Here is a 57,373-nt window from a genome sequence, read left to right as displayed (position 1 = left end):
CCGAGGGCGGCCATCGCCATGGCCAGCAGCCAGTCGTCGAGCCGCACCAGCGCCTGCACCACGCCGGCGGGCAACAGATGCAGCGAATTGAAGCCGACCACCGCGACGAAGCCGAGCGCGAACCAGGGGAAGTGCCGGTGCGCCGCGCCCGCCTCGTCATGCGCCTCGCGACGTCCCAGATACTGGGCCAGCAACAGCAGGAACGGCGCCAGCAGCATCACCCGGATCATCTTGGCGATCACCGCCGCCTCGCCGGTCTCGGCACTCACCGCACTGCCCGCGGCGACCACCTGGGCCACCTCGTGCAGGGTGGAGCCGATGTAGATGCCGTAGGCATGGGCGTCGAGCCGCAGCGTGTCGGCAAGCAGATGGAACAGCCAGGGATAAAGGAACATGCCCAGGGTGCCGAACAGCACCACGGTGGAAATGGCCACCGCCACCTTGCCGGCTTCGGCCCTGAGCAAGGGTTCGGTGGCGGCCACCGCGGCGGCACCGCAGATGCTGCTGCCGGCGCCGATCAGCACCGTGGTGTGGCGATCCAGCCCGAACACCCGGCGCCCCAGCCAGCAGGCCAGCAGGAAGGTCGAGGTGAGCATCAGCACATCAATGAGCACCGCCGCCATGCCCACCGCGGCCAGTTGCTCCAGGCCGAGCCGAAAGCCATAGAGAACGATGCCGAGCCGCAGCAGCCGCTGCCTGGCCAGCGCCACCCCCGAATCGCACAGCCCGCGCAATGCCGGATACAGGCTGTTGCCAAGCAGCATGCCGAGCAGGATCGCCAGGGTCAGCGCGCCCAGCCCCCAGCTCTTCAGCGGCCCCTCGGCCGCCCACAGCGCCACCGCCGCCACCGCCCCGCTCAGCACCAACCCCGGAACCACACCCAGCGCACCAGCCAGGCCGCGCGCCTTATACATAAGGAGAGCCATCGTTACCTCCGTAGAACACGGAGCGCACGGTAAGGCGTTCGAGCGACTAATAAAAACGGGTTATATCGTTATTCCATATCTGCGAAATCGATTAAAACCGTGAATTTAAAATACAAAGCAGATAAAAACCATCCCTCATGCCCGCACGGAAATTCCAGCGAACCCCGCTGAAAGCGACGCGGGCGCGTTCAGCTCCCCCACCGCCTGCTCGACCTGCTCCAGCTGCTCCTCGATGTCCTTGATGCGCTTCTGGTCGTCGCGGTCGGCCTTGCGTTGTGCGGCCTTGGCCAGTGCGAGCAAGGCCTTGAGTTCGCGCAGGGCCTTTTCCAGCAGGTCGGCGTCGGCGCGGCGCTGGGCCTGCTGGCTGTCGGCCGAGGCGGGAGCCAGGGTCGGAGCGTCGTCGGTGGCAGGCGGGTCCTGCGGGTCGGCCTTGGCGTCCAGGGCGGCGAGTTCGCGTTCGGCCTGGGCTACCTGTGCTTCGGCCTCGCGCTGCTCGTCCGACGACTCGGCCGTTTCGCTGGCCTGAGCGTGGTCGCCGGCCGGAGCGGCAGGCGGCGCACCCGAAGCGGGTACGCCGGCTTCGGTGTAGAGCGCGCCCTGCGCCAGTCCGGCCGAGGCCGAGCCACCGCTGCCACTGTCCTTGAGCACCTCGCTCGCCGAGGCCAGAGCGCCGGCCAGTTGCTTGAGCTCGCGCAGCAGCGCCTTGGAGCCGCCGAACAGCAGGATCAAGCGCTTGAGCATCTGGATGCGTTCGCGGATCTGCGCGACCTGCTCGCGGGCGCTGCTCTTGCGCGCCTCGTCGAAGCGCGTGGTGAGCGAATCACCGAAGGCGCGGGCCGTCTCGCTGGCCCTTTTCAAGGCTGCGCCGAGCGTCAGCTGCGCGGCGGTTTTCGGGTCGGCATCCACAGCGGCTGGCTGAGTACTCCGCGAAGCGGTCTCGTCGCTGCGACGCACGGTGGGTAGCTTTGATACAGAGGAAGGGAAGTCGAAACGGATGGCCATGGTTGCACTCCTTGCGGTGTCCAACCGTTTATCGGCCGAGCGGTGGTGAAGTTGACGGGCGGACCCGGACAGGCCCGCCCGATGCGCTACGCCAGATGCGGCGCGCTGCGCGCCAGCAGCGCTTCGATCTCCAGTCCGCGCGGCAGGGTGCCGTACACGCGCCCGCGCCCTTCCAGACGGCTGGCGAGGAAGGCGTCGGACACCGCCGCGTTGCCGGCCTCCAGCAGCAGCTTGGCCTGCAGGGCCACAGCCACGTCCTCGGTGAGCTGGCGGGCGCGGTAATGGATGTCGCTGGTGTCGGCGAAAGCGTCCTTCAGGCGCTGGATATGCGCCGCCAGGCGGGCATCGCCGTGGCCGTCGCCCAGCTCGCTGAACAGCGCGTCCAGCACGCCGGGCTCCTTGGACAGCGCGCGCAGCACGTCCAGGCACTGCACGTTGCCGGAGCCTTCCCAGATGGAGTTGACCGGCGCCTCGCGGTACAGGCGCGGCAGGATGGTTTCCTCGACGTAGCCGGCGCCGCCCAGGCATTCGCTGGCCTCGGCGATCATTTCCGGGGCGCGCTTGCAGATCCAGTACTTGCCGATGGCGGTGACCAGGCGGGCGAAGCGCGCTTCCTGCGGATCGTCCGGGTTATCCAGCGCGCGGCCCATGCGCATGGTCAGCGCCAGCGCGGCCTCGCTTTCCAGGGCCAGGTCGGCCAGCACGTTCTGCATCAGCGGCTGCTCAATCAGCCGCTTGCCGCCCACCTGGCGATGCGCGCAGTGGTGCAGCGCCTGGGTCAGCGCCTGGCGCATCAGCGCGCTGGAGCCGACCATGCAGTCGAAGCGGGTCATGGCGACCATCTCGATGATGGTCGGCACGCCGCGCCCTTCCTCGCCGATCATCCAGGCCAGCGCGCCGCGGTATTCGATCTCGCTGGAGGCGTTGGCCCAGTTGCCCAGCTTGTTCTTCAGGCGCTGGATGTAGAACTGATTGCGCGTGCCGTCCGGACGGTGGCGCGGCAGCAGGAAGCAGGTCAGGCCCTTGTCGGTCTGCGCCAGGGTCAGGAAGGCGTCGCACATGGGCGCCGAGCAGAACCACTTGTGGCCGACCAGTTCGTAAGGCTGGCCGGGACCGCCGGCGCCGACCGGGAAGGCGCGGGTGGTGTTGGCGCGTACATCGGTGCCGCCCTGCTTCTCGGTCATCGCCATGCCGATGGTCACCCCGTCCTTCTGTTCCATGGGCACGTTGCGCGGGTCGTACTCGGTGGCGAGGATCTTCGGCAGCCAGGCGTCGGCGATGTCCGGCTGCAGCTTGAGCGCCGGCACGGCGGCGAAGGTCATGGTCAGCGGGCAGCCGCTGGCGGCCTCGGCCTGGCTGTGCAGGTAGGTGAGGCCGGCGCGCACCACGTGGGCGCCGGCCTGCGGGTTCACCCAGGGCAGCGACGGCAGGCCGTGTTCGATGGCCGTGCGCATCAGCGCGTGGTAGGCGGGATGGAAGTCGACCTGGTCGATGCGGTGGCCGTAGCGGTCGTGGGTGCGCAGCTCCGGCTTGTGCTCGTTGGCGAGGAAACCGGCGGCCATCAGCGGCCCGCCGGCCAGCGCGCCGTAGGCATCCAGCCGCGCATCGCCCCAACCGCCCTGGAAACGGTGCACCCATTCCTGCAGCGGCAGGTCCAGGCGATAGAGGTTGGCGCCATCCAGCGGCGGCACCTGGTTGAACACCTCGTGGGTTTCGGCGAACTGGTGCAGGTTCATCGCGGGCTCCGGTGACTGGCAGATGCGACAGAGTGAAGCATGGCCCCTTGCCGCATCGGGAGTGGGAAACTGGACAAACGCGAGGGCAGATAGGCCCGCCGGAGCGCATCCGAGGGCGGGCCATAGGCGGTTGGAAAGTGCTAAGCTCGCGCGCCATGAACAGACACACTTCCCGTCCCGTTGTCCTCTGCTTATCCGGCCACGATCCGAGTGGTGGTGCCGGCCTGCAGGCGGACATCGAAGCCCTGCTTGCCCAGGGTTGCCACGCTGCACCGACCGTCACCGCGCTGACCGTGCAGGATACCGTCGACGTTGCCGACTTCCGCGTGCTCGACCGCGAATGGGTGCTGGCCCAGGCCCGCGCGGTGATCGCCGACCTGCCCATCGCCGCCGTCAAGCTCGGCATGCTCGGCTCGGTGGAGATGGTCGACACCGTGCTGGAGCTGATGCGGCAGCTGCCCGGCGTGCCGCTGGTCTGCGATCCGGTGCTGCGCGCCGGCGGCGGCGGCTCGCTGGGCCCGGACGATGTCGGTTACGCCATCCGCGAACGCTTGTTCCCGGTGGCCGCCATCGCCACGCCGAACCTGCCTGAAGCGCGCATCCTCGCCGAGCTGCCCAACGGCACGCCGGACGAGTGCGCGGAAAAACTGCTGCCATACATTCGCCATCTGCTGATCACCGGCGGCCACGGCGACGAGGCCGAGGTGGTCAACCGCCTGTACAGCCGCGACGGCCAGACCTGGACCTCCAGCTGCCAGCGCCTGCCCGGCAGCTACCACGGCTCCGGTTGCACCCTGGCCAGCGCCCTGGCCGGGCGCCTGGCGCTGGGCGAAGCGCTGCCGAGCGCGGTGCAGTCGGCGCTGGATTACACCTGGCGCTGCCTGCGCGACGCCGAGGCGCCGGGCCACGGCCAGTACATCCCGCGCCGCCTGCCGCTGGACGCTTCGTGATGAATAGTCGCGGCCTGTACGCCATCACCGACAGTGCCCTGCTCGCCGAGGGACGCCTGCTGCCCTACGTGGAAGCCGCGCTGGAGGGCGGCGCGCGCCTGCTGCAGTACCGCGAGAAATCCCGCGACCAGGCGCGCCGCTTCGATGAAGCCAGCGCCCTGCGCGAGCTGTGCCAACGCTACGATGCCGAGCTGGTCATCAACGACGACCTGGAGCTGGCCGTGCAACTGGGCGTCGGCCTGCATCTGGGCCAGGAGGACGGCTCGCTGAGCGAGGCCCGTGCGCGCCTTGGCGCGGGCGTGCACCTGGGCGCCAGCTGCTATGCCAGCCTGGCGTTTGCCGAAGCCGCGCTGGCGGCCGGCGCCAGCCATCCGGCCTTCGGGCGTTTCTATCCGTCGCTGACCAAGCCCGGCGAAGCCAAGGCCACGCCAGAGCTGCTGAGCGAGGCGCGCGCACGCTTCGATGCGCCGCTGGTGGTGATCGGCGGCATCACGCTGGACAACGCCCGGCCGCTGGTGGAGCACGGCGCCGACTGGCTGGCCGTGATCAATGCCCTTTTTGCCGCGGATTCGGCCGCCGAGGTCGAGCGCCGCGCCCGCGCCTTCGTTTCGCTGTTTCCTTCTTCCTGACTACGCACCGCGGGCGACGCCCGCTTTGATTCGCGAGGCCCTTCATGTCCCGTTCCGAAATCCTCTTCAACCAGGCCCAACAGCACATCCCCGGCGGCGTGAACTCGCCGGTGCGCGCCTTCAAGGGCGTTGGCGGCACGCCGCTGTTCATCAAGCACGCGTCGGGCGCCTACATCGTCGACGAGGACGACAAGCGCTATGTGGACTACGTAGGTTCCTGGGGCCCGATGATCCTCGGCCACGGCCATCCGGACGTGCTCGACGCCGTGCGCCGCCAGCTGGAGCACGGCCTGTCCTACGGCGCACCGACCGCGCTGGAGACCGAGATGGCCGAACTGGTCTGCTCGCTGGTGCCGTCGATGGAAATGGTGCGCATGGTCAGCTCCGGCACCGAGGCGACCATGAGCGCCATCCGCCTGGCCCGTGGCTACACCGGCCGCGACACCATCATCAAGTTCGAGGGCTGCTATCACGGTCACTCCGACAGCCTGCTGGTCAAGGCCGGCTCCGGCGCCCTGACCTTCGGCGTGCCCAGCTCGCCGGGCGTGCCGGCGGCCTTCGCCCAGCACACCCTGACCCTGCCCTACAACGACCTGGACACCGTGCGCGACACCCTGAAGCAGCGCGGCCAGGAGATCGCCTGCATCATCGTCGAGCCGGTGGCCGGCAACATGAACTGCGTGCCTCCGGTGCCGGGCTTCCTGGAAGGCCTGCGCGCGCTGTGCGACGAGCACGGCGTGGTGCTGATCTTCGACGAGGTGATGACCGGCTTCCGCGTCGCCCTCGGCGGCGCCCAGGCGCATTTCGGCGTGACGCCGGACCTGTCCACCTTCGGCAAGATCGTTGGCGGCGGCATGCCGGTGGGCGCCTTCGGTGGCAAGCGCGAGATCATGTCCTGCGTCTCCCCGCTCGGCCCGGTCTACCAGGCCGGCACCCTGTCCGGCAACCCGCTGGCCATGGCCGCCGGCCTGATCACCCTGAAGCTGATCAGCCGCCCGGGCTTCCACACCGAGCTGGCCGACTACACCAGCCGCATGCTGCAGGGCCTGCAGGACCGCGCCGATGCCGCCGGCATCCCGTTCGTGACCACCCAGGTGGGCGCCATGTTCGGCCTGTACTTCAGCGGCGCAGACAGCATCCAGACTTTCGCCGACGTGATGGCCAGCGACGCGCAGCGCTTCAACCGCTTCTTCCACCTGATGCTGGACGGCGGTGTCTACCTGGCTCCCAGCGCATATGAAGCCGGCTTCACCTCCATCGCCCATGGCGAGACCGAGCTGAAGATCACCCTGGACGCCGCCGAGCGTGCCTTCGCGCAGCTGAAGTAAGACCACGGACGGTGGGAGCGAACCTGTTCGCGAGCTTTTGGGCATACCCGCACCAAAGCCTTCGCGGACGAGTCCGCTCCCCCAAGACGGCACCCCCGCCACCGTCGCAGCAGAATGGCAAACCCCTCCGGGCCGAAAGGCTTTGTAACCCGCGCACGGGTTATCCCATAATGTGCCGGTCGCCTGAACCCGCCTGCCTGCATAGGCGCCCTGGATTCCCATGATTCGCACCAGCCACATTCTGAGCCTGTGCTGTCTGCTGTTTGTTCCCGTGTCGCTGGCCAGTGACAACGACCTGCTGGTGCCCGCCACCGGACGTTGCTCGCTCGACCTGGCACCCGAGCTGCTGAGCGAGGCACTCAACAGCTGCCAGGCCATCGCCCTGGAAGGCGACACCCAGGCGCAATTCGAGCTGGGCGAGTTCTTCTACACCGGCCGCCACACCCAGCAGGATCTGCAACAGGCGTTGCGCTGGTACGAGATGGCGTCGCTGCAGGGACACGCCGAAGCCCAGCGCCGCCTCGGCACCATGTTCTTCAAGGGCGAAGGCGTGCCGGCCAGCAACATCCAGGCCTTCATCGTGCTGAAAATGTCCGCCGTGAACGGCTCGGAAGAAGCCCTGGATGCCGCCGACCTGGTCGCCGAGCAGATGTCCCAGGAAGAGCTGGCGGTCGCCACCCGGATCCTCGGCCACATCTTCCGCAGCTACCTGCAGGAACTGCAGACCATCGACGCCAGCTCGCCGCTGGCGCCGCTTCCTTAAGCGGACGCGGGGCGATAGCCGTCCGGATTGTTCGACTGCCAGCGCCAGGTATCCGCCATCATCTCGGCCAGTCCCCGACGGGCCTTCCAGCCCAGCTCCTGCTCGGCAAGTGCCGGATCGGCCCAGCATTCGGCGATATCGCCAGCCCGCCGCGGGGCGATGCGGTAGGGGACACTGCGCCCGCTGGCCTGCTCGAAGGCGTGGATCATCTGCAGCACGCTGTAGCCCGTGCCGGTGCCGAGGTTCCAGACATTCACCCCGTTGCGTTCGGCCAGGGCGGCAAGCGCCTTGAGATGGCCGTCGGCCAGGTCCATGACGTGGATGTAGTCGCGCACGCCGGTACCGTCGACGGTCGGATAATCGTCGCCGAACACCGCCAGCTCCTTGAGCTTGCCGACCGCCACCTGGCTGATATAGGGCAGCAGGTTGTTGGGTATGCCCTGCGGGTCCTCGCCGATCAGCCCGCTGGGATGGGCGCCGACCGGATTGAAGTAGCGCAGCAAGGCAATGTTCCAGCGCGGCTCGGACAGCGACAGGTCGCGCAGGATCTCCTCGACCATCAACTTGGAACGGCCGTAGGGGTTGGTCGGTGTGCCGGTGGGAAAATCCTCGCGGATCGGCATCTGCGGCGGTTCGCCGTATACGGTGGCCGACGAGCTGAACACCAGCCGGAACACCCCGGCGGCGGCCATCGCCTGGCACAGGGTGACGCTGCCGGCAACGTTGTTCTCGTAGTAGCGCAGCGGCTGCTGCACGCTCTCGCCGACCGCCTTGAGACCGGCGAAGTGCATCACGGCACCGATGCGCTGTTCGGCGAACAGCCGGTCCAGCAGCGCGCGGTCGCGGATGTCGCCCTCGACGAAGCGGGGCGCGCGGCCGCACAGGCGTTCGACGCGCGCCAGGGATTCGAGCGAGCTGTTGCTGAGGTTGTCCAGCACCAGCACGTCCTGGCCGGCCTCCAGCAGGGCCAGCACCACGTGGGAGCCGATGTAGCCGGCGCCGCCGGTAACGAGGATGGTGGATTTCACACTGTCGCTCCTGAGTGAACCTGTGTCCTGGGGGATGCCGACCTACTTCTCGGGCATTGGCATCGGAAACGGCATGATGTTGCTGCCGCTCTTGGCCTCGCTGATTTTAGGCGTCCCCAGGCGCTCGACCTCATCAATGCGGATGATGGCGTGCATCGGCACAAAGCTGCGCAGGACGCCCTCGAACTGGGCCTTGAGCTTCTCCTCACTGGGGTCGACCACCACCTGCGTGCGCTCGCCGAACACGAATTCCTCGATTTCCAGAAAGCCCCACAAATCGCTCTGGAAGATCTGCTTGGCGTACATCTCGTACACCTGGCCCTGGTTGAGGAAGATGACCTTGAAGATGGGGGCTTCGCGTTTGCTCATGGTGGTGACGGTCAGGACAGCGACGAGGGGCGCGGAGCATACCACAGCACCGCTTCCGCCCGCCCGGCGCCTATGGTCCCTCGCCGCCCACCCCCCTATAATCCGCCCCTTCCTTTCCTGCCGATCCCCGCACGCTCATGGCCAAGAAGCTCTACATCGAAACCCACGGCTGCCAGATGAACGAGTACGACAGCTCGCGCATGGCCGACCTGCTGGGCGAACACCAGGCCCTGGAACTCACCGACAAGGCCGAAGAGGCCGACGTGATCCTGCTCAACACCTGCTCGATCCGCGAGAAGGCCCAGGAAAAGGTGTTTTCGCAACTCGGCCGCTGGCGCGAGCTGAAGCAGGACAATCCGCAACTGGTGATCGGCGTCGGCGGCTGCGTGGCCAGCCAGGAAGGCGCGGCGATCCGCGACCGCGCGCCCTATGTGGACGTGGTGTTCGGTCCGCAGACCCTGCATCGCCTGCCGGAGATGATCGACGCCGCGCGCACCACCCAGACGCCGCAGGTCGATATCTCCTTCCCGGAAATCGAGAAGTTCGACCGCCTGCCCGAGCCCCGCGTGGACGGCCCCAGCGCCTACGTGTCGATCATGGAAGGTTGCAGCAAGTACTGCACCTTCTGCGTGGTGCCCTATACCCGCGGCGAGGAAGTCAGCCGCCCGCTGGATGATGTGCTGACCGAAATCATCCACCTGGCCGAGAACGGCGTGAAGGAAGTCACCCTGCTGGGCCAGAACGTCAACGGCTACCGGGGCGAGAACCGCGACGGCGGCATCACCGACTTCGCCGAGCTGCTGTATCTGGTGGCCGCCGTCGACGGCATCGAGCGCATCCGCTACACCACCAGCCACCCGCTGGAGTTCTCCGACGCGCTAATCCAGGCCCACGCCGAGATTCCGGAGCTGGTGAAGTTCGTGCACCTGCCGGTGCAGTCCGGCTCCGACCGCGTGCTGGCAGCCATGAAGCGCAACCACACCGCGCTGGAGTACAAGTCACGCATCCGCAAGCTCAAGGCGGCGGTACCGGAGATGTGCATCAGCTCGGACTTCATCGTCGGCTTCCCCGGGGAGACCGACAAGGATTTCGAGCAGACCATGAAGCTGATCGAGGATGTCGGTTTCGACTTCTCCTTCTCCTTTGTCTACAGCGCCCGCCCCGGCACGCCGGCCGCCGACCTGGCCGACGAGACCCCGGAGGAGGTGAAGAAGCAGCGCCTGCAGATCCTGCAGCAGCGCATCAACCAGCAGGGCTTCGAGATCAGCCGGCGCATGGTGGGCAGCACCCAGCGCATCCTGGTGACCGACTACTCGAAGAAGGACCCGGGCATGCTGCAGGGCCGTACCGAGAACAACCGCATCGTCAACTTCCGCTGCGACAACCCGCTGCTGATCGGCCAGTTCGCCACGGTGCACATCGACGACGCACTGCCCCACTCGCTGCGCGGCACACTGCTGGATTGAATTCGGACAACCTGTGGGAGCGAATTCATTCGCGAGCTTTTTTGCAGCCCAGCCGCGAAGCTCGCGGACAAGTCCGCTCCCACAGGCGCCGCTCCGGCTGCTCGCCGACACGACGAATAACCGCCCGCTGACGCGCCCCAGCTTCCCGCCCGACCTCCCCGGCGCTATTCTTGCCGCCATCGTTATCTGCCCAAGGCACCTATTAGCCCCTTGAACACATCCACCGAGCACCACCATTTCACCCTCGAACCCTTCGAAGCCCGTCGCTTCGCCAATCTCTGCGGACAATTCGACGAACACCTGCGCCTGATCGAACAGCGCCTGGCGGTGGAAATCCGCAACCGGGGCAACCAGTTCGAGCTGGTCGGCGACAAACGCCACACGCAGAACGTCGAGAACCTCCTGCGCCGCCTCTACCGCGAAACCAAGAGCGTCGAACTCTCGCCCGAGCTGGTCCACCTGTTCCTGCAGGAGTCGGCCATGGTCGAGCTGGAAGCCGGCAAGGCCGACGCCGGGGTCGCGCTGCGCACCAAGAAGGGCATGATCCGCCCGCGCGGCGCCAACCAGCAGCGCTACGTCAAGGCGATCCTCGACAACGATATCAACTTCGGCATCGGCCCGGCCGGCACCGGCAAGACCTACCTGGCCGTTGCGGCTGCCGTGGACGCGCTGGAGCGCGAACAGGTGCGACGCATCCTGCTGGTGCGTCCGGCGGTGGAAGCCGGCGAGAAGCTCGGCTTCCTGCCTGGCGACCTGGCCCAGAAGATCGACCCCTACCTGCGACCGCTCTACGACGCGCTGTACGAAATGCTCGGCTTCGAGCACGTGGCGCGCCTGATCGAGAAGCAGGTAATCGAGATCGCGCCGCTTGCCTACATGCGCGGCCGCACGCTGAACAACAGCTTCATCATCCTCGACGAGAGCCAGAACACCACGCTGGAACAGATGAAGATGTTCCTGACCCGCATCGGCTTCGGCTCCACGGCGGTGATCACCGGCGACATCACCCAGGTCGACCTGCCGCGTGGCACCAAGAGCGGCCTGGCCCACGTGATCAAGGTCCTCAAGGACGTGCCGGGCATCAGCTTCACCCACTTCCAGCCCAAGGACGTGGTGCGCCACCCGCTGGTGCAGCGCATCGTCGAGGCCTACGAGCGCTTCGAGGACGAGCAGGCCACCAGCCGCTCGAACCGCCACGTCCCCGCCGACAACGACCCGGGCGCGCGGACCGACGACCATGCTTGAGCTGGATCTGCAGCTGGCCAGTAACGGCCAGCACCCGGCCGAGGCCGATTTCCGTCGCTGGTGCGAACTGGCCCTGCGCCAGCGCAGTGGCGATTCGGAGCTGACCATCCGCCTGGTCGATGAAGACGAGGGCCGCGAGCTGAACCGCACCTGGCGGCACAAGGACTACGCCACCAACGTGCTGTCGTTCCCGGCGGACGTACCCGACGAATTCCTGGATATCCCGCTGCTCGGCGACTTGGTGATCTGTGTGCCAGTGGTCGAGCGCGAAGCGGCGGAACAGGGCAAGACCCCGGAGGCCCACTGGGCCCACCTGGTCATCCATGGCTGCCTCCATCTGCTTGGCTACGACCACATCGAGGATGCCGAAGCCGAGGAAATGGAAAGCCTGGAACGCGATCTGCTGGCCGAACTGGGGTATCCCGACCCCTACGCCGGCGATGACTACTGAGCAAAGGAACCATGAGCGTAGATCGATCTAGTGAACACAGGTCCTGGCTGGAACGGATCACCCAGGCCTTTGTCCATGAGCCTCGCAACCGCGAGGAACTCCTGGAGGTCCTCCAGGATGCCCACGAGAACCACCTGCTCGACCGGCAGGCCCTTTCCATCGTCGAGGGCGCCATCCAGGTCGCCGATTTGCAGGCCCGCGACATCATGGTGCCGCGCTCGCAGATGGTCACCATCCGCGCCGACCAGACACCTCGCGAGTTCCTGCCGATGATCATCGAGGCCGCGCACTCCCGGTACCCGGTCATCGGCGAGGGCCCCGACGACGTGCTTGGCATCCTGCTGGCCAAGGACCTGGTGCCGATGATGCTGCAGCATCCCGACCAGCCGTTCGATCTGCGCTCGATCCTGCGCCCGGTCACCTTCGTGCCGGAGTCCAAGCGCCTCAACGTGCTGCTCAAGGAATTCCGCAGCACCCGCAACCACATGGCCCTGGTGATCGACGAATACGGCGGCGTGGCCGGCCTGGTCACCATCGAGGACGTGCTGGAGCAGATCGTCGGCGACATCGAGGACGAGCACGACGTCGAGGAAGACAGCTACATCAAGCCTCTGCCCAGCGGCGACTTCATCGTCAAGGCGCAGACCCCGCTGGACAGCTTCAACGAGTTCTTCGAGAGCGAATTCCCCGAGAACACCTTCGATAACGTTGGCGCACTGGTTGTCGATGCCTTCGGCCACCTGCCCAAGCGCAACGAAGTAACCGAGATCGGCGGCTACCGCTTCCGCATCCTCACCGCCGATAGCCAGAACATCCATCTGCTGCGCCTGACGCCGATGGAGTCTTAGCAGCACGGCTGTGTGGGAGCGGACTTGTCCGCGAGCTCCGCTCCCACAGAAAGTGCAACAACCTTCCACCTTGCCGAGCACGGCGCATTGCCGCTAGCCTCCCGGCTCCTCCGTATTCGCACAAGGATTGCCCATGCGCTGGATCACCCAGCCCGGCTGGATCGGCCATGTCATCGCCCTGGCCGCCGGCGGCCTGACGCCGCTGGCTTTCTCACCCTTCGATCTGTGGCCCCTGCTGCTGCTGTCCATCGCCCTGTTCTACCTGGGCCTGCGCACCGTCAGCGGTCGCGCTGCCGTGGCGCGCGGCTGGTTCTACGGCTTCGGGGTGTTTGCGGCGGGCACCAGTTGGGTCTACGTCAGCATCCATGACTACGGCGCCGCCTCGGTGCCGCTGGCGTTGCTGCTCACCGTGGCCTTCGTGGCCGGCCTTGGCCTGCTGTTCGCATTGCTGGCCTGGCTGTGGGCGCGCTGGCTGCGCAGCGGCACGCCGCTGGTCGATGCAGTGGCTTTCGCCGCGCTCTGGGTGGCGCTGGAAGCCTTCCGGGGCTGGTTTCTGACAGGCTTCCCGTGGCTGTTCGCCGGCTACAGCCAGCTGTACGGCCCGCTGGGCAGCCTGGCACCGCTGGGCGGCGTGTGGCTGCTGTCGTTCCTGCTGGCGCTGTCCGCCACGCTGATCGTCGAGCTGGCGCGCGTACGCGACAGCAAGCTCCTGCTGGGCACCGCGCGGCTGTTGTTGTTCACCCCCTGGCTGGTCGGCCTGCTGCTCGGCGGCTACAGCTGGACCACGCCCAAGGGCGAGCCGCTCAGCGTCGTCGCCCTGCAGGGCAATGTGCCGCAGCTGCTCAAGTGGGAACCGCAACAGCTCAATGCCCAACTGGCGCTGTACCGGGACATGACCCTGAACGCGCCCCGCGCGGACTTGATCGTCTGGCCGGAAACCGCAGTGCCGGTACTACGCCATCATGTGGAGTCTTATCTGGCGGCCATGGGCGCGCATGCCCGCGAGCGCGGCGCCGCGCTGATCACCGGCCTGCCCGTTCGCCAACCAAACGCCGAGGGCGAGCTGCGCTACTACAACGGGCTGACCAGCCTGGGCGAAGGTTCCGGCACGTATCTGAAGCAGAAGCTGGTGCCGTTCGGCGAGTACGTACCGCTGCAGGATGTGCTGCGCGGGCTGATCGAGTTCTTCGACCTGCCGATGTCCGACTTCGCCCGCGGCGACGCCGACCAACCGCTGCTGCAGGCGCGCGGTTACCAGTTGGCGCCGTTCATCTGCTACGAAGTGGTTTACCCGGAGTTTGCCGCCGGCCTGGCGGCGCAGAGCGACATCCTGCTCACGGTCAGCAACGATACCTGGTTCGGCTCCTCCATCGGCCCGCTGCAGCACCTGCAGATGGCGCAGATGCGCGCCCTGGAAGCCGGGCGCTGGATGATCCGCGCTACCAACAACGGCGTCACCGCGCTGATCGACCCCTTCGGCCGCATCAGCAAACAGCTCCCGCAGTTCCAACAGGCCACCCTGCAGGGCGACGTGGTGCCGATGCAGGGCCTGACGCCCTACCTGCGCTGGCGCGGCTGGCCGATGGCACTGCTGGTGACGGGGCTGCTGGGCTGGGCGCTGTACCGCCGCCAGCGGCTGCGCTCCAGCCTCACGCCTCCGCGGCCCTGAACAGCCGCGAACCGCAACCCGGGCAGGCCCCCGCCCCTGTTCCCGGGTGCGGCGCGCCACACAGCGCACAACGCAGCGATGTCCGCCCCAGGCGCGACCGGCTCGGCCGCTCACCCTGGCGTTCCGCCAGCGCCTCGGCACGTGGAGGACGCTGAAGCAGTTCCAGCTCCTCCGCGGCGGCATGCCAGCCCCGCAGCCATTGCACGTCGTGGCTCAGGTAGGCGCGCACCAGGGAGACCTCGGCGGGACTGAGCCCCGTCACCTCCAGTTCGCCCGCCGCGGACAGGCGTCTGCGCGGCAGGCGCTCGGCCCTGTCGAGGGCCAGTTCCATGCGCTGGAGCAGTCGCCCGTAAAGGCCTTCCGTACGCGGCAGGCTGCGCTGTTCGATCATTCGTGACATGGCCGTAGCTCCGTCCCCGGCAAGGGTCGCACCGATGTGGAAACCACTGCGCCGCCCTGTCCCCCACATGGCTGCAGCTCCTGAGTCGAAGCTTAGCGCCGCCCCCTGACGGACAATCCCCCCGCGACCAACGGCGCCCGCCGGTACACCGGGTTTCCCTAGTCGGACAGGGGTCATGTATGCTAGCGAGCTTTCGAATTCCCCTCCCTTTCCCCAGCGCCAGTAGCCATGCACGAACAGTATCAGCCCAGCGAAATCGAACCCGCCGCGCAGTCCCACTGGGACGCCAAGGACTCCTTCAAGGTCAACGAACAGCCCGGCAAGGACACCTACTACTGCCTGTCGATGTTCCCCTACCCGAGCGGCAAGCTACACATGGGGCACGTGCGCAACTACACCATCGGTGATGTGATCGCCCGTTACCAGCGCATGCTGGGCAAGAACGTGCTGCAGCCGATGGGCTGGGACGCCTTCGGCATGCCGGCCGAGAACGCCGCCATGAAGAACCAGGTGGCGCCGGCCAAGTGGACCTACGAGAACATCGCCTACATGAAGGCCCAGCTGAAGAGCCTGGGCCTGGCGATCGACTGGTCCCGCGAAGTCACCACCTGCAAGCCGGACTACTACCGCTGGGAACAGTGGCTGTTCACCCGCCTGTTCGAGAAGGGCGTGATCTACCGCAAGAACGGCACCGTGAACTGGGACCCGGTGGACCAGACCGTGCTGGCCAATGAGCAGGTGATCGACGGCCGCGGCTGGCGCTCCGGCGCGCTGGTCGAGAAGCGCGAGATCCCCATGTACTACTTCCGCATCACGGCCTACGCGGAAGAGCTGCTCGCCGACCTGGACAAGCTCGATGGCTGGCCCGAGCAGGTCAAGACCATGCAGCGCAACTGGATCGGCAAGAGCTTCGGTGCCGACATCGTCTTCGACTACGATGTCGACAGCATCGGTATCGACGGTCAGCTGAAGGTCTATTCGACCCGTCCGGACACCCTCATGGGCGCCACCTACGTGGCCGTGGCCGCCGAGCACCCGCTGGCCACCCGCGCCGCCGAGAACAATCCGGCACTGGCCGCGTTCATCACCGAATGCAAGGCCGGCTCCGTGGCCGAGGCCGACATGGCCACCATGGAGAAGAAGGGCATGCCCACCGGGCAGTTCGTCATCCATCCGCTCAACGGCCAGAAGCTGCCGGTTTTCGTGGCCAACTACGTGCTGTGGGGCTACGGCGAAGGCGCCGTGATGGCCGTGCCGGCCCACGACGAGCGCGACTTCGAGTTCGCCAACAAGTACCGTCTGCCGATCGTTCAGGTGTATGCCGCCGAGGGCAAGGAATTCAGCACCAGCGAGTGGCAGGACTGGTACGCCGACAAGGCCGGCCTGACCACCGTCAATTCCGCCAAGTACGACGGCCTGGATTTCCAGGGTGCCTTCGACGCCATCGTCGCCGACCTGGAAGCCGCCGAGCACGGCGCGCGCAAGACCCAGTTCCGCCTGCGCGACTGGGGCATCAGCCGCCAGCGCTACTGGGGCTGCCCGATCCCGATCATCCACTGCCCGAGCTGCGGCGACGTGCCGGTGCCGGAAGACCAGCTGCCGGTCGTGCTGCCCGAAGACGTAGTGCCGGACGGTAGCGGCTCGCCGCTGGCCCGGATGCCCGAGTTCTACACCTGCACCTGCCCGAAGTGCGGCGCCGCCGCCAAGCGCGAAACCGACACCATGGACACCTTCGTGGAGTCCTCCTGGTACTTCGCCCGCTACGCCTCGCCACAGTACGACCAGGGCATGGTCGACCCGACCGCCGCCAACCACTGGCTGCCGGTGGACCAGTACATCGGCGGCATTGAGCACGCCATCCTGCACCTGCTGTACGCGCGCTTCTTCCACAAGCTGATGCGCGACGAGGGCCTGGTGAACTCCGACGAGCCGTTCACCAACCTGCTGACCCAGGGCATGGTGGTCGCCGAGACCTACTACCGCACCCTGCCCAACGGCGGAAAGGATTGGTTCAACCCGGCGGACGTGGAGATCGAACGCGACAGCAAGGCCAAGATCGTCGCCGCCCGGCTGAAGAGCGACGGCCTGCCGGTGGAAATCGGCGGCACCGAGAAGATGTCCAAGTCCAAGAACAACGGCGTGGATCCGCAGGCGATGATCGAAGCCTACGGCGCCGACACCTGCCGCCTGTTCATGATGTTCGCCTCGCCGCCGGACATGAGTTGCGAATGGTCGGATGCCGGTATCGAAGGCGCCAACCGCTTCCTGCGCCGCGTCTGGCGCCTGGCCCACAGCCACGTCAGCGCCGGCCTGCCGGGCGCGTTGGACATCGCCAGCCTGACCGACGAGCAGAAGGCCATCCGTCGAGCCATCCACCTGGCCATCAAGCAGGCCAGCACGGATGTCGGCCAACACCACAAGTTCAACACCGCCATCGCCCAGGTGATGACCCTGATGAACGTGCTGGAGAAGGCCCCGACCGCCAGCGAACAGGATCGCGCCCTGCTCCAGGAAGGCCTGGAAACCGTGGCCCTGCTGCTGGCGCCGATCACCCCGCACATCTGCCACACGCTGTGGCAGCAACTGGGCAAGAGCGGCGACATCATCGACGCCGCCTGGCCGAGCGTCGACGAAAGCGCCCTGGTGCAGGACACCCTGACCCTGGTGGTACAGGTGAACGGCAAGCTGCGCGGCCAGATCGACGTGCCGGCCAGCGCCAGCCGCGAGGACGTCGAAGCCGCCGCCCGCGCCAACGAGAACGTCCTGCGCTTTACTGAAGGCCTGACGATTCGCAAGGTGATCGTGGTTCCCGGCAAGCTGGTCAACATCGTCGCCAACTAACCGTGCCCATCGCCCCGGAAGTACCGGGGCGAGCCCCATGGAGGTCCACCGATGCCGCATCGCTTCCTGTTGATTGTCGCCACCGCGCTGCTGCTTGGCGCCTGCGGTTTCCAACTGCGCGGCACCGGGGACGGGGAGGCGTTCGCCCTGCGCGAGCTGGACCTGCGCGCCGAAGACCGCTACGGCGATGCCTCCCGGCAGCTGCGTACGCTGCTGGAAAACCGTGGCGTGCGCGTGCATCCCGGAGCACCCTATCAACTGGTGCTGCTGGAAGAGAGGGTCGACCAGCGCACCGCCAGCTTCACCAGCGGGGCGCGCAGCGCCGAATACGAACTCACCGCCGCCCTGGACTACCAGATCCGCAGCCGCCAGCATCCGCTGCTGGAAAACCGCCTGGAAACCCAGAAGGTGGTGGCCCACGACCAGAACAACCTGATCGGCTCGGAACAGGAGCGCCAGCAGCAGCTGGAGGAAATGCGCCGCGATCTGCTGCAGCAACTGGTGCGCCGCCTGCAGGTGCTCTCCCCCGCAGAGCTCGAACGCCTCGACGCCCAGGCCACGGCCAAGGCGCAAGCCGAACAGCGCGCCGCGTCCGAATCCGCCAACCCATGAAGCTGTCCCCCGCCCAGCTGGGCAAGCACTTGCAAGGACCGCTGGCCCCGGTGTACGCCGTAAGCGGCGATGAGCCGCTGCTCTGCCAGGAAGCCTGCGACGCCATCCGGTCCGCCGCCCGCAGCCAGGGCTTCGGCGAACGCCAGGTGTTCCATGTGGAAGCCAACTTCGACTGGGGCCAGCTCTACGAGGCGGGCGCCAGCCTGTCGCTGTTTGCCGAGAAACGCCTGATTGAACTGCGCCTGCCGTCCGGCAAGCCCGGCGACAAGGGCGCCGCCGCGCTGCTCGACTATCTGGCGCGCCCGGCCGAAGACTCCGTGCTGCTGCTGCAACTGCCCAAGCTGGACGGCAGCGGCCAGAAGACCAAGTGGGCCAAGGCACTGATCGAGGGCCAGGCCAGCCAGTTCATCCAGATCTGGCCGGTGGACGCCCAGCAGTTGCCGCAATGGATCAACCAGCGCCTGGGCCAGGCCGGCCTGGCTGCCACCCCGGAAGCCGTGGAACTTATCGCCGCCCGGGTGGAAGGCAATCTGCTGGCCGCCGTGCAGGAGATCGAGAAACTCAAGCTGCTGGCTGATGGCCAGAAGGTCGATGCAGCCACCGTGCAGGCCGCCGTGGCCGACAGCGCCCGCTTCGATGTCTTCGGCCTGATCGACGCCGCCCTGGCCGGACAGGCGCCGCACGCGCTGCGCATGCTGGAAGGGCTGCGGGGTGAAGGCCTGGAAGCGCCGGTGATTCTGTGGGCGTTGGCTCGCGAGGTGCGCCAGCTGGCCAACCTGGCGTTCCAGCATGAACAGGGCCTGCCGCTGGAGCGGGCCTTCGCACAGTGCAAACCGCCGGTATGGGACAAGCGCCGCCCGCTGCTATCACGCGCGCTGCAACGCCACAGCGCCCGTCGCTGGGGCCAGTTGCTGCGCGACGCCCAGCAGATCGATGCACAGATCAAGGGCCAGGCCGCCGGCGATCCCTGGGCGGGCCTTGCCAGTCTGACGCTGCACATCGCCGGGCTGCGTCTGCCGCTGCCGAGCCAGTAACAGGCGGCGGCCGGAAAAGCGCCGACCCGCCCTACGACCAAGGCCAGATCAGGCTGGACAATTTCTGCACAACCCCTATGATGCGCGCCAGTCAACCGACCGTCCGGAGAACCTGCATGGCCAAACAACCCAAGCGGCCGAACAAGGCCAGATCGCTCATCGCCCAGCCCCTGTTCCGCAGCCGCCAGGAACAGCCCAAGAAGGGCAAGGGCAGCTACCGCCGCGAAGCCTCCCAGCGCAACTGGGAGGCTTCCGTCGTTCTGGCCGCCTGAATTTTTTCAGCCGTGATAAGGTCTTGTACCGTAAGTCGATTTCGAGACCGCTTCGCATGCCGTTCTTTCCGGCCGCCCTTCGGCCTCCTCTGTTGATCGCTTCCACCGCTTTCCTGCTCATCGCCGCCAGCCTGCCGCTTCCCTCCAGCGCCGAAGTGCGCCAGAGCCCGGCCGAGATGCGCGAGGAACAGATCAGCTTTGCCAGCTGGCTCACCGAGTTTCGCCGCGAGGCACTGCGTGCAGGCATAGCCCCGGATATCCTCGATGCCGCGCTGCGCGGCCTGCGCCCCGATCCCCAGGTGATCGCGGCCGACCGCAGCCAGCCGGAGTTCACCCGACCGATCTGGGAATACCTGGACGGCGCCCTGTCGCTACGCCGCCTGACGCGCGCCGAGCAGCTGCTGGAAGAGCATGCCGCCCTGCTACACCGCATCGAACAGCACTATGGCGTGGACCGCCAGGCGCTGGTGGCCATCTGGGGCCTGGAGAGCAACTTCGGGCAGACCCAGGGCAGCAAGTCGGTGATCCGCTCGCTGGCGACCCTGGCCCATGAGGGTCGCCGCCCGGAGTTCGCCCACCAGCAGCTGATCGCCGCTCTGCAGATTCTGCAGCAGGGCGACATCTCGCCCCGCCGCATGCTGGGCTCCTGGGCCGGTGCCATGGGCCAGACCCAGTTCATCCCCACCACTTATCAGCGCTACGCGGTCGATTTCGACGGCGATGGGCGGCGCGATATCTGGAACTCCACTGCCGACGCCCTGGCGTCCACCGCCCACTACCTGCAACGCTCCGGCTGGCGGCTGGGCCAACCCTGGGGCTTCGAGGTCGGGCTGCCGGTGGACTTCGACTACCGGCTGGCCGACCCCCAGGCGCGCAAGACACTGCAGGAGTGGCAGCAGCTGGGCATCAACATCCCCAACCTGCCGCCCCAATACGGCGACCAGGAAGCCAGCCTGCTGCTGCCGGCCGGGCATCTGGGACCCGCCTTCCTGACCCTGGCGAACTTCCGCGCCATCCTCAAGTACAACAACTCCAGCGCCTACGGCATGGCGATCGGCCTGTTCGCCGAGCGGCTGAGCGGCAATGGCGAGATCTCCGCCCGCTGGCCCTATCACGAGCGGCCGCTGTCGCGGGCCGAGCGCATCGAATTGCAGGAGCGCCTGAACCGGCTGGGCTACGACCTCGGAGAGCCTGACGGCATCATCGGCGCCAACAGTCGCCAGGCGATCCGCGCCTTCCAGGTGGACCACGGCCTGGCCGCCGACGGTTTTGCCAGCTCCTCGCTGCTCAAGCGACTGCGTCGGGAGACCGGCAGGCGATAGCCGGCCAGGACTGTGGGAGCGAATTCATTCGCGAGCCTGGGGGGGGCGGCCTGCACCAAGAGCTCGCGGACAAGTCCGCTCCCACAGCCCCGCAGAACGAAAAAAGGCGATCCGAGGATCGCCTTTTCGTTTCCGCACCGGATCAGCTGATCTTCTCGCCGTGAGCCTGCTGATCGGCATGGTACGAGGAACGCACCAGCGGGCCGGACGCCACGTTCTTGAAGCCCATCTTCTCGCCTTCCTCGGCGAACCAGGCGAAGGTGTCCGGGTGCACGAAGCGCTGGACGGCCAGGTGATTGCGCGAGGGCTGCAGGTACTGGCCCAGGGTCAGCATGTCGACGTCATGCTCGCGCAGGCGGTGCATCACTTCGATCACTTCATCATCGGTCTCGCCCAGGCCGAGCATCAGGCCGGACTTGGTGGGGACGCCCGGGACGCGCTTCTTGAAGTTCTCCAGCAGGTCCAGCGACCACTCGAAATCCGAACCGGGGCGCGACGACTTGTACAGGCGCGGCACGGTTTCCAGGTTGTGGTTGAACACATCCGGCGGCTCGGTGGCGGTGATGTCCAGCGCGATGTCCATGCGGCCGCGGTAGTCCGGCACCAGGGTTTCCAGCTGCACGTTCGGCGACAGCTTGCGGATCTCGCGCAGGCAATCGGCGAAGTGCTGGGCGCCGCCGTCGCGCAGGTCGTCGCGGTCTACCGAGGTAATCACCACATAGCGCAGGCGCAGGTCGGCAATCGCCTGGGCCAGGTTCAGCGGTTCGTCGGCATCCAGCGGCTTGGGTCGGCCGTGGCCCACGTCGCAGAACGGACAGCGACGGGTGCAGATGTCGCCCATGATCATGAAGGTGGCGGTACCGCCAGAGAAGCACTCGCCCAGGTTCGGGCAGGAGGCTTCTTCACAGACGCTGTGCAGGCGGTGCTTGCGCAACAGTTGCTTGATGCGGTCCACCTCGGGCGACACCGGCACTCGCACGCGGATCCAGTCCGGCTTCTTGGGCAATTCCTCGGTGGGGATGACCTTGACCGGAATGCGCGCCACCTTCTCGGCGCCACGCAGCTTGGTACCCGTTTCCAGCTTGGCCGGCTTGCCGGCGTTTTCCTGACTGCTCATAGCGATTCGATCCCGCCCTCGAGGGCCTTGAAACCTGCATAGTCGAGGTGTGTGACGAGCTGATCGCGCAAGCGGGCACTCACCTCGGAAAAATCGATAGGCCGACCCAGCAGGTCACGCAGCTGGGTCATGGCCAGTCCGGCATAGCCACAGGGATTGATGCGCCGGAACGGCTGCATGTCCATGTCCAGATTGAGCGCCAGGCCATGGAAGGAGCAGCCGCGGCGGATGCGCAGGCCCAGCGAGGCGATCTTGGCACCGTCGACATAGACGCCCGGGGCATCGGGGCGCGCCGCCGCCGAAACACCGTAGCCCGCCAGCAGATCCACCAGACTCTGCTCGATGCGGCTGACCAGATCGCGCACGCCCAGGTTGTGTCGGCGCACATCGATCAGCAGATAGACCACCAGCTGGCCGGGGCCGTGGTAGGTCACCTGGCCGCCACGGTCCACCTGCACCACGGGGATGTCACCGGGAAACAGCACATGTTCGGCCTTGCCGGCCTGGCCCTGGGTGAAGACTGGCGGATGCTGCAAAAGCCAGATCTCGTCGCCGGTCTGTTCATCGCGCTCCTGGGTGAAGCGCTGCATGGCCTGCCAGGTCGGCAGGTATTCCACCAGGCCGAGCTCACGCACCCCCAGCAGCCCGGCCGCCATCAGAGCACCATGTGCACGCGCCCGGTGGCGCGAAGATCCATATGGATGGCCTGCAACTGGTCAGGACCGGAGGCGGTGATCAGCACCTGCACGGACATGAAGCGACCCTTGCTGCTGTCCCGCATGACCAGGGTGTTTTCGTCAAAATCGGCCACATGCCGGCGCATGATCTCGATGACCAGCGCGGCGAAGCCTTCGCCGGCGTCGCCGATCACCTTGATGGGGTAGCGCTCGCAGGGAAACTCGATTTTTGGAGCTTGTACGTCGTTCATAACCACAACTTCTGTAGATGGACTCGTGATCCACAAGCACGAAAGCCCGCCGGTGGGCGGGCTGACGTTCAACACGGGCTGTCAGTTGAACAAGCCGTAGAAAAACAGTCGGATACTATCCCAGAGACGGGCAAAAAAGCCACCCTGCTCCACCCCTTCCAGGGCGATCAGGTCGGCCGTGTGGATCACCTTGTCGCCGTCGCGGACTTCCACCTTGCCGATCACGGCGCCCTGCTCGATCGGCGCCATCAACTGACGATCCAGCTGCAGTGTGGCCTGCAGCTGCTGGCTGCGCCCGCGCGGCACCGTGAGTGTCAGGTTTTCCCGCAGGCCGGCCTCGATCTCGTTCTCGGCGCCCTTCCAGACCCGGGCACGGGTGAGGGCCTGGCCTTTCTCGTAGAAGGTACGGGTTTCGAAGAAGCGGAAGCCGTAGGTGAGCAGCTTCTGCGTTTCAGCCGAGCGCGCCTCTTCGCCGCTCGTGCCGAATACCGCGGTGATCAGTCGCTGGCCATCCCGTTCGGCGGAGGCCACCAGGCAATAACCGGCTTCGTCGGTGTGGCCGGTCTTCAGTCCGTCCACCGTCGGATCACGCCACAGCAAAAGGTTGCGGTTGGGCTGGCGGATGTTGTTCCAGAAGAATTCCTTCTGCTTGTAGATGGCGTAGTGCTGCGGGTCGTCGTAGATGATCGCGCGCGCCAGTTTGGCCATGTCGTGCGCCGAGGAATAGTGCTCCGGGTGCGGCAGACCGGTGGCGTTGCGGAATTGGGTGTTGGTCAGCCCCAGGCGCTGGGCCTGCTGGTTCATGAGGTCGGCGAAGGCGTCTTCGCTGCCGGCAATGTGCTCGGCCAGCGCCACACTGGCGTCGTTGCCCGACTGGATGATGACCCCATGCAGCAGATCGCTTACCGAGACCTGGCTGCCAACCTGGATGAACATGCGCGAACCGCCGGTGCGCCAGGCCTTTTCACTGACATGCACCTTGTCCTCTTCACGGATCTGCCCGCGGTTGATCTCCAGGGTGGCCAGGTAGGCGGTCATCAGCTTGGTGAGGCTGGCCGGAGGCAGGCGCTCGTCGCCGTTATGCTCCACCAGTACCTGGCCGCTGGCGGCGTCCATCAGCACATAGGACTTGGCCGCCAGTTGCGGCGCGGCCGGAATGATCGGCTCGGCGGCCCAGCTCACCGAAACGCCAAACGCCAGGAAGGACGCCAATACACGGGGGGCAAAACTGAAGATGTTCATCCTTCTCCCTACAAAAATCGAATCAAAACGAAGCCGTGAGGCCAAAGCCCCATCTGACAAGTGAAAAGAACATTAGTTCACAACGCGGAACGAGCCACGCGCGTTGTCACAGAACCGGCAACGACCCGCTCAGTCGGGACGCACCAATTGTGGCGCACCCAGGTTGGCCAGGCGCACGCTTTGCTGCAGACGCTGCGCCTCGTCGGAAGTGCCGATCGGCCCCAGCCGGACACGGTGCAGCACCTGGCGATTATGCACCACCGAGCTGATGAACACCGGTACGGAGACCGTTTCGCTCAGCTGGGCACGCAGCAGTTCGGCGGCATCCGGGTTGGCGAACGCCCCGACTTGCAGGTAGAAGCCCTTGTCCGGAATGGCCGTCGAGGGGGTGGACACCTGAACCGGCAAGACCGCCGCGGCATGCTGGGTAGGCGGCGGAACGTACTGCTCGACCTGTCCCGGCGCACTCGACGCGAACGACCCCGTCGCCGGCTGCGCCAGTACGCTGGGGACCGGCTTCCCGCGTTCGGCCCACCACTGGTAGGGGTCGATGCCTTCGACATGCACCCGCGCCGTGCCGCTCTCGGCGAAACCGAGCTTCTTCGCCGCCGCGAAGGACAGGTCGATGATGCGGTCGGAATAGAAGGGGCCACGGTCGTTGACGCGCAGCACCACCTTGCGTCCGTTGTCCAGGTTGGTGACCCGCACGTAGCTGGGCAGCGGCAGGGTCTTATGGGCAGCGGTCATCCCGTACAGGTCGTAGCGCTCGCCATTGGCGGTGAGCTGATCGTGGAACTTGGTGCCATACCAGGACGCGGTGCCGGTTTCCCGGTAGGTCCGCGCATCATTGATCGGGTAGTAGCTCTTGCCCAGTACCGTGTAGGGGTTGGCCTTGACCCGTCCGTAATGCGGCATGGGCACGGCGTCCGGAATCTTCGAGACGTCCACGTCCCACCAGGGCGCGCCGTCCTTGTGAGGTCGCGCATAACTCGACGTGCCGGCGGACGACGTGGACGGGGTGCCGCTCGGCGGGCTCGAACAACCGGCCAGCAGCAGCGCGGCCAGCAGCGTCGGAAGCAGAACACGCATCAACGATTCCCCCTGGCCTGCACCAGCGCCTCGCCCAGCTGATGGACGGCCATCGCGTACATGGCGCTGCGGTTGTAGCGGGTGATGACGTAGAAATTGGACAGTCCGAGCCAGTATTCCTCGCCGGCCTCACCGTCGAAGCGGATGGCCGTGACCGACAGACCGTCATCGAGCGGCAGCTCCGAACGCCAGCCCAACTCGCGCAGCTCTGCCACGCTCAGGGTCGGCTCCAGACCGGGGCTGATGCCCTCCTCGACCCGCTCGCCATCGGCCTGCACCCGGCTGACCACGCTGGCGCCGGTGACCCAGCCATGACGCTTGAAATAGCTGGCCACACTGCCGATGGCATCCACCGGGTTGTTCCAGATATCGATGCGGCCATCACCGTCGAAGTCGACTGCATAGGCGCGGAAGCTGCCGGGCATGAACTGCGGCAAGCCCATCGCCCCGGCGTAGGAGCCCTTCAGGCGCAGCGGGTCGACCTGTTCCTCCCGCGCCAGCAACAGGAACTCGCGCAGCTGCTGACAGAAGAACGGCGCACGCGGCGGGTAGTCGAAGCACAGCGTGGACAGTGCATCCAGCACACGGTAGCTGCCGGTGTTGCGCCCGTAGAAGGTTTCCACGCCGATGATGGCGACGATCACCTCGGCCGGCACGCCATATTCGCGTTCGGCGCGACTCAGCGCCGCCTCGTGCTCGCGCCAGAAATCCACGCCGCGGGCAATGCGGGCATCGGTGAGGAAGATCGGCCGGTACTCGCTCCACGGCTTGACCCGCTCGGCGGGTCGGGAAATGGCCTCGAGAATGACCTGCTTGCGCTCCGCCTCGGCAAACAGCGCTTCGAGCTGCTCGGCGGCGAAGCCATGGGATAGGGTCATTTCCTCGATCAGCTCGCGCACCTGCGCCGAGCCCTGGTAATCACCGCTGGACGCGCCGCTGACGGGCACGCAGCCCGCTGCGCACAAGCCCAGCAGGGCATGAATCAGTCGTTGGGCACTCTTGCGCATAGCGGTCCTCATTAGGTGATCCACTTGCGATGGGTGTGGATCGCCATCAAAACGCCGAATCCGGACAACAGCGTAACCAGCGACGTACCGCCGTAGCTGATGAAAGGAAGCGGAACCCCCACCACCGGCAGCAGACCGCTCACCATGCCGATGTTGACGAACACATAGACGAAGAAGGTCAGCGTCAGGCCGCCGGCCCACAACTTGCCGAACAGGCTCTGCGCCTGCACGGTGATGACCATGCCACGCGCCAGCAGCAACAGATAGAGCAGCAGGAGCAGGCAGATGCCGACCAGGCCGAACTCTTCACCAAGCACGGCAATGATAAAGTCGGTGTGGCTTTCCGGCAAAAAATCCAGGTGCGACTGCGTCCCCTGCAACCAGCCCTTGCCAAACACCCCCCCCGAACCGATCGCCGCCTTGGACTGGATGATGTTCCAGCCCGTTCCCAGCGGATCGCTTTCCGGGTCGAGGAAGGTCAGCACCCGCTGCTTCTGGTACTGGTGCATCACGAACAGCCACATGAACACCGCCACCGGTATCGCGGCGGCGGCGGCGCCGATCACCCAGCGCCAGCGCAGGCCGGCGACGAACAGCACGAAGGCGCCGGAGGCGAGGATCAGCAGCGAGGTGCCCAGGTCCGGCTGTTTGAGAATCAGCACGAACGGCATGCCGATCAGCACCAGTGCCCAGGCGGTGTGTTTCAGATTCGGCGGCAGGTTGTGGCGAGCCAGGTACCAGGCGATGGTTGCCGGCATGAGGATCTTCATCAGCTCGGCCGGCTGGAAACGGATCACCCCCGGAATGTTGATCCAGCGAGTGGCGCCCATCGCGGTGTAGCCGAACAGCTCCACCCACACCAGCAGCACCAGGCCAAACGCGTAGCCGAAGGGTATCCAGCGGGCCATGAAGCGTGGATCGAGCTGCGCAATCAGCAGCATGGCCAGCAGGCCGATCCCGAACGAGGTGGCCTGCTTGATCAGCAGCTCGACATTCTTGCCGCTGGCCGAATACAGGATGAACAGGCTCGCAGCGGCCAGGGTCAGCAGCAACAGCAACAGCACACCGTCGATGTGCAGACGCTGCAGCAGGCTGGCCCGACGGCTCAGCGGATCATGATCGGACAGGGAACGGTTGAATTCAGTTGCCACGGTTGTTCACCACCTTCGGGGCTTGTGGCGGAGCGAACTTGGGCTTGAGCTGGCCCTGCTCATCGAGCAGCCAGGCATCCATGACCTGGCGGGCCACCGGCCCGGCCACGCCACTGCCCGACTCGCCGTTTTCGACCATCACCGCCACGGCGATCCGGGGATCATCCGCCGGCGCGTAGGCCACGAACAGCGCGTGGTCGCGATGTCGCTCCTCCAGCTTCTCGCTGTCGTACTTCTCGCCCTGCTTGATGGCCACCACCTGGGCGGTACCGCTCTTGCCGGCAATACGGTACGGAGAATCCAGCCCGATGCGCCGCGCCGTGCCGCGCGGGCCATGCACCACCGACTCCATGCCCTCGCGAGCGTGGTCCCAGAAACGCGGATCACGCAGCTCGATGTCGGGAACCGGATTGGTGTCCACCGGCGGCACACCGCCCACGCTTTTCGCCAGGTGGGGCCGAATCCACTTGCCGCGCGTGGCCATCAGCGCGGTGGCCTGGGCCAACTGCAGCGGCGTGGCCTGCATGTAGCCCTGACCGATGCCGAGGATGAGCGTTTCGCCCGGGTACCAAACTTGTCGGTAACGGCGCTGCTTCCATTCCCGCGACGGCATCAGGCCGGCGGTTTCCTCGAAAACATCCAGGGCGACCCGGGTACCAAAACCGAAGCGGGTCATGTAGTCGTGCAACTGGTCGATGCCCAGCTTGTGGGCCAGATCGTAGAAGTAGGTATCGTTGGAGCGGGCAATGGCCAGGTCCAGGTCCACCCAGCCGTCACCGTAGCGGTTCCAGTTGCGGTACTTGTGCGACACATTGGGCAGCTGGTAGTAGCCGGGGTCGAACACCTTGGTCTGCGGGGTGATGGCCTTGGCGTCCAGACCGGCCACGACCACCATCGGCTTGATGGTCGAGCCCGGCGGGTACAGTCCGCGCATTACCCGGTTGTACAGCGGCCGGTCGATGGACTCGCTGAGCTCGGCGTACTTGCGAAAGCTGATGCCGGTGACGAACAGGTTGGGATCGAAGCTGGGCTGGCTGACCACGGCGAGAATCTCGCCGGTGGTCGGCTCGATGGCCACCACCGCACCGCGCCGACCGCCGAGGGCGGCCTCGGCGGCGGCCTGCAGACGGCTGTCGAGGGTCAGCACCAGATCCTTGCCAGGCACCGGTGGCGTGCGCTTGAGCACCCGCAACACCCGGCCCCGGGCGTTGGTCTCGACTTCCTCGTAGCCGACCGTGCCGTGCAGGTCGTCCTCGTAGAAGCGCTCCAGGCCGGTCTTGCCCACGTGGTGGGTACCGCTGTAGTTGATCGGATCGAGGCGCTTTAGCTCCTGCTCGTTGATGCGCCCGACATAGCCCACCGAATGGGCGAAATGCTCCTGCTGCGGGTAGTGGCGCACCAGTTGCGCGGTCACTTCCACACCCGGCAGCTGGAACTGGTTCACCGCGATGCGGGCAATCTGTTCCTCGGACAGCTCGAACATGATGGGCACCGGCTCGAACGGCCGCCGCCCCTGGCGCACGCGCTTTTCGAACAGCGCTCGCTCGCTATCGCCAAGACCGAGAATCTCCACCACCCGATCCAGCTCCGCCTGCCAGTCCTTGGCCCGCTCGCGGGTCACGGTCAGGCTGAAGCTCGGGCGGTTCTCCGCCAGGATTACCCCATTGCGATCGTAGATCAGCCCGCGGTTGGGCGGGATCGGCTGGACATGGACCCGGTTGCTTTCCGACAGCGTGGAGTGGTGTTCGTACTGGATCACCTGCAGGTAGTACATACGCCCGATCAGCATCAGCGTGAGGAGCCCGATCGCCACCGCGCCCGCAAGCATGCGCCGACGCACGAGGCGCGCGTCGCGTTGATGATCCTGCAGGTAGAGCGAATCCGGCATCGGTACTACACGCTACTTGTGATAGGGATGGCCGCTGAGCAGGGTCCAGGCACGGTAGATCTGTTCGCCGACCAGGATGCGCACCAGCGGGTGCGGCAGGGTCAGCGGCGACAGCGACCAGCGCTGCTCGCTGCGCGCGCAGACCTCGGGCGCCAGCCCCTCCGGACCGCCGACCATCAGATTGACAGTCCGCGCATCCAGACGCCAGCGATCCAGTTCACTGGCCAGCTGTTCCGTGCTCCAGGCCTTGCCCTGCACCTCCAGGGTGACGATGCGCTCGCCAGGCTGCACCTTGGCCAGCATGGCCTCGCCCTCCTGGCGGATCAGCCGCGCCACGTCGGCGTTCTTGCCGCGTGTGTGCAGCGGAATCTCCACCAGCTCCAGGCTCAGCTCGGTGGGCAGGCGCTTTACATACTCCTGCCAGCCCTCCTCGACCCAGCGCGGCATGCGCGAGCCGACGGCAATCAGCCGCAGCTTCACGGCTTACTCGTGTTCCTGCTCGCCACCGTGGCTGGCGCGGCTCTGCTCGGCGCCGCGCCACAGGCGCTCCAGGTCATAGAACTCGCGGGTGGCGGTCTGCATGGCGTGCACCACCACGTCGCCCAGGTCGATCAGCACCCACTCGCCGCCTTCCATGCCCTCGCAACCCAGCGGACGCTTGCCGTGTTCCTTGACCTTCTCGATGACGTTGTCGGCCATCGACTTGACCTGGCGGTTGGAGGTCCCGCTGGCAATCACCATGAAATCGGTGACGCTGGTCTTGCCGCGCACATCGATGACGGTGATGTTCTGGGCCTTCATGTCTTCCAGCGCGTCGACCGCGACCTGGACCAGTTGTTCGTTCTGCATATCAATACTCGTATGGAAAGGGGTTCACGGGGACGCCGGGTACAGCCCGTGCGCCTGGATGTAGGCCAGCACCGCGTCCGGCACCAGAAAGCGGATCGAGCGACCCTGCGCCAGCCGTTCGCGCAGTTGAGTCGCGGAGATTTCCAGCGGCGTCTGCCAGACGAAGGCAATCTGCCCGCCCGGCCCGCACAAGGCCTGCGGATCGCTCACACTGCGCGCGGCCAGCAGGTTGCGCAGTGCATCCGGCGCCTCCACGTCAGCGTCCGGTCGCTGCAGCACCAGCAGGTGGCAATGCAGCAGCAGTTCTTCCCAGCGGTGCCAGCTGGGCAGGCCGCAGAAGGCATCCCAGCCCAGCACCAGGAACAGCTGGTCATCGGCGGCCAGCTCGCTGCGCAGCGATTCCAGGGTGTCGATGGTATAGGAGGGACGTTCGCGGTGCAGCTCGCGGTCGTCGACAGTCAGCGGCGGTACGCCTTCGACCGCGCAGCGCACCATGGCCAGGCGATCATCGGCGGACACCTGCGGTCGCTCGCGATGCGGCGGCCGGGCGCTGGGTACCAGCCGCACTTCGTCAAGGGCGAACAGCTCCGCCACCTCCAGCGCCCCGCGCAGATGGCCGATGTGCACCGGATCGAAGGTGCCGCCCAGAATGCCGACGCGCCGTACCATCAGCCGCGCACGTGCCCGTCGCCGTACACCACGTACTTCTCGCTGGTCAGGCCTTCCAGGCCTACCGGGCCGCGGGCGTGCAGCTTGTCGGTGGAGATGCCGATCTCGGCACCCAGCCCGTATTCGAAGCCGTCGGCGAAGCGCGTGGAGGCATTGACCATCACCGAGCTGGAGTCGACCTCGGCGAGGAAGCGCCGCGCATCGCTGAAGTTCTCCGTGATGATCGCGTCGGTGTGGTGCGAGCCGTAGTGGTTGATGTGCGAGATGGCGGCATCCAGCGAATCGACCACGCGGATCGCCAGGATCGGCGCGTTGTACTCGGCGAACCAGTCGTCCTCGCTGGCTTCGCGCACGTCGGCGCCGAGCAGCGCGCGGGTCGCCGGACAGCCGCGCAGTTCCACGCCCTTGGCGCGGTAGATGGCGGCCAGCGGCGGCAGCACGCGCTCGGCGATTCCGGCATGCACCAGCAGGGTTTCCATGGCGTTGCACGGCGCATAGCGCTGGGTCTTGGCGTTGTCGGCCACGCGAATGGCCTTGTCCAGGTCGGCGGCGACGTCGATGTAGACGTGGCAGACGCCGTCCAGATGCTTGATCACCGGCACCCGGGCGTCGCGACTGATGCGTTCGATCAGCCCCTTGCCGCCTCGCGGGACGATCACGTCCACGTATTCGGGCATGGTAATCAGGGCACCCACGGCGGCGCGGTCGGTGGTTTCCACCACCTGCACACAGGCCGGCGGCAGGCCGGCTTCGGCCAGGCCCTGCTGGATGCAGGCGGCGATCGCCTGGTTGGAGTGAATGGCTTCCGAACCGCCGCGCAGGATGGTGGCGTTGCCGGACTTGAGGCACAGGCTCGCGGCGTCGATGGTCACGTTGGGCCGCGACTCGTAGATGATGCCGATCACGCCGAGCGGCACGCGCATCTTGCCGACCTGGATGCCCGAGGGCAGATAGCGCATGTCGCGGATCGTGCCGATCGGATCCGGCAGGGTCGCCACCTGGCGCAGACCTTCGATCATCTCGTCGATGCGCGCCGGGGTCAGCGCCAGGCGATCGAGCATGGCGTCATCCAGGCCGTTCTCCCGGCCGGCGGCCAGGTCCTTGGCGTTGGCGACCAGCAGCGCCTCGCGCGCCGCGTCCAGGGCGCGGGCGGCCGCCAGCAGGGCGTTGTTCTTCTGCGCGGTGGTGGCGCGCGCGGTGATTCGCGAGGCCTCGCGCGCGGCGCGGCCCAGGCGGTTCATGTAATCGAGCACGGACTCGGTCATGATTCGGGTCTGCAAGTCGGGAAAAGGCCGCGATTATAGCCGGGGCGCCCGGGCAAAGCCCAGCACGGCGCGGGTCGCCGCCGTCCGGTAATCTCTTGCGACGCCACGTCGCGCCCCCTCGCGAGCGAGTCGGGTATCATGCCGGCTCCTTGCGTTGTGACGAGACGCCCATGCGCCGCCTGCTGCTTATCCTTCTCCTGCTGTTCAGCCTGCCCTCGCTGGCCGCCCTGCCCGAGGCGCCGCGCGCCCAGTCCCTGCTCGGCGGCGCCCTGAACAACAGCAGCGACTTCCTGCCGGTGGACAAGGCCTTCCGCCTGGAGCTGCTGGAGTCCACCCCGCAGCAGGTGCGCCTGCGCTTCAGCAACGCCGACGGCTATTACCTGTACCGCCATCAGTTCAGCTTTGCCACCGACACGCCCGGCGTGACGCTGGGCGAGCCGCAGATCCCCCCCGGCGTAAAGAAAGTCGACGAGTACTTCGGCGAGATCGAGGCCCACTACGGCATCACCGAGATCAGCCTGGCCGTGGACAACCCGCAGGGCCGCGGCTTCACGCTGCGGGTCGGCTATCAGGGTTGCGCCGACCTGGGCCTGTGCTATCCGCCGGAGAGCCGCGAGCTGGAGATCGACGGGCCCGGCGGCGCATCCCTGGACTGGCGCAGCCTGGCGTTGTTCTTCCTGGCCGGCCTGGGGCTGACCTTCACTCCCTGCGTGCTGCCGATGCTGCCGATCCTCTCCGGCGTGGTGCTGCGCGGCCAGGTGGGCGGCCTGCGCGGCCTGAGCCTGTCGCTGGCCTACGTGCTGCCGATGGCGATCTGCTTTGCCCTGCTCGGCGCCCTGATGGGCCTGTTCGGCGCCGGCCTCAACCTGCAGGCGCGCCTGCAGTCCCCCTGGGTGCTGGTGCCGTTCGCCGCCTTCTTCGCGCTGTTCGCGCTGGCCATGTTCGGCACCTTCGAGCTGCGCCTGCCTGCCGTGCTGCGCACACCGCTGGACCGCCTAGCCGGCCAGGCGCGCGGTGGCTCGCTGCTCGGCGCAGCGGTCCTCGGGGTGCTGTCCAGCCTGCTGGTGTCCCCCTGCGTGTCCGCACCGCTGGCCGCCGCCCTGCTGTACATCAGCAGCAGCGGCGACGCGCTGGGTGGCGGCCTGAAGCTGCTGGCGCTGGGCCTGGGCATGGGCACGCCGCTGGTGCTGTTCGGGGTCGGCGGTGGCACGCTGCTGCCCAAGTCCGGCCCCTGGATGGTGGGCGTACGCAACGCCTTCGGCGTGATGCTGCTGGCGGTCTCGATCTGGCTGCTGGAGCGTGTGCTGCCCGGCTCGCTGTCCCTGGCGCTGTGGGGCCTGCTGGCGGTTGGTACCGCACTGTGGCTCGGCGCCCTGGAATTCATTCCCAAGCCGGGACGCCAGAAGCTCAGCCAGCTGGCCGGCCTGGCCCTGCTGGTCTACGGCCTGAGCGCCTGGGTCGGCGCGCTGCAGGGCGAATCGGATCCGCTGCGTCCGCTGGGTCGCCTGGAGGCCGGCAGCGCCGCGCCGGCGACCCGCGTGCAGAGTGGCGCCTGGCTGACCCTCGATGAGCCCGCCGCCCTGGATGCCGCCCTGGCCGACGCGCGCGCCGCCGGCCAGCCGGTGCTGCTCGACTGGTATGCCGACTGGTGCGTGAGCTGCAAGGTCATCGAACGCGAGGTGCTCGAGGCACCCCAGATCCGTGAACAGCTGGCCGGCTACCGGTTGCTGCGCTTCGACATCACGCGCAGCGACGCCGCCCAGCGCACCCTGCTCGATCGCTACCAGCTGTTCGGCCCGCCAGCCCTGCAATTGTTCGCGCCCAGCGGCGAAGAGTGGCAGGACCTGCGCGTGGTCGGCGAAACCACCGCCGCGCTGTTCGGCGAGCGCCTGCGCGAAGCGAGCACGCGCCTCTGAAGCCAGCAGCCGCCCGCGCAAGGCTGGCGGCAGCGGTTCCGACCAGGCGGTCGGCTTCCGCCCCAGCATTCCGAAACCCAGGCATCTTTCGGCCAACGTCGGCCATTACCCGGCAATCGGCCGTCTACTGTTGGCTTATGGACAGCCGCCCCCGGTTCCCGGCATAGTCGCCGACTTCCATCCCCGCACAAGGTTCCCCCATGGCCACGCTGCTGGTGCTGCACGGTCCCAATCTCAACCTGCTGGGCACTCGCGAGCCCGGTATCTACGGCGCGATCACGCTCGAACAGATCAATGCCGATCTGCAACAGCGCGCCCGCGCCGCCGGTCATGAACTGCACTGGCTGCAGAGCAACGCCGAGCACGTGCTCATCGAGCGGATTCACGCCGCGCGTGGCGAGGGCGTGGACTTCATCCTCATCAATCCGGCGGCTTTTACACATACCAGCGTTGCGATACGTGACGCGCTGCTGGGAGTGAGCATCCCATTCATCGAAGTTCACCTGTCCAACGTGCATAAACGTGAACCTTTCCGGCATCACTCCTACTTTTCCGACGTGGCGGTGGGAGTGATCTGCGGTCTCGGCGCCAGCGGCTACCGCCTGGCCCTGGAGGCGGCACTAGAACACCTTGAACGCCCCTGACCCTACTTGGGAGTGATTGCTTAATGGATATCCGTAAAGTCAAGAAACTGATCGAGCTGCTGGAAGAGTCCGGTATCGACGAACTAGAGATTCGCGAAGGCGAAGAGTCCGTGCGCATCAGCCGTAACACCGGCAAGGGCGCTGCCCAGCACGTCTACGCCGCTCCGGCCCCGATGGCTGCTCCTGTCGCCGCTGCCCCGGCTGCCGCTCCGGCCGCCGCCGACGCCGCTCCGGCCGCACCCAAGCTGAACGGCCACGTGGTCCGCTCGCCGATGGTCGGCACCTTCTACCGCGCCGCCTCCCCGACCTCCGCGGCGTTCGCCGAAGTCGGCCAGACCGTGAAGAAGGGCGACATCCTGTGCATCGTTGAAGCGATGAAGATGATGAACCACATCGAGGCCGAAGCCAGTGGCGTCATCGAATCCATCCTGGTGGAAAACGGTCAGCCGGTAGAGTTCGACCAGCCGCTGTTCACCATCGTCTGATGCGCGGGGAACCTGCGATGCAGCTGGAAAAAGTCCTTATTGCCAACCGCGGCGAGATTGCCCTGCGCGTCCTGCGCGCCTGCAAGGAACTGGGCATCAAGACCGTCGCGGTTCATTCCACCGCGGACCGCGAGCTGATGCACCTGTCGCTGGCCGACGAGTCGGTTTGCATCGGCCCGGCCAACGCCGCGCAGTCCTACCTGTCCATCCCGGCGATCATCGCCGCCGCCGAAGTCACCGGCGCCACCGCGATCCACCCGGGCTACGGCTTCCTGGCCGAGAACGCTGATTTCGCCGAGCAGGTCGAGCGCTCCGGCTTCGCCTTCGTCGGCCCGACCGCCGACGTGATTCGCCTGATGGGCGACAAGGTGTCTGCCAAGGACGCCATGAAGAAGGCCGGTGTGCCGACCGTTCCGGGCTCCGACGGCCCGCTGCCGGAAGACGAGCAGGAAGCCCTGCGCATCGCCCGCGAAGTGGGTTATCCGGTGATCATCAAGGCCGCCGGCGGCGGCGGTGGTCGCGGCATGCGCGTGGTGCACAAGGAAGAAGACCTGATCAAGTCGGCCAAGCTGACCCGCACCGAAGCCGGCGCCGCCTTCGGCAACTCGATGGTCTACCTGGAGAAGTTCCTCGGCAACCCGCGTCACGTGGAAGTCCAGGTGCTGGCCGACGGCCAGGGCAACGCCATCCACCTCTACGACCGCGACTGCTCGCTGCAGCGCCGCCACCAGAAGGTGCTGGAAGAAGCCCCCGCCCCGCTGATCGACGAGAAGGCCCGCGCCGAAGTGCTCAAGCGCTGCGTCGACGCCTGCATCGAGATCGGCTACCGCGGCGCGGGCACCTTCGAGTTCCTCTATGAAGACGGTCGCTTCTACTTCATCGAGATGAACACCCGCGTGCAGGTCGAACACCCGGTGACCGAAATGATCACCGGCGTGGACATCGTCAAGGAGATGCTCAGCATCGCCGCCGGCAACAAGCTGTCGATCAAGCAGGAAGACGTGGTGGTCCGTGGCCACGCGCTGGAGTGCCGGATCAACGCCGAAGACCCGGCGACCTTCATGCCCAGCCCCGGCAAGGTCAAGCACTACCACGCCCCGGGTGGCAACGGCATCCGTGTCGACTCGCACCTGTACAGCGGTTACGCGGTTCCGCCGAACTACGACTCGCTGATCGGCAAGGTCATTGCCTACGGCAACAGCCGCGACGAAGCCATGGCGCGCATGCGCAACGCCCTGGACGAGATCGTGGTCGACGGCATCAAGACCAACGTCCCGCTGCACCGCGACCTGACCCGTGACCCGGGCTTCTGCCAGGGTGGCGTGAACATCCACTACCTGGAAAAGAAACTGGGTATGGACAAGCACTGAGCCTCGGCTGACGTGTACACCAAGGGCTGCCTGCGGGCGGCCCTTGGCGTTTCTGGGCCTGGCCCCGCCGACGCGCTATCATGCGCGCCCCATGCCACCCCACTCGCCCGCAGGTACGCCCATGCCCTGGTTACAAGTCCGCCTCGCCATCACCCCTGACCAGGCCTCTTTCTATGAGGATGCCCTGCTGGACGTCGGTGCCGTGTCGGTCACCTTCATGGACGCCGAAGACCAGCCGATCTTCGAGCCGGACCTGGGCACCACGCCGCTGTGGAGCCACACCCACCTGCTGGCGCTGTTCGAAGGCGATGCCGATGGCGAGCAGGTACTCGCGCACCTGCGCCTGCTGACCGGCGATCCGCTGCCCGAGCACCAGGTCGAGCGCATCGAGGACCAGGACTGGGAGCGCAGCTGGATGGACAACTTCCAGCCCATGCGCTTCGGCCGCCGCCTGTGGATCGTGCCGAGCTGGCACGCCGCCCCCGAGCCGGACGCCGTCAACCTGCTGCTCGATCCGGGCCTGGCATTCGGCACCGGCACCCACCCGACCACCGCACTGTGCCTGCAATGGCTGGACGGCCAGGCGCTCGAAGGGTGCAGCGTGCTGGACTTCGGCTGCGGCTCCGGCATCCTGGCCATCGCCGCCCTGTTGCTGGGCGCCGAACGGGCGGTGGGCACCGACATCGACCCGCAAGCCCTGGAAGCCTCCCGCGACAACGCCAGCCGCAACGGCATCGACCCGGCGCGCTTCCCGCTCTATCTGCCGCAGGATCTGCCGGACGGGCAGGCCGACGTGGTGGTCGCCAACATTCTCGCCGGCCCGCTGGTGCAGCTCGCCCCGCAGATCACCGCGCGAGTGAAGCACGGCGGCCGCCTGGCGCTGTCCGGCATCCTGGCCGAGCAGGCTGACGAGGTGCGCGCGGCTTACGCCGAGGCCTTCGAACTCGACCCCACCGCCGAGCAGGACGGCTGGGTGCGCATCAGCGGGGTACGCCGCTGAGCACGGGGTTGCGTTAGACTAATCGGCCTGTAAGGCCATCGCCCGACTCCCCGCGGATACGCGCAATGTCAGAGAACTACGTCGCCCAGTGCCCCAACTGTCGCACCCGCTTCCGGGTCAGCCGCGCCCAGCTCGGCGCAGCCCAGGGCGCCGTGCGTTGTGGCGCCTGCCTGCACGTGTTCAATGCTGCGCGGCAGATTGCCGAGGCCGCCCGCAACGCGCCGCCCGCCGCCAGCAAGCCATCCGGGACGCCCGCGCCGGCGGTCGCCAAGCCGGCTTCGCCGCCGCCCCCCGCGGCTGCGGTGGTCCCGCCCGCCAAGCCCGAAGCCGCGAAGTCCCCGCCAGCGGACAAACCCCGACCGACGCTGCGCGATGACGACCTGCGCATCCATGACGACCTGGATCTGGGCGACCTGGACCTGGACCAGGAACTGGAGCGCCTGGACCAGGAAGAACAGCTGTCCGCGCAGTTCAAGACCCTCAAGGGCGCGCCCGGCACCGCCGAGCGCCTGCTCGGCCCCGCCACCAAGCCCGAAGCGGACGATGAGGCCTGGGCCGAGGCATTGCTGCGCGACGAGGCACTCAGCGCCGAACGCGACAACACGCGCGAGCCGCAGCCTGAAGCGCTCGGCCCGGCCCGGCCGAAGGCTGACAAGCCGCTGCCGGCAGCTCCCGCTGAATCGCTGCGGGTCGACGACGGCAGGGATGAAGCCCCCGGGGTTGCCCTTCATGAGCTGGCCGAGGCGCCTCTGCAGCTGGAATGGCAGAAGCCGAAGAAGCCCTGGGGACGCTGGCTGCTCTGGGCGTTCCTGATTCTGCTCGCGCTCCTGGCGCTGGCCGCCCAGTACGTCCACCACAATTTCCAGGACCTGGCCCGCCAGGACCAGTACCGCCCCTGGTTCGAACGGCTCTGCCCGACCCTCGGCTGCAGCCTGCCGTCACGGGTCGACATCGAGCAGATCCGCAGCAGCAATCTGGTGGTGCGCAGCCATCCGTCCTACCGGGGCGCGCTGGTGGTGGACGCCATCCTCTACAACCGCGCCAGCTTCGCCCAGCCCTTCCCGCTGCTGGAACTGCGCTTCGCCGATATCGGCGGGCAGCCGATCGCCAGCCGCCGCTTCAAGCCCAGCGAATACCTGAGCGGCGAACTGGCCGGGCAACAGGACATGCCCTCGCAGACGCCCATCCACATCTCCCTGGAAATTCTCGATCCGGGCAGCAAGGCGGTGAACTACAGCCTCGCCTTCCACTCTCCTGAATAGCCGGGATCGCCCGGACCGGATCGGGGTGAACCACGCCTGGTCGGTTAGCTGATTCCACACGGCGATAACGCTCCGGCTGTTCAGAATTTGTTCAAAACCAACTTTAACCGGGCCCGGAGAGCGGGTATCATGCCCACCCTTTTTTGCAGCCTCCGATCGACCTGAGCCAGCAGGCCCCAGAGCAGGGAAGTCCTATGTCAGCGGTACGTATCGGCCCCTACGAATTGCCCAATCGACTGATCCTCGCGCCCATGGCGGGCGTGACGGACAGGCCGTTCCGCCAGCTTTGCCGGCGGCTCGGCGCCGGGCTCGTGGTGTCGGAAATGCTCACCAGCGACGTGCGCCTGTGGCACAGCCGCAAGTCGCGCCTGCGCATGCTGCACGCCGACGACCCGGAACCGCGTTCGGTGCAGATCGCCGGCGGCGATCCGCAGATGCTCGCCGAGGCAGCGCGCGCCAACGTGGAGCTGGGCGCGCAGATCATCGACATCAACATGGGCTGCCCCGCCAAGAAAGTCTGCAACAAGGCGGCCGGTTCGGCGCTCATGAAGGACGAAAAGCTGGTCGCGGAAATCCTTTCGGCCGTGGTGGGCGCAGTGGATGTGCCCGTCACGCTGAAGATCCGCACCGGCTGGGACCGCGATAACAAGAACGGGCTGACCGTGGCACGGATTGCCGAACAGGAAGGCATTGCCGCGCTCGCCGTGCATGGCCGCACACGGGCCGACCTGTACACCGGGGAAGCGGAGTACGACACCATCGCCACCATCAAGCAGGCCGTTTCCATGCCGGTGTTCGCCAACGGCGACATCACCTCACCGGAAAAGGCCCGCCAGGTGCTGGCGCACACCGGCGCCGACGCACTGCTGATCGGCCGCGCGGCGCAGGGGCGCCCGTGGATCTTCCGGGAGATCAACCATTTCCTGGAAACCGGGGAACGCCTGCCCGAGCCGGGGCTGCAAGAAGTGGAACGAATACTGCTGGATCATCTGTCGGCACTGCACGCCTTTTACGGCGACGAGATGGGCGTTCGCATCGCCCGCAAGCATGTCGGCTGGTATCTGGCAACGCTGCCGGGCGCCAGGGAGTTCCGCGCCCAATTCAATCGTCTGGACAGCACGCACGCGCAGTGCGCCGATGTTCGTGAATTCTTCGCCGCGCGGAATGCAGAGGAAGAGGTGGCCGCATGACCATGACCGAGACATTTGAAACTGGAACAACCCCCGTGAGTGAGCAAGCCAATCTGAAACAGCACCTGAACGCGCCCGGCCAGCAGACCCTGCGTGGCAGCGTGGAACAGGCGCTGCGCAACTATTTCGCCCATCTGGAAGGCGCTCCTGCCACGGACGTGTACAACATGGTGCTGGCCGAAGTCGAAGCACCCCTGCTGGAAACCGTGATGAATTACGTGAAGGGCAACCAGACCAAGGCTTCCGAGCTGCTGGGCCTCAATCGCGGCACCCTGCGCAAGAAGCTCAAGCAGTACGACCTGCTCTGAGCCTGACCGAGTTCTCCCCCTTTCAATTGCATGATGGCTTTCCAATGACTCACCAGACCACCCGCCTCCCCGTCCGCCGCGCCCTGATCAGCGTTTCCGACAAGACCGGCATCGTCGACTTCGCCCGTGAGCTCGCCGCGCTCGGCGTGGAGATCCTCTCCACCGGCGGCACCTACAAGCTGCTCAAGGACAACGGCGTCAATGCCGTGGAAGTCGCCGACTACACCGGCTTCCCGGAAATGATGGATGGCCGGGTGAAGACCCTGCACCCGAAGATCCACGGTGGCATCCTCGGTCGCCGTGACCTGGATGGCGCAGTCATGGCCGAACACGGCATCGCCCCGATCGACCTGGTGGCGGTCAACCTCTACCCGTTCGCGGCCACCGTGGCCAAGCCGGGCTGCACCCTGCCGGATGCCATCGAGAACATCGACATCGGCGGCCCGACCATGGTCCGCAGCGCGGCGAAGAACCACAAGGACGTCGCCATCGTGGTCAACGCCGGCGACTACGCAGGGATCGTCGAATCCCTGAAGGCCGGCGGCCTGACCTACGCCCAGCGTTTCGACCTGGCCCTCAAGGCCTTCGAGCACACCGCCGCCTACGACGGCATGATCGCCAACTACCTGGGCACCATCGACCAGGCCGCCGAAACCCTGTCCACCGAAGGCCGTGGCCAGTTCCCGCGCACCTTCAACAGCCAGTTCATCAAGGCGCAGGAAATGCGCTACGGCGAGAACCCGCACCAGATCGCCGCCTTCTACGTCGAGCCGCAGAAGGGCGAGGCCAGCGTGGCCACCGCCGTGCAGCTGCAGGGCAAGGAGCTGTCCTACAACAACGTGGCCGACACCGACGCTGCGCTGGAATGCGTGAAGAGCTTCGTCAAGCCGGCCTGCGTGATCGTCAAGCATGCCAACCCGTGCGGCGTGGCCGTGGTGCCGGAAAACGAAGGCGGCATCCGCAAGGCCTATGACCTGGCCTATGCCACCGACAGCGAATCCGCCTTCGGCGGCATCATCGCCTTCAACCGCGAGCTGGACGGCGAAACCGCCAAGGCCATCGTCGAGCGCCAGTTCGTCGAAGTGATCATCGCCCCGAAGGTCTCCGCCGAAGCCCGCGCCGTGGTGGCCGCCAAGGCCAACGTGCGCCTGCTGGAATGCGGCGAATGGCCGGCCGAACGCGCCGCCGGCTGGGACTTCAAGCGCGTCAACGGTGGTCTGCTGGTGCAGAGCCGCGACATCGGCATGATCACCGCCGATGACCTGAAGGTGGTGACCCAGCGCGCGCCGAGCGAGCAGGAAATCCACGACCTGGTGTTCGCCTGGAAGGTGGCCAAGTTCGTCAAGTCCAACGCCATCGTCTACGCGAAGAACCGCCAGACCGTCGGCGTCGGCGCCGGCCAGATGAGCCGCGTCAACTCCGCACGCATCGCCGCCATCAAGGCTGAGCATGCCGGTCTGCAGGTGCAGGGCGCCGTCATGGCCTCCGACGCGTTCTTCCCGTTCCGCGACGGCATCGACAACGCCGCCAAGGCCGGCATCACCGCCGTGATCCAGCCGGGTGGCTCGATGCGCGACCAGGAAGTGATCGATGCGGCCAATGAGGCCGGCATCGCGATGGTGTTCACGGGCATGCGCCACTTCCGCCATTGATCCGCTGGTGGATGGCTTCGGCCATCCACCCTACACGGAACGCCAGACATCGTAGGGTGGATAACGCTTTGTTTATCCACCGAGCGGGCCGCAGGCCCGCCCCCATTGGGAGAGAGAAATGAACGTACTGATCATCGGCAGCGGCGGTCGCGAGCACGCGCTGGCCTGGAAGGTCGCGCAGGATTCGCGCGTCGCGAAGGTCTTCGTCGCCCCCGGCAACGCCGGCACCGCCACCGAAGCCAAGTGCGAGAACGTCGCCATCGACGTGCTGAACATCGAGGCGCTGGCCGACTTCGCCGCGAAGAACGTGCAGCTGACCATCGTCGGCCCGGAAGCGCCGCTGGTGAAGGGCGTGGTCGACCTGTTCCGCTCGCGCGGCCTGGACATCTTCGGCCCGACCGCCGCCGCCGCGCAGCTGGAAGGCTCCAAAGCGTTCACCAAGGACTTCCTGGCCCGCCACAAGATTCCCACCGCCGACTACCAGAACTTCACCGAAGTGGAACCGGCACTGGCCTACCTGCGTGAAAAGGGCGCGCCGATCGTCATCAAGGCCGACGGCCTGGCCGCCGGCAAGGGCGTGATCGTCGCCATGACCCTCGAAGAAGCCGAAGCCGCCGTGCGCGACATGCTCTCCGGCAACGCCTTCGGTGACGCCGGTTCGCGCGTGGTCATCGAGGAATTCCTCGACGGCGAGGAAGCCAGCTTCATCGTCATGGTCGACGGCGAAAATGTGCTGCCCATGGCCACCAGCCAGGACCACAAGCGCGTCGGCGACGGCGACACCGGTCCGAACACCGGCGGCATGGGCGCTTATTCCCCCGCGCCGGTAGTCACCGACGCCGTGCACCAGCGCGTGATGGACGAGATCATCTACCCGACCGTGCGCGGCATGGCCAGTGAAGGCAACGTCTACACCGGCTTCCTGTACGCCGGCCTGATGATCGACCAGAGCGGCGCCCCCAAGGTCATCGAGTTCAACTGCCGCTTTGGCGACCCGGAAACCCAGCCGATCATGTGCCGACTGGAATCCTCGCTGGTGCTGCTGGTCGAGGCCGCGCTGGCCAAGGCGCTGAACAAGGTCGAAGCCACCTGGGACCCGCGTCCCACCGTGGGCGTGGTGCTGGCCGCCGGCGGCTACCCGGGCGACTACGCCAAGGGTGACGTGATCGAAGGCCTGGCCGACGCCGCGCAACTGGACGGCAAGGTGTTCCATGCCGGCACCGCGCTGAATGCCCAGGGCCAGGTGGTCACCGCCGGTGGCCGCGTGCTGTGTGCCACCGCCATCGGCCGCACGGTATCCGACGCCCAGCAGCAGGCCTACCGCCTGGCAGAGAAGATCCGCTGGAACGGCATGTTCTATCGCAAGGACATTGGCTATCGCGCCATTGCCCGCGAGCAGAACCGTTAATCGGAAACTCCTGCACAGCTGCCCGAAAAAGACGGATTTTTATCCGTCTTTTTTGTTTAACCCTGTGGATCGATGTCTATAATCGACCACTTTTTTCACGGATCGAGACGAGAGTTGTCGTGCAGCAGTCAAGGAGAGTGATTGCAGTACTCATGGCGCTGTTGCTCAGCCTCCTGGCCACGGCCACCCTGGCCGCAGCGCACGCCGAGCCTGCGCTGCGCTGGAGTCTGTTCGACGACACCAGCGGCCGACTGGCCCTTGATGACGTGCGCGAAGCGCCCTTCCGGCCCCTGGCCTCTGCCAGCTTCTCCCGCCCCCCGTCGCCCGGTGCGCTCTGGCTGCACGTCAGCCTGCCGCCACTCGATGCCCCGCGCTGGCTGTGGCTGCTCGCCCCCAAGGCGCAGGAGATTGACTACTTCCTGTTCGAGCGCGGCGAGCCGATCACCCATTTCACCTCCGGGGAACGCCATCCGCAGCAGGCGGAGGTCATTCGCGCGGGGCAGGCCTATTTCGCGCGCCTGCCCTACGATGGCCAGGCGCGCGAGGTGTACCTGCGCCTGGGCAGCTACCACGCGTTGCGTGGCTGGATGCAGGTGCTGGATGAGCAAGCGCTGATCAGCCACGGCCAGCCGAGCTACCTGAACGGCGCGCTGATCGGGGCACTCTTCGCCCTGCTGGTCTATTGCCTGATCTACGCTGGCATCACGCGCAGCCTGGGCTTTGTCTGGCTGGCAGCCCTGCACGCCTCACTGCTGATCTGCGCCATGGCGCATCTTGGCCTGCTCATGGAGTTCTCCAGGCGTCTCGGGGTGCCGCAAACCCTGATCGGCGATCTGTTCGCCCTGCTGGGCCTGCTCGGTCTGCAGCTGTTCGCCCGCGACTTCTTCTCGTCGCCCTCTGTGCTGGAGCGCCTCCTGCAGCGCGCCACCCTGTGGCTGACGGCGCTGCCCTTCCTGTTGCTGGTCTATCCGCCGCTGGCGCACTGGTTCAGTCCGCTGATGTATCTGGCGCTGCTGACCGTCCCCGCCGTCGTGGGCTACCTGGCAGGGCGCCGCTACCGCTCCGGCCAGGTGGCTGTGGGCCAGGTCGGTCTGGCCATGCTGCTGCAGTTCTTCACCATCCTGCTGGTCATGCCTGTGATGCTCGGCCTGGCACAACTGCCTCACGTCGCGCTGGTCGCCAGCATCTACGTCGCCTTGGGCATGGCCGGTGTGCTGCTGTGCCTGGCCCTGCGCCAGCGCCAGCACCGGGACGCCATGCAGCGAGCCCAGGCGCGCACCGACGACGCGGTGAACCGCGCCGAACTGCGCACCAAGGCCGACTTCCTGGCCAAGATCAGCCATGAAATCCGCACGCCGATGAACGGCGTGCTGGGCATGAGCGAACTGCTGCTCGGCACCCAGCTGTCCAGCAAGCAGCGCGACTACGTGCAGACCATCCATGGTGCAGGCAACGAACTGCTCATTCTGATCAACGAGATTCTCGACATCTCCCGGCTGGAATCCGGACAGATCGAGCTGGATGACGTGGCCTTCGATCTCGGCGCGCTGATCGAGGATTGCCTGGGCATGTTCCGCGCGCGGGCCGAGCAGCAGAAGATCGAGCTGATCGGTTTCGTGCAGCCGCAGTTGCCTCGGGTGATCGCCGGCGACCCGACCCGCCTGCGCCAGGTGCTGGTCAGCCTGCTGGACAACGCTTTCCGCCAGACCCAGGACGGCGAGATCCTGCTGGCCGCCGCCCTCGACGGCGAACAGCTGCGTATTACCGTGCAGGACAGCGGTGCGCCACTGCCGGAGAGCGAACGCCAGGCGCTGCTGAATGCGGCGCTGCACAGTCCCGACCTGCTCTCTGCCAGTCGCAATGGTGGGCGCCTGGGTCTGATCATCGCCCGCCAGCTGACCCTGCTGATGGAGGGCGAGTTCGGCGTGCAGGCCGGCGAACTGCGCGGCAACACCCTGTCGCTGAGCCTGCCCCTGGATGCCGCGCAGCTGCGCCAGGCGCCGGGCGATCTGGACGAGCCGCTGCACGACGCGCGGGTGCTGATCGTCGACGACAACGAAATCTGCCGCAAGGTGCTGGTCCAGCAGTGCGCCGCCTGGGGCATGCAGGCCGTGGCGGTGGCCTCCGGTCGCGAGGCGCTGGCCATGCTGCGCACCCGCGCGCACCTGCAGAACGATTTCGATCTGGTGCTGCTCGACCATGACATGCCCGGCATGAGCGGCCTGCAACTGGCCGCGCGGATCAAGGAAGACCCACACCTCAACCGCGACATCCTGCTGATCATGCTGACCGGCGTGAACAGCGCACCGAGCAAGGTGATCGCCCGCAACGCCGGCATTCGCCGCATCCTCGCCAAGCCGGTGGCCGGCTATACCCTCAAGGCCACCCTGGCCGAAGAGCTGGGCCGCAGCCCGCAACAGCCGGCCAGCCCTTCCATGCCGGCCGAACTGCCCCCTCTGCCCAGCGATTTCCGCGTCCTGGTGGCCGAGGACAACAGCATCTCCACCAAGGTGATCCGCGGCATGCTGCGCAAGCTCAACCTGGAGCCGGATACCGTCAGCAACGGCGAGGAGGCCCTGGCGGCGCTGCGCGAGCAGCACTACGACCTGGTGCTGATGGACTGCGAGATGCCCGTCATGGACGGTTTCACCGCCACCCGCGAGCTGCGCGAATGGGAAGCCCGCGAACAGCGCCCGCGCACCCCGGTGGTGGCACTGACTGCGCACATCCTCGGCGAGCACAAGGACCGTGCGCGCCTGTGCGGCATGGACGGGCACATCGCCAAGCCGGTGGAGCTTTCGCAGCTGCGCGAGCTGCTCAATCACTGGGTGCTGGAGCGCGACCTGCACCGCCATGCGCTGAGCGGATAGCCGGTCGGACTGACGGGTCACGCAACCAGCGCTTTTAACGGACGGCTCGGCTAGAATCGCGCCGCTCAACCCACCGTTTTCCGAGACACCCCCGCCATGATCGCCGAGCTGTTCAGTATCTATCTGCGGATGCTGGTGCTTTACAGTCCCTTCTTCGTGCTCTCCTGCTTCATCAGCATGACCCGCGGCTATGCGCCGCGCGAACGCAAGCACCTGGCCTGGCGCGTGGCCACCGGCGTGCTGATCGCCAGCCTGCTGCTCTACCTGTTCGGTCGCTACATCTTCGACCTGTTCGGCATCACCATCGACGCCTTCCGCATCGGCGCCGGCAGCGTGCTGTTCATCTCCGCGCTGGGCATGGCCCAGGGCAAGGCGGTGGCGCAGAGCGACAACGTCCACCAGGACGTGACCATCGTGCCGCTGACCATCCCGCTGACCGTCGGCCCCGGCACCATCGGCGCCCTGCTGGTGATGGGCGTGGCCGATACCCAGTGGGACCAGAAGCTGGTGACCATCGCTGCGCTGGGTCTGGCCGCACTGACCGTCGGCACGGTGCTCTACCTGTCCAACCAGTTCGAAAAACTGCTCGGCGAGCAGGGCCTGCAGATCGTCAGCCGGCTGATGGGCCTGTTCGTCTGTGCGCTGGCCGCGCAGATCATCTTCACCGGCATCCAGGGCTACCTGATTCCGTAGGGGGGCAACGCCAGGCGTTGGCCACTGCTCGCGGCCTCGGTGCATCCGCAGCGGCGGCCGGAACGGCACCGACCGCCTGCGTTCGCACCACGACCACGCACCCATGCCCCGCCCCGGTGCGTCGGCGCCGCGCATCGCGCGCGAAATGCCACCGAATATGAGCGTAACGCCCTGAAAATCCAGGCCTTTCCGAACCTGGCACCACCCTTGCTCTGTCCGTTCCATCGCTTGGATACAAGATGGAACCTCAGAGCATGCCCAACGCCCCCCTCGGCTTTACCCTTGCCGACTGGCAAGCGGCCTACCGCAACCGGATAAGCCCCGCCGAACTGATCCACGCCCTGCTCGATCAGTTGAACCCGGACGATCCGGCCTGGATCACCCTGGCCAGCCGCAGCCAGCTGGATGAACAGCTCGGCGCACTCGACCGCCTGCTCGACGCCGCCGGCGGCCAGCGGGAGGCCCTGCCGCTGTTCGGCGTGCCCTTCGCCATCAAGGACAATATCGACGCCGCCGGCTGGCCCACCACCGCCGCCTGCCCTGCCTTCGCCTACCGGGCCAGCGACGACGCCCACGTGGTCGCTCGCCTGCGCGCCGCCGGCGCCATCCTGATCGGCAAGACCAACCTGGACCAGTTCGCCACCGGCCTGGTCGGCACCCGCTCGCCCTACGGCGCGGTGCCCAACAGCTTCAACCCGGACTATGTCAGCGGCGGCTCCAGCTCCGGCTCGGCCAGCGTGGTGGCGCGCGGCCTGGTGCCCTTCGCCCTGGGCACCGATACCGCCGGCTCCGGTCGCGTACCGGCCGGCTTCAACAACATCGTCGGTCTCAAGCCCACCAAGGGCTGGCTATCGACCACCGGCCTGGTGCCAGCCTGCCGCACGCTGGACTGCATCTCGGCGTTCGCCCTGACGGTGAACGACGCCCTGGCGGTGGCCAATCTGGCCGGCGGCTACGACCCGAGCGATGCCTTCAGCCGCAGCAACCCTTGCAGCGCCAAGGTCGGCGTGCCGGTCGCTGCGAAGCTGGCCTACCCGGCCGACCCGGAGTTCTACGGCGATACCCAGAACCAGACGGTCTACCTGCAAGCACTGGAGCAGCTAAAAGCCCAGGGCGCCGAGCTGACGCCGATCGACTTCAGCCCGTTCCAGACCCTGGCCGAACAGCTCTACTACGGCCCTTGGGTGGCCGAGCGCACCGTGGCTCTGGCCGGCGTCGCAGCGGAGCACATCCACCCGGTGGTGCGTGGCATCGTCGACAAGGGCCACCCGTACAGCGCCTGCGATGCCTACGGCGCCGAATACCTGCGCGCCGAGCTGGCCCGCTGCATCCACGAGGCCCTGGCGCCCTTCGACGCGCTGGTGGTGCCGACCTCGCCGACGATCCGCACCCTGGCCGAAATGGAGCAGGAGCCGGTGCTGTTCAACAGCCAGTTCGGCACCTACACCAACTTCACCAACCTGGCCGACCTCTGCGCCCTGGCCGTGCCGGCCGGTTTCCGCGCCGACGGTCTGCCGGCCGGCATCACCTTCATCGCCCCCGCCTGGCGCGACCAGGCCCTGGCCGCGCTCGGCCAGCGCTGGCAGCAGGCGCTGGCCCTACCGCTCGGCGCCACCGGGCGGCCGCTACCGGAGCTTGCGCCACTGCCCCAGGCACCCGGCAGTGTGCGCGTGGCGGTGGTCGGCGCCCACCTGACCGGTATGCCGTTGAATTTCCAGCTCACCACCCGCGACGCGGTGCGCGTCGAGCAGACCACCACGGCCCCGCACTACCGCCTGTATGCCCTGCCCGGCACCGTGCCGCCCAAGCCTGGCCTGGCGCGCATGGCCGAAGGCGCACCGATCATCGTCGAGCTGTGGGACGTGCCGCAGGCGCGCTTCGGCGAGTTCGTCGCGGAGATCCCGCCGCCGCTGGGCATCGGCAACGTGCAGTTGGCCGACGGCCGCTGGGTGAAGGGCTTTATCTGCGAGCCCTACGCCCTGCAAGGCGCCCGCGACATCACCCCCTTCGGCGGCTGGCGCGCCTTCATCGCCGCCCAGAACGCCATCCCCGTGAAGGCCTGAGGCCAAGGAGAGCGCCATGTTTCAGACCGTCCTCATCACCAACCGTGGTGACCATCCGCGAAGCGGCGCAGCGACGAAGTCAAAGTGCCGGGTGGGCGTAGCCCACCACGGCGATCTCGCCACGGAGGCCACCCATGTTTGATACCGTCCTCATCGCCAATCGTGGCGAGATCGCCGTCCGCGCCATCCGCACCCTCAAGCGCCTGGGCGTGAAGAGCGTGGCGGTGTACTCCGACGCCGACCGCAACGCCCAGCACGTGCGGGATGCCGACCTGGCCATCGCCCTGGGTGGCGACAAGCCGGCCGACAGCTACCTGCGCGTCGACAAGATCCTCGCCGCGGCCGCCGAGACCGGCGCCCAGGCCATCTACCCCGGCTACGGCTTCCTCTCGGAAAGCGCCGACTTCGCCGAGGCCTGCTCGGCCGCCGGCATCGCCTTCGTCGGCCCAACGCCCGCGCAGATCCGGGAATTCGGCCTCAAGCACCGCGCCCGCGAACTGGCCGCCGAGGCCGGGGTGCCGATGGCGCCGGGCACCGGTCTGCTGAGCAGCCTGGAAGACGCCCTGGCCGCCGCCGAGCGGATCGGCTATCCGGTGATGCTAAAGACCACCGCCGGAGGGGGCGGTATCGGCCTGACCCGCTGCGCCGATGCCGAGGCGCTGGCCAGCGCCTATGAAAGCGTCAAACGCATGGGCGAGCAGTTCTTCAGCGACGCGGGTGTGTTCCTCGAGCGCTTCGTCGATCAGGCGCGCCATGTGGAGGTGCAGATTTTCGGCGACGGCCTGGGCCGCGTGGTCGCCCTCGGCGAGCGCGACTGCTCCCTGCAGCGCCGCAACCAGAAGGTGGTGGAGGAAACCCCGGCGCCGAATCTGCCGCAGGCCACCCGCGAACGCCTGCATGCCGCCGCGGTGCAACTGGGTAGCTCGGTGAACTACCGCAGCGCCGGCACCGTGGAGTTCATCTACGACGCCGCCCGCGACGACGTCTATTTCCTGGAGGTGAACACCCGCCTGCAGGTGGAGCACCCGGTCACCGAGAGGGTCACCGGCCTGGACCTGATCGAATGCATGCTGCGCGTGGCCGCCGGCGACGCGCTGGACTGGGACGCGCTGGGCCAGGCTCCGCGGGGCGCGGCCATGGAGGTGCGCCTGTATGCCGAAGACCCGCTGAAGAATTTCCAGCCCAGCCCGGGCGCGCTCACCGATGTGCACTTTCCGGCAGGCGTGCGAGTGGATGGCTGGGTCAGCACCGGCAGCGAGGTGTCGGCCTTCTACGACCCGATGATCGCCAAGCTGATCGTGCACGGCACCAGCCGCGAGGAAGCACTGCAGAAGCTGGGGGCCGCCCTGGCCGAGACCCGCCTGCACGGCATCGCCAGCAACCTGGACTACCTGCGCCAGGTGGTGGCCGACGAGCGCTTCGCCGAGGGCCGGGTCTGGACCCGCCTGCTGGACAGCTTCCAATACACCGCCAGCGTCATCGAAGTGCTGGAACCGGGCACTTACTCCAGCGTGCAGGATTTCCCTGGCCGCCTCGGCTACTGGGACATAGGCGTGCCGCCGTCCGGACCGATGGACGACTATGCCTTCCGCCTGGCCAACCGCATCGTCGGCAACCACGCCAGCGCCGCCGGCCTGGAGTTCACCCTGCAGGGCCCGACCCTGAAATTCCACTGCGACGCGACGATCGCCCTGACCGGCGCCGACTGCCCGGCCATCCTGGACGGTGAGCCGGTGGCCTACTGGGAACCGCTGCCGGTGCGCGCCGGCCAGGTGCTGAAGCTGGGTCGCGCCGCCAGCGGCTGCCGCACCTACCTGGCGGTGCGCAACGGCCTGGACGTGCCCCTGTACCTGGGCAGCCGCTCCACCTTTGCCCTCGGCCAGTTCGGCGGCCACGCCGGCCGTACCCTGCGCCCGGCCGACATGCTGGCTATTTCCCAACCGGCGTTACCAGCCTGCACCACGCCAGCCCCGGTGGCGCCGCCGCAGGCCGCGCATGCCAGCCTGATCCCCAGCTACGGCAGCACCTGGGACATCGGCGTGCTCTACGGCCCGCATGGCGCGCCGGACTTCTTTACTCCCGAGGCCATCGAGGAGTTCTTCGCCGCCGAATGGGAAGTGCACTACAACTCCAACCGCCTTGGCGTGCGCCTGTCCGGGCCAAAGCCGAGCTGGACCCGCGCCGACGGCGGCGAGGCCGGCCTGCACCCGTCCAACGTACACGACTGCGAATACGCCATCGGCTCGATCAACTTCACCGGCGACTTCCCGGTGATCCTCACCAAGGACGGCCCGAGCCTCGGCGGTTTCGTCTGCCCGGTGACCATCGCCAAGGCCGAGCTGTGGAAGGTGGGCCAGGTCAAGCCCGGCGACCGGCTGCGCTTCCACCCCATCAGCTTCCAGCAAGCCCAGGCCCTGGAGCAGGCGCAACTGGGCAGCATCGAGGCGCTGGCGGCGATCAGCGCGGTCAGCCTGCCGGCGCCGGCGCTGCAGCCGGGCAGCACCGTGTCCGCCACCGTGCTGGCCGAGCTGCCGGCCAGCGCCGGTCGCCCACAGGTGGTCTACCGCCAGGCCGGCGACGCCTACCTGCTGCTGGAATACGGCGACAACGTGCTGGACCTGGCCCTGCGGCTGCGCGTGCACTTGCTGATGGAAGCGCTGAAGGCGGCGAACATCGACGGTCTGGCCGAACTGGCGCCCGGCGTGCGCTCCCTGCAGCTGCGTTATGACAGCCGAGTGCTGCACCAGCGCACCCTGCTTGACCACCTGCTGCGCCTGGAGGAAACGCTGGGCGACGTCAGCAACCTCAAGGTGCCGACCCGCATCGTGCACCTGCCGATGGCCTTCGAGGACAGCGCCACCCTCGGCGCGGTGACCCGCTACCGGGAAACCGTGCGCGCCGAGGCGCCCTGGCTGCCGAACAACGTCGACTTCCTACAGCGCATCAACGGCCTGGATAGCCGCGAGCGGGTCAAGGACATCCTTTACGGCGCCAGCTACCTGATCCTCGGCCTGGGCGACGTCTATCTCGATGCGCCCTGCGCCGTGCCGCTGGACCCGCGCCATCGCCTGCTCAGTTCCAAGTACAACCCGGCGCGCACCTATACCGCCGAGGGCACGGTGGGCATCGGCGGCATGTACATGTGCATCTACGGCATGGACTCGCCCGGCGGCTATCAGCTGGTCGGCCGGACCCTGCCGATCTGGAACAAATACCTGAAGAACGCCCAGTTCGAGCGCGGCGAGCCCTGGCTGCTGAAGTTCTTCGACCAGGTGCGTTTCTACGAGGTCAGCGAGGAGGAGCTCACTGCCTTCCGCGAGGCCTTTCGCGAGGGCCGCGCGCAGATCCGCATCGAGCAGGGCGAGTTCGACTTCGCCGGGTACCAGCGCTTCCTGGTCGACAACGCGGAGAGCATCGCCGCGTTCCAGCAGCGCCAGAAGGCCGCCTTCGCCGCCGAGGTGCAGCTGTGGCGCGACGACGACCCGGCCGCCGCCCAGCCGCTGGCCAGCGCCGTGGAGGATGACGGCGACCTTAACGGCCACCTGGTCAGCGCCGAGATGAGTGGCAGCGTGTGGAAGGTGCTGGTACAGCCCGGCCAGCGCGTCGAGGCCGGCACCCCGCTGCTGGTGGTGGAAGCCATGAAGATGGAGCTGGCGGTCATTGCCCCGGTGGCCGGCATCGTCAAGTCGGTGCGCTGCCAGCCCGGCAAGGCGGTCACCCCCGGCGACGCCCTGCTGCTGCTCGAGCCCGAATCGGACGAGGCAGCCTGACATGCAGCTGCACAGTCCGGAACGGCGCAGCCGGGAACGCCCGGAGAATCTCGCCGAGCGCATCTACCAGCAGCTCAAGGACGACATCTTCGAGTTCCGCCTGCTGCCCGGCGACCGCTTCAGCGAAGGCGAGGTCGCCGAGCGCATGGCGGTCAGCCGCACCCCGGTGCGCCAGGCGCTCTACCAGTTGGAGCGCGAGGGCTTCGTCGCGGTGTCGTTCCGCAGCGGCTGGCAGGTCACGCCGTTCGACTTCCACCACTTCGAGGAGCTGTACGACGTGCGCATCGTCCTCGAACTGGAAGCGGTGCGCCGGCTGTGCGAACGCCCGGCCGGCGAGCTGCCCGCCGCGCTGGAGCAGCTGCGCGCCACCTGGCTGGTGGCGCCGGCGGGACGCCTGAGCGATGGCCGCGAGGTGTCACGGCTGGACGAGGCCTTCCACTGCCTGCTGGTGGAAGGCGCCGGCAACCGCGAGATGGCCCGCCTGCACCGTGACATCAGCGAGCGGCTGCGCATCATCCGCCGCCTGGATTTCACCCAGGGCGCCCGTATCACCGCCACCTATGAAGAACATGCCCGGATTCTCGGCGCGATCCTGTCGCGCCGCCCCGAAGAAGCACAGCGCCTGCTCAGGACCCACATCGAACTGAGCAAGGCCGAAGTGCGCAAGATCACCCTGCACATGCTGCACAACGCCCGACAACGGGCGCTGCAAGGGTGACGGTTCCACCGCCTGAAGACTGCCAACCGCTCGAACGTACGACCCCTTTTCAGTGAATGGAGATCGCAACATGCAACGTCGTCAACTGATCAAGGCACTGACCCTGTCCGCCTCGCTGGTCACCATGGGCATGAGCTGGAGCATCCAGGCCGCCGAAACCATCAAGGTCGGCATCCTGCACTCGCTGTCCGGCACCATGGCCATCTCGGAAACGTCCCTCAAGGACATGGCGCTGATGACCATCGACGAGATCAACGCCAAGGGTGGCGTGCTCGGCAAGCAGCTCGAACCAGTGGTGGTCGACCCCGCCTCCAACTGGCCGCTGTTCGCCGAGCGCGGCCGCCAGCTGCTGACCCAGGACAAGGTGGCGGTGACCTTCGGCTGCTGGACCTCGGTGTCCCGCAAGTCGGTGCTGCCGGTCTACGAGGAGCTGAACGGCCTGCTGTTCTACCCGGTGCAGTACGAAGGCGAGGAGCTGTCGGCCAACGTGTTCTACACCGGCGCGGCGCCGAACCAGCAGGCCATCCCGGCGGTGGAATACCTGCTGAGCGAAGACGGCGGTGCGGCCAAGCGCTTCTTCCTGCTGGGTACCGACTACGTCTACCCGCGCACCACCAACAAGATCCTGCGCGCCTTCCTGATTTCCAAGGGCGTGGCCGAGAAGGACATCGAAGAGGTCTACACCCCTTTCGGCCACAGCGATTACCAGACCATCGTCGCCAACATCAAGAAGTTCTCCGCCGGCGGCAAGACCGCGGTGGTGTCCACCATCAACGGCGATTCCAACGTGCCCTTCTACAAGGAACTGGCCAACCAGGGCCTGGACGCCACCGACGTGCCGGTGGTGGCCTTCTCGGTGGGTGAGGAAGAACTGCGCGGCATCGACACCAAGCCGCTGGTCGGCCACCTGGCCGCCTGGAACTATTTCCAGTCGGTGGAAAACCCGGTCAACACCGAGTTCGTGAAGAAGTGGAAGGCCTACGCCACGACCAAGGGCCTGCCGAACGCCGACAAGGCGGTGACCAACGACCCGATGGAAGCTACCTACGTGGGCATCCACATGTGGGCGCAGGCCGTGGAAAAGGCCGGCACCACCGATGTGGACAAGGTGCGGCAGGCCCTCTACGGCCAGACCTTCGCCGCGCCGAGCGGTTACACCCTGACCATGGAAAAGAACCATCACCTGCACAAGCCGGTGATGATCGGTGAAGTGCAGGAGGACGGTCAGTTCTCGGTGGTCTGGCAGACCGAAGGCCCACTGCGCGCCCAACCGTGGAGCCCGTACATCCCCGGCAACGACCAGAAGCCGGATTACGCGGTGGTGGGTAACTAAGACCCCGGCACGCCCTGCCAGCGCCGTAGGGTGGGCAACGTCCTTCCTGCCCACCAACCCACCGGCACGGCGGGCCGAGCCCGCTCGGTGGATCGGTAGAGCGCGATCCACCCTACCGGGCCACGTAGGGTGGACAACGCCTTCCTTGTCCACCAACCCGCCGGCACGGCGGGCCGGATCCGCACTACAACGCGTCATCCATCTATCCATTGATGAAGGGGCTTCACCATGCCCACTGCCTTGTACCGATTACTGCTGTCGCTGGCCTTGCTGCTGCCCCTGGGCGCCCAGGCCGGCGATGCCCTGGAATTCACCCGCGCCGGCGCCAGCGAGCAGGTGCGCCTGCTGGAGCACTGGAGCGCCAGCCCCACGGCCGAACGCCGCGCCTTTCTCGACGCCCTGCAGCAGGGCCGGATCGGCGCCGACGGCGACAAGAACCCGTATGTCCAGCAGGCCGGCCAGTGGCAGCCGCTGACCGAGGCCAACAGCGACGACAACCCTCGCGTGCTGCGCCTGAACAACCGCCTGCGCGGCCTGCTGAACACCGCGCTGGCCAGCCATGCGCTGAGCGACGAGAACGCCGGCGCGCGCCTGGATGCCGCCCGCACCCTGCAGCGCAACGCGCCGCCGGCCCTGCTGCCGGTGCTCGAACAGCGCTTTGCCCAGGAAGGCGATGATGCGGTGCATGACGCCCTGGCGCTGGCCCTGGCCAACCTGCAACTGGCCAGCCCGGAGGCCGCCACGCGCCTGAAGGCCGTGCGCCTGCTCGGCGAGACCGGCGAACCGCAGGCCAAGACCCGCCTGCAAAGCCTGCTGGACGGCGACGAGGCCGACCCGGCGGTGCGCAAGGCAGCGGAAACCAGCCTGGCGCAGGTGGAGCGCAAGCTGTTCATCGGCGAACTGCTCGGCCAGGCCTTCAGCGGCCTGTCGCTGGGTTCGATCCTGCTGCTCGCCGCCCTGGGGCTGGCGATCACCTTCGGCCTGCTCGGTGTGATCAACATGGCCCACGGCGAAATGCTCATGCTCGGCGCCTACAGCACGTATCTGGTGCAGATCGGCTTCCAGCGGCTGGCCCCCGAGTACCTGGCGCTCTACCCGCTGGCCGCGCTGCCGGTGGCCTTCCTGGTCACCGCCGCCATCGGCATGGCCCTGGAGCGCACGGTGATCCGCCACCTCTACGGCCGACCGTTGGAAACCCTGCTGGCTACCTGGGGCATCAGCCTGATCCTCATCCAACTGGTGCGAGTGATCTTCGGCGCGCAGAACGTGGAAGTGGCCAACCCGGCCTGGCTGTCCGGTGGCTGGCAGGTGCTGCCCAACCTGGTGCTGCCCTGGAACCGCATCGTCATCATCGGCTTCGCGCTGTTCGTGGTGGCGCTCACCTGGCTGCTGCTCAACAGGACGCGCCTGGGCCTGAACGTTCGCGCCGTGACCCAGAACCGCAACATGGCGGCCTGCTGCGGCGTGCCCACCGGCAAGGTGGACATGCTGGCCTTCGGCCTCGGCTCGGGCATCGCCGGCCTGGGTGGCGTGGCGCTGAGCCAGATCGGCAACGTCGGCCCGGACCTCGGCCAGGGCTACATCATCGACTCCTTCCTGGTGGTGGTGCTCGGCGGCGTCGGCCAGCTGGCCGGCAGCATCTCCGCCGCCTTCGGACTCGGCGTGCTGAACAAGATCCTCGAGCCGCAGATCGGCGCCGTGCTGGGCAAGATCCTCATCCTCGCGCTGATCATCCTGTTCATCCAGAAACGTCCGCAGGGCCTGTTCGCCCTCAGGGGGAGGGTCATCGATTGAACACCATGAACCAGACGCTGCTGCTGCGCGCCAGCGCCAAGGTCGGCCCGCGCGTCAGCCTCGCCATCGGCCTGACCGTACTGGCCGTGCTGCTGGCCCTGCCGCTGCTGCACCTGCTGCCGGGCGATCACGCCCTGCATGTCTCCTCCTACACCCTGACGCTGGTTGGCAAGATCCTTTGCTACGCCGTGGTCGCCCTGGCCCTGGACCTGGTGTGGGGCTACGCCGGCCTGCTGTCGCTGGGCCACGGGCTGTTCTTCGCCCTCGGCGGCTACGCCATGGGCATGTACCTGATGCGCCAGAGCGCGGGCGATGGCCTGCCGGCGTTCATGTCGTTCCTGTCGTGGAGCGAACTGCCCTGGTACTGGGTCGGCACCGAGCATTTCCTCTGGGCCCTGTGCCTGGTGGTGGCGGTGCCGGGCCTGCTGGCCTTCGTGTTCGGCTACTTCGCCTTCCGCTCGCGCATCAAGGGCGTGTATTTCTCGATCATGACCCAGGCGCTGACCTTCGCCGGCATGCTGCTGTTCTTCCGCAACGAAACCGGTTTCGGCGGCAACAACGGCTTCACCGACTTCAAGCGCATCCTGGGCTTCGACATCACCGCACCGGGCACCCGCGCCGTGCTGTTCCTGGCCAGCCTGCTGCTGTTGCTGGGCAGCCTGTACCTGGGCTTCCGCCTGGCGCGCAGCAAGTTCGGGCGGGTGCTGACCGCGGTGCGCGACGCCGAGAACCGCCTGATGTTCTGCGGCTACGACCCGCGCGGCTACAAGCTGTTCATCTGGGTGCTCAGCGCGGTGCTGT

51 protein-coding genes (2 of these 51 cut by a window edge) are annotated in these 57,373 nt (G+C 67.0%); 33 read left to right on the top strand and 18 right to left on the bottom strand.

What is annotated here, in order from left to right:
• From SF06_RS01115 to SF06_RS01105, 3 genes are all read right to left on the bottom strand, one after another.
• A protein-coding gene (locus SF06_RS01115) for a YeiH family protein (RefSeq protein WP_052199673.1) crosses the window boundary here: on the bottom strand, positions 1-926 show its 5' portion. It extends 121 nt beyond the left edge of the window; only the first 926 of its 1,047 coding nucleotides appear in the window; it begins with the start codon at positions 924-926; the stop codon falls past the left edge of the window.
• A gap of 135 nt (positions 927-1,061) precedes the next feature.
• Positions 1,062-1,928 (bottom strand): hypothetical protein, encoded by an 867-nt coding sequence (locus SF06_RS01110; RefSeq protein WP_139326673.1) that lies wholly within the window; start codon positions 1,926-1,928, stop codon positions 1,062-1,064.
• An 86-nt stretch (positions 1,929-2,014) separates the two neighbouring features.
• Positions 2,015-3,664, bottom strand: a complete 1,650-nt coding sequence (locus tag SF06_RS01105; RefSeq protein ID WP_039559455.1) for an acyl-CoA dehydrogenase family protein — start codon at positions 3,662-3,664, stop codon at positions 2,015-2,017.
• A 155-nt stretch (positions 3,665-3,819) separates the two neighbouring features.
• On the opposite strand from SF06_RS01105, the gene SF06_RS01100 reads away from it, so the two are divergent.
• The 4 genes from SF06_RS01100 to SF06_RS01085 all read left to right on the top strand — a co-directional run bounded on the left by SF06_RS01100 (position 3,820) and on the right by SF06_RS01085 (position 7,334).
• Entirely contained in the window at positions 3,820-4,614 is a 795-nt protein-coding gene (locus tag SF06_RS01100) for a hydroxymethylpyrimidine/phosphomethylpyrimidine kinase (RefSeq protein WP_039559452.1), read from the top strand.
• A complete protein-coding gene (gene thiE, locus SF06_RS01095) occupies positions 4,614-5,243 on the top strand; it encodes a thiamine phosphate synthase (RefSeq protein ID WP_039559451.1) in 630 nt (209 codons plus the stop codon). The genes SF06_RS01100 and thiE overlap by 1 nt, the downstream gene beginning before the upstream one ends.
• A 44-nt stretch (positions 5,244-5,287) precedes the next feature.
• Positions 5,288-6,571 (top strand): glutamate-1-semialdehyde 2,1-aminomutase, encoded by a 1,284-nt coding sequence (gene hemL, locus SF06_RS01090; RefSeq protein WP_039559449.1) that lies wholly within the window; start codon positions 5,288-5,290, stop codon positions 6,569-6,571.
• A 220-nt stretch (positions 6,572-6,791) separates the two neighbouring features.
• Positions 6,792-7,334, top strand: coding sequence for a tetratricopeptide repeat protein (locus SF06_RS01085; protein WP_039559447.1), 543 nt, complete (start codon positions 6,792-6,794; stop codon positions 7,332-7,334).
• Here the strand turns inward: SF06_RS01085 and galE are convergent.
• Positions 7,331-8,362 (bottom strand): UDP-glucose 4-epimerase GalE, encoded by a 1,032-nt coding sequence (galE, locus tag SF06_RS01080; protein ID WP_027591585.1) that lies wholly within the window; start codon positions 8,360-8,362, stop codon positions 7,331-7,333. The two genes, SF06_RS01085 and galE, sit on opposite strands and share 4 nt — an antisense overlap.
• Positions 8,363-8,404: 42 nt before the next feature.
• Positions 8,405-8,731 carry a DUF1820 family protein gene (locus SF06_RS01075; RefSeq protein ID WP_027591586.1) on the bottom strand — a complete coding sequence of 109 codons (327 nt, stop codon included), beginning with the start codon at positions 8,729-8,731 and terminating at the stop codon, positions 8,405-8,407.
• Between the two features lie 137 nt (positions 8,732-8,868).
• Here SF06_RS01075 and miaB point away from each other — a divergent pair, with 137 nt between their 5' ends.
• The 5 genes from miaB (at position 8,869) to lnt (ending at position 14,410) form a co-directional block, all read left to right on the top strand.
• The gene (miaB, locus tag SF06_RS01070) at positions 8,869-10,197 is read left to right on the top strand and encodes a tRNA (N6-isopentenyl adenosine(37)-C2)-methylthiotransferase MiaB (RefSeq protein WP_027591587.1); all 1,329 of its coding nucleotides are present in this window, start codon (positions 8,869-8,871) and stop codon (positions 10,195-10,197) included.
• A gap of 210 nt (positions 10,198-10,407) precedes the next feature.
• On the top strand, positions 10,408-11,442 hold the full coding sequence (locus SF06_RS01065) for a PhoH family protein (protein ID WP_027591156.1): 1,035 nt from the start codon (positions 10,408-10,410) through the stop codon (positions 11,440-11,442).
• Entirely contained in the window at positions 11,435-11,893 is a 459-nt protein-coding gene (ybeY, locus tag SF06_RS01060; RefSeq protein ID WP_027591155.1) for an rRNA maturation RNase YbeY, read from the top strand. The genes SF06_RS01065 and ybeY overlap by 8 nt, the downstream gene beginning before the upstream one ends.
• An 11-nt stretch (positions 11,894-11,904) precedes the next feature.
• Complete coding sequence (locus SF06_RS01055) at positions 11,905-12,741, top strand: CorC family transporter (RefSeq protein WP_027591154.1); 837 nt, start codon at positions 11,905-11,907, stop codon at positions 12,739-12,741.
• Between the two features lie 133 nt (positions 12,742-12,874).
• The gene (gene lnt / locus SF06_RS01050) at positions 12,875-14,410 is read left to right on the top strand and encodes an apolipoprotein N-acyltransferase (RefSeq protein WP_039559443.1); all 1,536 of its coding nucleotides are present in this window, start codon (positions 12,875-12,877) and stop codon (positions 14,408-14,410) included.
• Here the strand turns inward: lnt and SF06_RS01045 are convergent.
• On the bottom strand, positions 14,391-14,801 hold the full coding sequence (locus tag SF06_RS01045) for a hypothetical protein (RefSeq protein WP_027591152.1): 411 nt from the start codon (positions 14,799-14,801) through the stop codon (positions 14,391-14,393). The two genes, lnt and SF06_RS01045, sit on opposite strands and share 20 nt — an antisense overlap.
• Before the next feature lie 237 nt (positions 14,802-15,038).
• Between SF06_RS01045 and leuS the strand changes: the two genes are divergently transcribed.
• The 5 genes from leuS (at position 15,039) to SF06_RS01020 (ending at position 20,891) form a co-directional block, all read left to right on the top strand.
• Positions 15,039-17,651 (top strand): leucine--tRNA ligase, encoded by a 2,613-nt coding sequence (leuS, locus tag SF06_RS01040; RefSeq protein ID WP_039559441.1) that lies wholly within the window; start codon positions 15,039-15,041, stop codon positions 17,649-17,651.
• A 51-nt stretch (positions 17,652-17,702) separates the two neighbouring features.
• Positions 17,703-18,263, top strand: a complete 561-nt coding sequence (locus SF06_RS01035) for an LPS-assembly lipoprotein LptE (protein WP_052199672.1) — start codon at positions 17,703-17,705, stop codon at positions 18,261-18,263.
• Positions 18,260-19,297, top strand: a complete 1,038-nt coding sequence (holA, locus tag SF06_RS01030) for a DNA polymerase III subunit delta (RefSeq protein WP_027591150.1) — start codon at positions 18,260-18,262, stop codon at positions 19,295-19,297. The genes SF06_RS01035 and holA overlap by 4 nt, the downstream gene beginning before the upstream one ends.
• A 116-nt stretch (positions 19,298-19,413) precedes the next feature.
• Positions 19,414-19,569, top strand: coding sequence for an alternative ribosome rescue factor ArfA (arfA, locus tag SF06_RS01025; RefSeq protein WP_037009343.1), 156 nt, complete (start codon positions 19,414-19,416; stop codon positions 19,567-19,569).
• A gap of 56 nt (positions 19,570-19,625) precedes the next feature.
• Entirely contained in the window at positions 19,626-20,891 is a 1,266-nt protein-coding gene (locus tag SF06_RS01020; protein WP_039559439.1) for a lytic murein transglycosylase, read from the top strand.
• 142 nt (positions 20,892-21,033) lie between these two features.
• Here SF06_RS01020 and lipA read toward each other — a convergent pair whose 3' ends face one another.
• The 12 genes from lipA to SF06_RS00960 form a co-directional block, all read right to left on the bottom strand.
• Positions 21,034-22,008: a lipoyl synthase gene (lipA, locus tag SF06_RS01015; RefSeq protein WP_027591148.1), complete on the bottom strand. Its 975-nt coding sequence runs from the start codon at positions 22,006-22,008 to the stop codon at positions 21,034-21,036.
• Complete coding sequence (gene lipB, locus SF06_RS01010) at positions 22,005-22,664, bottom strand: lipoyl(octanoyl) transferase LipB (protein ID WP_039559438.1); 660 nt, start codon at positions 22,662-22,664, stop codon at positions 22,005-22,007. The genes lipA and lipB overlap by 4 nt, the downstream gene beginning before the upstream one ends.
• A complete protein-coding gene (locus SF06_RS01005; protein WP_037009339.1) occupies positions 22,664-22,936 on the bottom strand; it encodes a DUF493 domain-containing protein in 273 nt (90 codons plus the stop codon). The genes lipB and SF06_RS01005 overlap by 1 nt, the downstream gene beginning before the upstream one ends.
• An 81-nt stretch (positions 22,937-23,017) precedes the next feature.
• Positions 23,018-24,178, bottom strand: coding sequence for a D-alanyl-D-alanine carboxypeptidase family protein (locus SF06_RS01000; RefSeq protein ID WP_027591145.1), 1,161 nt, complete (start codon positions 24,176-24,178; stop codon positions 23,018-23,020).
• A gap of 129 nt (positions 24,179-24,307) precedes the next feature.
• On the bottom strand, positions 24,308-25,267 hold the full coding sequence (locus SF06_RS00995) for a septal ring lytic transglycosylase RlpA family protein (RefSeq protein WP_039559435.1): 960 nt from the start codon (positions 25,265-25,267) through the stop codon (positions 24,308-24,310).
• Complete coding sequence (gene mltB / locus SF06_RS00990; RefSeq protein WP_052199671.1) at positions 25,267-26,286, bottom strand: lytic murein transglycosylase B; 1,020 nt, start codon at positions 26,284-26,286, stop codon at positions 25,267-25,269. Before mltB ends, SF06_RS00995 begins: the two co-directional genes overlap by 1 nt.
• Positions 26,286-27,383, bottom strand: a complete 1,098-nt coding sequence (gene rodA / locus SF06_RS00985; RefSeq protein WP_175444357.1) for a rod shape-determining protein RodA — start codon at positions 27,381-27,383, stop codon at positions 26,286-26,288. Before rodA ends, mltB begins: the two co-directional genes overlap by 1 nt.
• A 31-nt stretch (positions 27,384-27,414) precedes the next feature.
• Complete coding sequence (gene mrdA, locus SF06_RS00980) at positions 27,415-29,313, bottom strand: penicillin-binding protein 2 (protein ID WP_039559432.1); 1,899 nt, start codon at positions 29,311-29,313, stop codon at positions 27,415-27,417.
• A 12-nt stretch (positions 29,314-29,325) separates the two neighbouring features.
• Positions 29,326-29,793, bottom strand: a complete 468-nt coding sequence (gene rlmH, locus SF06_RS00975; protein ID WP_039559429.1) for a 23S rRNA (pseudouridine(1915)-N(3))-methyltransferase RlmH — start codon at positions 29,791-29,793, stop codon at positions 29,326-29,328.
• Between the two features lie 3 nt (positions 29,794-29,796).
• On the bottom strand, positions 29,797-30,162 hold the full coding sequence (rsfS, locus tag SF06_RS00970) for a ribosome silencing factor (protein ID WP_027591139.1): 366 nt from the start codon (positions 30,160-30,162) through the stop codon (positions 29,797-29,799).
• A 24-nt stretch (positions 30,163-30,186) separates the two neighbouring features.
• Complete coding sequence (nadD, locus tag SF06_RS00965; RefSeq protein ID WP_027591138.1) at positions 30,187-30,831, bottom strand: nicotinate-nucleotide adenylyltransferase; 645 nt, start codon at positions 30,829-30,831, stop codon at positions 30,187-30,189.
• Positions 30,831-32,096: a glutamate-5-semialdehyde dehydrogenase gene (locus tag SF06_RS00960; RefSeq protein ID WP_039559425.1), complete on the bottom strand. Its 1,266-nt coding sequence runs from the start codon at positions 32,094-32,096 to the stop codon at positions 30,831-30,833. The genes nadD and SF06_RS00960 overlap by 1 nt, the downstream gene beginning before the upstream one ends.
• A 170-nt stretch (positions 32,097-32,266) precedes the next feature.
• Between SF06_RS00960 and dsbD the strand changes: the two genes are divergently transcribed.
• The 19 genes from dsbD to urtC form a co-directional block, all read left to right on the top strand.
• Entirely contained in the window at positions 32,267-34,012 is a 1,746-nt protein-coding gene (dsbD, locus tag SF06_RS00955) for a protein-disulfide reductase DsbD (RefSeq protein ID WP_039559423.1), read from the top strand.
• A gap of 200 nt (positions 34,013-34,212) precedes the next feature.
• Entirely contained in the window at positions 34,213-34,656 is a 444-nt protein-coding gene (gene aroQ / locus SF06_RS00950) for a type II 3-dehydroquinate dehydratase (RefSeq protein WP_027591851.1), read from the top strand.
• 23 nt (positions 34,657-34,679) lie between these two features.
• Positions 34,680-35,141 (top strand): acetyl-CoA carboxylase biotin carboxyl carrier protein, encoded by a 462-nt coding sequence (accB, locus tag SF06_RS00945; protein WP_039559420.1) that lies wholly within the window; start codon positions 34,680-34,682, stop codon positions 35,139-35,141.
• A 17-nt stretch (positions 35,142-35,158) separates the two neighbouring features.
• Entirely contained in the window at positions 35,159-36,511 is a 1,353-nt protein-coding gene (accC, locus tag SF06_RS00940; RefSeq protein ID WP_037008665.1) for an acetyl-CoA carboxylase biotin carboxylase subunit, read from the top strand.
• Positions 36,512-36,632: 121 nt separating this feature from the next.
• Complete coding sequence (gene prmA, locus SF06_RS00935) at positions 36,633-37,511, top strand: 50S ribosomal protein L11 methyltransferase (protein ID WP_039559417.1); 879 nt, start codon at positions 36,633-36,635, stop codon at positions 37,509-37,511.
• Between the two features lie 65 nt (positions 37,512-37,576).
• Complete coding sequence (locus tag SF06_RS00930; RefSeq protein ID WP_039559415.1) at positions 37,577-38,773, top strand: DUF3426 domain-containing protein; 1,197 nt, start codon at positions 37,577-37,579, stop codon at positions 38,771-38,773.
• Positions 38,774-38,967: 194 nt separating this feature from the next.
• Positions 38,968-39,963 carry a tRNA dihydrouridine synthase DusB gene (gene dusB, locus SF06_RS00925; RefSeq protein ID WP_027589914.1) on the top strand — a complete coding sequence of 332 codons (996 nt, stop codon included), beginning with the start codon at positions 38,968-38,970 and terminating at the stop codon, positions 39,961-39,963.
• Positions 39,960-40,271: a DNA-binding transcriptional regulator Fis gene (gene fis, locus SF06_RS00920; protein WP_027589913.1), complete on the top strand. Its 312-nt coding sequence runs from the start codon at positions 39,960-39,962 to the stop codon at positions 40,269-40,271. Before dusB ends, fis begins: the two co-directional genes overlap by 4 nt.
• Before the next feature lie 44 nt (positions 40,272-40,315).
• Positions 40,316-41,923, top strand: a complete 1,608-nt coding sequence (gene purH, locus SF06_RS00915; protein WP_039559412.1) for a bifunctional phosphoribosylaminoimidazolecarboxamide formyltransferase/IMP cyclohydrolase — start codon at positions 40,316-40,318, stop codon at positions 41,921-41,923.
• 118 nt (positions 41,924-42,041) lie between these two features.
• A complete protein-coding gene (gene purD / locus SF06_RS00910; RefSeq protein ID WP_039559410.1) occupies positions 42,042-43,331 on the top strand; it encodes a phosphoribosylamine--glycine ligase in 1,290 nt (429 codons plus the stop codon).
• A 119-nt stretch (positions 43,332-43,450) separates the two neighbouring features.
• Positions 43,451-46,201 carry a response regulator gene (locus tag SF06_RS00905; protein WP_039559407.1) on the top strand — a complete coding sequence of 917 codons (2,751 nt, stop codon included), beginning with the start codon at positions 43,451-43,453 and terminating at the stop codon, positions 46,199-46,201.
• 96 nt (positions 46,202-46,297) lie between these two features.
• Positions 46,298-46,894, top strand: coding sequence for a MarC family protein (locus tag SF06_RS00900; RefSeq protein ID WP_027589909.1), 597 nt, complete (start codon positions 46,298-46,300; stop codon positions 46,892-46,894).
• Between the two features lie 254 nt (positions 46,895-47,148).
• On the top strand, positions 47,149-48,957 hold the full coding sequence (gene atzF / locus SF06_RS00895; RefSeq protein WP_175610497.1) for an allophanate hydrolase: 1,809 nt from the start codon (positions 47,149-47,151) through the stop codon (positions 48,955-48,957).
• A 16-nt stretch (positions 48,958-48,973) separates the two neighbouring features.
• Positions 48,974-49,099, top strand: a complete 126-nt coding sequence (locus SF06_RS18810; RefSeq protein WP_267882093.1) for a hypothetical protein — start codon at positions 48,974-48,976, stop codon at positions 49,097-49,099.
• Positions 49,092-52,727: an urea carboxylase gene (uca, locus tag SF06_RS00890; protein ID WP_039559396.1), complete on the top strand. Its 3,636-nt coding sequence runs from the start codon at positions 49,092-49,094 to the stop codon at positions 52,725-52,727. Before SF06_RS18810 ends, uca begins: the two co-directional genes overlap by 8 nt.
• Position 52,728: 1 nt before the next feature.
• Positions 52,729-53,445, top strand: a complete 717-nt coding sequence (locus SF06_RS00885; RefSeq protein ID WP_039559394.1) for a GntR family transcriptional regulator — start codon at positions 52,729-52,731, stop codon at positions 53,443-53,445.
• A 70-nt stretch (positions 53,446-53,515) separates the two neighbouring features.
• Entirely contained in the window at positions 53,516-54,778 is a 1,263-nt protein-coding gene (gene urtA / locus SF06_RS00880; protein WP_039559393.1) for an urea ABC transporter substrate-binding protein, read from the top strand.
• Positions 54,779-55,006: 228 nt separating this feature from the next.
• Entirely contained in the window at positions 55,007-56,572 is a 1,566-nt protein-coding gene (gene urtB, locus SF06_RS00875; RefSeq protein WP_039559392.1) for an urea ABC transporter permease subunit UrtB, read from the top strand.
• 5 nt (positions 56,573-56,577) lie between these two features.
• A protein-coding gene (gene urtC, locus SF06_RS00870; protein WP_039559390.1) for an urea ABC transporter permease subunit UrtC crosses the window boundary here: on the top strand, positions 56,578-57,373 show its 5' portion. It continues 281 nt past the right edge of the window; 796 of the gene's 1,077 nt are visible here — the first part of the coding sequence; the start codon lies at positions 56,578-56,580; its stop codon lies beyond the right edge, outside the window.

Origin of the sequence: Pseudomonas flexibilis, assembly GCF_000802425.1 — a bacterium.
Lineage (GTDB): Bacteria > Pseudomonadota > Gammaproteobacteria > Pseudomonadales > Pseudomonadaceae > Serpens > Serpens flexibilis.
Note: the sequence above shows the minus strand (reverse complement) of the source record. Positions and strands in the feature narration are given on the sequence as shown.

Excerpts from the sequence above, each read along its gene's own strand:
- miaB (WP_027591587.1), top strand. The coding sequence starts at position 8,869 with ATGGCCAAGAAGCTCTACATCGAAACCCACGGCTGCCAGATGAACGAG.
- dsbD (WP_039559423.1), top strand. The coding sequence starts at position 32,267 with ATGCGCCGCCTGCTGCTTATCCTTCTCCTGCTGTTCAGCCTGCCCTCG.
- arfA (WP_037009343.1), top strand. The coding sequence starts at position 19,414 with ATGGCCAAACAACCCAAGCGGCCGAACAAGGCCAGATCGCTCATCGCC.
- SF06_RS01005 (WP_037009339.1), bottom strand. The coding sequence starts at position 22,936 with ATGAACGACGTACAAGCTCCAAAAATCGAGTTTCCCTGCGAGCGCTAC.
- lipA (WP_027591148.1), bottom strand. The coding sequence starts at position 22,008 with ATGAGCAGTCAGGAAAACGCCGGCAAGCCGGCCAAGCTGGAAACGGGT.
- SF06_RS01100 (WP_039559452.1), top strand. The coding sequence starts at position 3,820 with ATGAACAGACACACTTCCCGTCCCGTTGTCCTCTGCTTATCCGGCCAC.
- holA (WP_027591150.1), top strand. The coding sequence starts at position 18,260 with ATGAAGCTGTCCCCCGCCCAGCTGGGCAAGCACTTGCAAGGACCGCTG.
- urtB (WP_039559392.1), top strand. The coding sequence starts at position 55,007 with ATGCCCACTGCCTTGTACCGATTACTGCTGTCGCTGGCCTTGCTGCTG.
- purD (WP_039559410.1), top strand. The coding sequence starts at position 42,042 with ATGAACGTACTGATCATCGGCAGCGGCGGTCGCGAGCACGCGCTGGCC.
- accC (WP_037008665.1), top strand. The coding sequence starts at position 35,159 with ATGCAGCTGGAAAAAGTCCTTATTGCCAACCGCGGCGAGATTGCCCTG.
- dusB (WP_027589914.1), top strand. The coding sequence starts at position 38,968 with ATGTCAGCGGTACGTATCGGCCCCTACGAATTGCCCAATCGACTGATC.
- mrdA (WP_039559432.1), bottom strand. The coding sequence starts at position 29,313 with ATGCCGGATTCGCTCTACCTGCAGGATCATCAACGCGACGCGCGCCTC.
- SF06_RS01105 (WP_039559455.1), bottom strand. The coding sequence starts at position 3,664 with ATGAACCTGCACCAGTTCGCCGAAACCCACGAGGTGTTCAACCAGGTG.
- SF06_RS00960 (WP_039559425.1), bottom strand. The coding sequence starts at position 32,096 with ATGACCGAGTCCGTGCTCGATTACATGAACCGCCTGGGCCGCGCCGCG.
- SF06_RS01085 (WP_039559447.1), top strand. The coding sequence starts at position 6,792 with ATGATTCGCACCAGCCACATTCTGAGCCTGTGCTGTCTGCTGTTTGTT.
- thiE (WP_039559451.1), top strand. The coding sequence starts at position 4,614 with ATGAATAGTCGCGGCCTGTACGCCATCACCGACAGTGCCCTGCTCGCC.
- SF06_RS00900 (WP_027589909.1), top strand. The coding sequence starts at position 46,298 with ATGATCGCCGAGCTGTTCAGTATCTATCTGCGGATGCTGGTGCTTTAC.
- lnt (WP_039559443.1), top strand. The coding sequence starts at position 12,875 with ATGCGCTGGATCACCCAGCCCGGCTGGATCGGCCATGTCATCGCCCTG.
- uca (WP_039559396.1), top strand. The coding sequence starts at position 49,092 with ATGTTTGATACCGTCCTCATCGCCAATCGTGGCGAGATCGCCGTCCGC.
- SF06_RS01055 (WP_027591154.1), top strand. The coding sequence starts at position 11,905 with ATGAGCGTAGATCGATCTAGTGAACACAGGTCCTGGCTGGAACGGATC.
- atzF (WP_175610497.1), top strand. The coding sequence starts at position 47,149 with ATGCCCAACGCCCCCCTCGGCTTTACCCTTGCCGACTGGCAAGCGGCC.
- fis (WP_027589913.1), top strand. The coding sequence starts at position 39,960 with ATGACCATGACCGAGACATTTGAAACTGGAACAACCCCCGTGAGTGAG.
- SF06_RS00885 (WP_039559394.1), top strand. The coding sequence starts at position 52,729 with ATGCAGCTGCACAGTCCGGAACGGCGCAGCCGGGAACGCCCGGAGAAT.
- SF06_RS01035 (WP_052199672.1), top strand. The coding sequence starts at position 17,703 with ATGCCGCATCGCTTCCTGTTGATTGTCGCCACCGCGCTGCTGCTTGGC.
- rsfS (WP_027591139.1), bottom strand. The coding sequence starts at position 30,162 with ATGCAGAACGAACAACTGGTCCAGGTCGCGGTCGACGCGCTGGAAGAC.
- SF06_RS18810 (WP_267882093.1), top strand. The coding sequence starts at position 48,974 with ATGTTTCAGACCGTCCTCATCACCAACCGTGGTGACCATCCGCGAAGC.
- SF06_RS00995 (WP_039559435.1), bottom strand. The coding sequence starts at position 25,267 with ATGCGTGTTCTGCTTCCGACGCTGCTGGCCGCGCTGCTGCTGGCCGGT.
- aroQ (WP_027591851.1), top strand. The coding sequence starts at position 34,213 with ATGGCCACGCTGCTGGTGCTGCACGGTCCCAATCTCAACCTGCTGGGC.
- mltB (WP_052199671.1), bottom strand. The coding sequence starts at position 26,286 with ATGAGGACCGCTATGCGCAAGAGTGCCCAACGACTGATTCATGCCCTG.
- ybeY (WP_027591155.1), top strand. The coding sequence starts at position 11,435 with ATGCTTGAGCTGGATCTGCAGCTGGCCAGTAACGGCCAGCACCCGGCC.
- leuS (WP_039559441.1), top strand. The coding sequence starts at position 15,039 with ATGCACGAACAGTATCAGCCCAGCGAAATCGAACCCGCCGCGCAGTCC.
- hemL (WP_039559449.1), top strand. The coding sequence starts at position 5,288 with ATGTCCCGTTCCGAAATCCTCTTCAACCAGGCCCAACAGCACATCCCC.
- SF06_RS01000 (WP_027591145.1), bottom strand. The coding sequence starts at position 24,178 with ATGAACATCTTCAGTTTTGCCCCCCGTGTATTGGCGTCCTTCCTGGCG.
- SF06_RS01045 (WP_027591152.1), bottom strand. The coding sequence starts at position 14,801 with ATGATCGAACAGCGCAGCCTGCCGCGTACGGAAGGCCTTTACGGGCGA.
- SF06_RS00930 (WP_039559415.1), top strand. The coding sequence starts at position 37,577 with ATGTCAGAGAACTACGTCGCCCAGTGCCCCAACTGTCGCACCCGCTTC.
- lipB (WP_039559438.1), bottom strand. The coding sequence starts at position 22,664 with ATGGCGGCCGGGCTGCTGGGGGTGCGTGAGCTCGGCCTGGTGGAATAC.
- SF06_RS01110 (WP_139326673.1), bottom strand. The coding sequence starts at position 1,928 with ATGGCCATCCGTTTCGACTTCCCTTCCTCTGTATCAAAGCTACCCACC.
- SF06_RS01020 (WP_039559439.1), top strand. The coding sequence starts at position 19,626 with ATGCCGTTCTTTCCGGCCGCCCTTCGGCCTCCTCTGTTGATCGCTTCC.
- nadD (WP_027591138.1), bottom strand. The coding sequence starts at position 30,831 with ATGGTACGGCGCGTCGGCATTCTGGGCGGCACCTTCGATCCGGTGCAC.
- purH (WP_039559412.1), top strand. The coding sequence starts at position 40,316 with ATGACTCACCAGACCACCCGCCTCCCCGTCCGCCGCGCCCTGATCAGC.
- urtA (WP_039559393.1), top strand. The coding sequence starts at position 53,516 with ATGCAACGTCGTCAACTGATCAAGGCACTGACCCTGTCCGCCTCGCTG.
- accB (WP_039559420.1), top strand. The coding sequence starts at position 34,680 with ATGGATATCCGTAAAGTCAAGAAACTGATCGAGCTGCTGGAAGAGTCC.
- prmA (WP_039559417.1), top strand. The coding sequence starts at position 36,633 with ATGCCCTGGTTACAAGTCCGCCTCGCCATCACCCCTGACCAGGCCTCT.
- SF06_RS01075 (WP_027591586.1), bottom strand. The coding sequence starts at position 8,731 with ATGAGCAAACGCGAAGCCCCCATCTTCAAGGTCATCTTCCTCAACCAG.